This is a genomic window from Paractinoplanes rhizophilus, from assembly GCF_042664765.1.
GTDB classification, from domain to species: Bacteria; Actinomycetota; Actinomycetes; order Mycobacteriales; family Micromonosporaceae; genus Actinoplanes; species Actinoplanes rhizophilus.
Genome location: NZ_JBHTBJ010000037.1, coordinates 1 through 56259, shown reverse-complemented (window position 1 = coordinate 56259; position 56259 = coordinate 1). Strand labels below are relative to the sequence as shown.

The following is a 56259-nucleotide window of genomic DNA, read 5'->3' as shown; positions in this document are numbered from 1 at the left end:
ACAACTTCCGGAAGGCACGCGAAAGAGCCGCCGGAGATAATGCCTGTTCAAAGCGTCCTCTCCACCATTTGCGCGCAGGCTGTGCCGAAAACGAGCCGCGACATATCGGTGCTCTAGCCGAAAGTTTCGGAGACGGGAGCCGGCCGAAGGCGAGGTGCGCGGCACCTGCGGTTGGGTGCGCCGCCCAGCCGTACGATCAAATGGTTTTAAATCGCGACGAAGCGCGAGTTGTCGACGGCCATGGTCCGCACCTCGTCCTCTTTGAAGCCCGCCTCGAGGAGGCGGTCGGCGAAGAGGGCCAGCCCGTCCTCGACCGGGGGGTTGAACGGCTGGCCGAGGTCGCTGGACAAAATGGAGTGCTCGACGCCGACCGCGCGAATGTTGTCGAACAGGTCGGCCCACGCGACCTTGCCGGTGAACGGCGTCGTGAAGCAGCGCTCCAGCAGCGCGCCCTCGGCCGCGAGCTCCCGCTGCTGCGCCACCGTGAGCCGCTGCGACGTGAACTCCGGATGGGTGACCACGACGCGGCGCACGCCTTCCGCGCGGGCCGCGCGCACCACGGCGAGGATCTCGGCCGCCGACAGATGCCCGGTGGCCAGCACCATGTCGTGCCTCGCGATCACCCGCAGCACCTTGCGCACCGGCTCGAGCACGCCGCCGTCCGCGGCCAGCACCTCGACCGCGTCGGGCACGATGCCCTGGGCGTGCAGATCGGCCTGCAGCGCGCCCCACATGGCCGGTTTGCTGCCCGGCAGGTCGGTCGCGGTGGTCGAGCGCTGGTTGCGCGAGTCCACGGTGGGCATCCAGACGATCCGGGCGCCGAGGCGTCCGGCGATCTCCACCGCGGCCGGGTTCATCCCGCCCATCGACCCGTTCAGGGTGATCGCCCCGAGCACGTCGACGCCGGGCACCGCGGCCCGCACCACGGCCGCCCGTTCCGCGGTCGTCACGTAATGAGATTTCACGACAAATCCGGCTAGGCCGTGCTGCTGGAACAGCCGGGCCAGCGACAGGTCGTCGATGCGGCGTTCCATCACATCGGGAGCGATGTGGACATGCGTGTCGTAGGCCCCGGCTACCAGCGAGCGTGCGGCCGGGGAGGGAACGGGATGCGTCATGACTCTCCAATGATGCGGCGGTTGGTGTGGGACAGCGCGGCCTCGACGTGCCCGAGATGGTGGCGCATGGCCTTCTCCGCCGCCTCCTCGTCGCGGCCGGCGATGGCCTCGACGATCGCGGTGTGCTCGGCCAGCGAATGCGACGCCCGCCCGGGCACCAGAATTGTCCGGAACTGGAAGCGCACCAGCTGCGCCCGCAGCCCGGTGATCAGCCGGGCAGCGGTCTCGTGCCGGGCGGCCGCGATGATCGCCGCGTGCAGCGCCGCGTTGCCCTCGGAATACCCGAGCAGATCGCCTTCGTCGATCTTGCGGCTCATCCCCGCGAGGATCTTGCGGATGCCGCCGATCTCGCGCGCGGTGGCCCGGCGGGTGGCCGACCGGGCGGCGAGCGCCTCGAGCACGGCCCGCGCCTGGAGGATCTCGACCGCCTCGGCGTCGGTGACGACCCGGACCCGGGCGCCGCGGTGCGGCGTGAGGATGACCACACCGTCCTGTCCCAGCCGGACCAGCGCCGTGCGCACGATCGCCCGGCTCACCTCGAGCCGCTGCGCCAGGTCGGCCTCCACCAGCCGCTCGTTCGGCATCAGCTTGCCGCTGTAGATCAGGTGGCGCAGTCGCAGGTAGGCGTCGTCGGCGGCGGGCGACGTCAAGCGGGATCCTCCTGAGGATCGAGAAAGCCGGAAACGGATTGCTCACAATCTTGTGTACATCCGGGTTTCTGTCAACCACGTCTTGACCAGCATAGATGTCCATTTCGGACGGCAAACGTCGGTATTCTGTGGCCGATTTGGGAGGAAATGAGCGCCATGACACGGGAACGAGCCTGCTCTACGATCTCGACCGGATGCGGGGCCGGACGGACGGGTGTCTATCGACGCAACGTCCATGCAGGTCAGACGAATAGTCAACGCCGCCGACTGGACGGGCGGATTCTCAGGAGGCTTGGATGATCAGACGATCTCGTGTGCTGGCGGCGACGCTGCTGGCCGCAGTGCTCGTGAGCGCGAGCGCATGCTCGAGTTCGGACGACGACAAAGGCAGCACGTCGAACAGCAACGCGGGTTCGTCGGGCGAGCTGAAGAAGGTCACCTACGTGACCGCCTTCGGCGCCGTGGGCCGTGACTCCTTCGCATGGGTGGCGAAGGAGAAGGGCTTCTTCAAGGACGCCGGTCTCGACGTCACGATCCAGAAGGGCGCCGGCAACGCCCCGAACCTCGGCCTGATCAAGGGCAAGCAGGCCGAGTTCGCGGCGCTCGACTTCACCGGCGCCGAGATCCAGGCCGGCAAGGGCGCGTTCACCAACTGGCGCGCGATCGCCGCGATCCACCAGCAGACGCTGGTCTCGATCATGACGACCGCCGACACCGGCATCACCAAGCCGACCGACCTCAGCGGCAAGACCGTCGGCACGGCCGCCGGCTCGGTGAGCGAGCTGCTGTTCCCGGCGTACGCCAAGCTGGCCGGCCTGGACCCGAAGACGGTGAAGATCCAGGGCGCCCAGCCGACCGCGCTGAACGCCCTGATGGCGCAGCGCAAGGTGGACGGCCTGAGCACGTTCCTGCTGTCCAAGAAGGCCCTCGAGACGGCCTCCAAGAAGCAGGTCGTCGTGCTGCCGTACAGCCAGTACCTGTCGGACCTGTTCGGCAACGCGATCATCGCCCGCGACGACGTGATCAGCAGCGACAAGGAGATGGTGAGGAAGTTCGCCGAGGCCGCCATGAAGGGCCTGCAGTACGCGGTCGATCACCCGGAGGAGGCAGCCGAGATCATGCACAAGGCGGAGCCGACCGCGGCCGTTCCCGCGGCCGTCGGCGAGCTCAACGCCATGAAGCCGTACGTGTCGCCGCCGAACGGCGCCACCCTCGGCCACCTCGACCAGGAGCGGGTCGCCCGCAGCATCGCGATCCTGCAGGGCAACGGCCTGATGCCGGCCGGTCTCACCCCGGACAAGGTCGTCGACTTCAGCTTCATCCCGGCCAGCTGATCCATGAGTGCGGGGCGGGTGCCATCCCGCCCCGCATGCAAAATCGGACGGAGCAACATGACCGACATCGAGGCGGGCTCCCGCGGGTCGCGCGTGTGGACCAACGGAGTGCTGCCGACCCTCGGCGTGGTCATCACGATCGCGGTGTGGTGGCTGGCGACCGAGGTGTTCCACATCGACCCGTTCTACGTGCCCTCGCCGGCCGACGTCGTCGACAAATTCCTCGAGATGCCCGGCTTCCTGGTCCAGGAATCGTGGATCACCGTTCAGCGCGTCCTGATCGGCTTCGTCATCGCCGTCGCCGGCAGCCTGATCATCGCGGTGACCCTGGCGGCGTCGCGCACCGTCGAGCGGATGGCGATGCCGGTGCTCGCCGCGGTCAACGCGATCCCCAAGGTGGCGCTGGCCCCGCTGCTGCTGGTCTGGCTGGGCTTCGGCAACACCCCCAAGATCGTCATGGTGGTGCTGGTGAGCTTCTTCCCGGTGATCGTCTCCACCATGGCCGGCCTCACCTCCACCCCCACCGACCTGCGCGAGCTGGCCCGGTCGCTGAAGGCCTCGTGGTGGCAGACCTTCGTCAAGGTGCGGCTGAAGTGGGCCCTTCCGCAGATCTTCGTGGGCCTGAAGGTGGCGACCCCGCTGGCCATCATCGGCGCCGTCATCGGCGAGGTGGTCAGCCCCGACCACGGCCTGGGCTCGGTCATCGTCGGCTCCAGCGCCTCCAGCGACACCACGCTGGCCTTCGTCGCGCTGGTGCTGCTGGCCGTCATCGGCGTTGTCCTGTTCTATCTGGTCGCCGGGGTCGAGCGGCTGCTCGTGCCGTGGGCCAAGGCCATCTCCTCGTGAAGCTGAGGCGCAAATGATCACCATCGACGGGGTATCGCAGACGTTCAAGGGCCGGTCCGGCTCGGTCGAGGCGATCCGGGACGTCTCGCTGGAGATCGGCGACGGCGAGTTCCTCACCGTCATCGGCCGGTCGGGCTGCGGCAAGTCGACGCTGCTGCGCATGATCGCCGGCCTGCTCAAGCCGACCGCCGGCACGGTGAGCGTGGCCGGCGAGGTGGTTCGCACCCCGCGCCGGGACGTCGCGATGGTCTTCCAGAAGGCGGCATTGCTGCCGTGGCGCTCGGTCGAGGACAACATCCTGCTCCCGGTCGAGATCTTCGGCTGGCGCCGGTCCGAGTACCGCCCGCGCGCCGAGCACCTGCTCGAGATGACCGGCCTCACCGGCTTCCGCAAGCGCCTGCCGCACGAGCTGAGCGGCGGCATGCAGCAGCGGGTGTCGCTGTGCCGGGCGCTGATCCAGAGCCCGAAGGTCATGCTCATGGACGAGCCGTTCTCCGCCCTGGACGCCCTCACCCGCGAGGAGCTGGCGGTGGAGCTGCAGCGCATCCACATGGAGCTGGGCACCACGATCGTCTTCGTGACCCACTCCATCCAGGAGGCGGTCCTGCTGGCCGACCGGGTCGCCGTGCTGAGCTCGCGCCCCGGCCGGGTGCGCCGGCTGGTCGAGATTCCGATCCCGCGGCCGCGCACCTTCGGCCACAACGCGCACCTGGATCAGGTGGCCGGCGTTTCCGCCGAACTGCATTCCCTCCTGCTGAGCGACGACCATCTGCCGGCGTCACCCCAAAAAAGCCATTAATCGTACGGGTCGGCGGGGCCGACAACCGCAGCATGGACCACGCCGCTGACGCCCGTGGGCACCCGGGCGACCACCTGGCCGGCCGGATCCAGCAAGCAGGTCGGTCCCAGCCCGATCCGCGACTCGTCGCGCTCGCCCATCACGTCGGCCGAGGCCAGCCACATGCCCGTCTCGCGGGCCCGCTCGGCCCGGATCGCGTTGTGCCGCTCCTGCCAGAAGAACGCCTTCTCCCGCGGCATCATGTTCTGCGCCGGCACGAGCAACACCTGCGCGCCGTTGGCCGCGACCGCGGCGGCCGCCGCCGGGAACCGCGTGTCGTAGCAGATGTTGATCCCGAAGCGCACGCCGTCGCGGTCGAACACCGGGTACTCGTCGCCGGGCGTGAACACGGATTCCCCCGGGACCAGGAACGTCTTCCGATACCGCCCGACGACCTGTCCCGCCACGACCACCGCGGCCGTGTTGAAGTAGCGCCCGCCCTCCCGCTCGATCATCCCGAGCACCAGGGTCTGCCGGATCCCGGCCAGCTCGGTCAGCACCGGGGAGTCGAGCGGCAGGGCCTGCGCCCGCACGTGCGACTCGGTGACCAGGTAACCCTGCAGAAAGCACTCGGGAAACAGCAGCACGCCGACGCCGGCGTGGTCGGCCAGCGCGGCGAACTCCCGCACGACGGCCAGCGCGGCGTCGACATCGCCGAGAATCTCCGGCGTCTGGCAGGCCCCGATCCGCGTCACGCCCCCAGGGTAGGCCGGCCGGCTTGACCTTCACCCAGGGGGAAAGCCCAGCGTGGGGTGTGCCGGTCGAGTGGCCGGCACGAGGAGGATGACACCGTGGGGCTGGTGACGATCGGGGCTTTCGCCCGCGCGGCGAAGCTCACGCCCAAGGCGTTGCGGCTGTACGACGACCTGGGCCTGCTGCCGCCGGCCGCGGTCGACGGCGAGTCCGGATACCGGTTCTACGACCTGGACCAGCTGGGCCGGGCCGGGATGATCGCGCGGTTGCGGGGGATCGGGATGCCCCTGGCCGAGATCCGGGCGGTCTGCGACCTGGAGCCGGCCGTGGCGATCGAGGCGATCACCGCGTACTGGCGGAGGGTCAGCGCCGAAACTGCCGGCCGCGCCCACAACGTCGCCCTCCTCGTCGAGCACCTGTCTCAGAAGGGGGCAGTCATGTCCGACACCACATTCAAGTACGCCGTCCGCTGCGACATCGGCCGGGGGCGCGACACCAACGAGGATGCTGCCTACGCGGGCGAGCGCCTGCTGGCGGTCGCCGACGGCACCCGAGGGGCTGGCGACGTCGCCGGCACCGCCATCGAGGCCCTCCGGGCGATCGAGCTGACCGACGCGCCGGCTGCCGAGTTGCTGGCCGGGCTGGCGGCGGCCGTCGAGCAAGCCGACCGATCGGTGCGCGCCGGCAAGACGGATGCGGCCACCACGCTGACCGCGATCCTGCGGCGGGGCACGCAGCTCGCGCTGGCCCACATCGGCGACACGCGGGCGTATCTGCTGCGTGGCGGCGAGCTTTCCCCGCTGACCCAGGACCACACGTGGGTGCGCAACGAGGTCGAGCGTGGCCGGCTCAGCGCCGAGGAGGCCGCCGCGCATCCGCAGCGTGCGCTGCTCACCCGGGCGCTGGGCGCGAGCGCGCAGCCGGTGGAGGCCGATCTCGCGCTGCGCACCGCGCTGGTGGGCGACCGCTATCTGCTCTGCTCGGATGGCATCTCCGCGGTCGTCGGGCGCGGTGACCTGCAAGCCGCGCTGTCGGCGGCGAGCGATCCGGAGGCGGCGGTGCAGCGGCTCGTCGAGCTGGCCTACGCGGCGGGCGCCCCCGACAACATCGCCTGCGTGGTCGCCGACGTCGTCGGGGGTGAGCGCGATGCATCGTGACATCGCGGACCTGGCCGCCGCACGCCACCGTCGCCGAGATCGGGCGCCGCGCAGGTCACGCCAGATTACGTCGCAAGCGAGAAAGGCGGAGGAGCGCCGACTGTTGTGCGGCTGACGCCGCGCCGGAGTGGCGGGGCGGCGGGAAACGCTCCGGGGCATCGACCGATCTTGATGAGTTCGTGCGCGGAACGAACGGCGGTTTATCAAGATCGGGGCTGCATGTGCGGGCGGCCGCCGTCGCCGGTGGCCAGGATCCGGAACTTGCCGTCCACCGGATCCGCCCCCAAGGGGGCGATGGCCCGCCGAGCCGAAGGCGAGGCCAGCCAGCTCAGCAACTTTCGCTGCAACGTCATGAATCGGAACGTACCGCTATCGATCGAGCAGGTCACGCAGGCGTACGGTATCGGCGGTCGTCCATCCCGGTGGCGGCGCCAGCGCCGCCCAGCCGTCGACCGTGCCGGACTTGTATACGTGGCCGTGCCCGGTCGGCGCCTTGTTCGCGAAGATCAGGTCGACCGTGGTCTGCCAGAAGGTGATCACCGGGTACCAGTGCATCGCCGGGGTCACGTCGGGGCCGCGCTCGCCGTGCAGCCACTGCGGCCGATGCCACAGCAGGCTCGGGCTCACCCAGACCACCGGGTCGGACGAGTTCTGCATGTAGACGACCTTGGGCGGCGGCCCGCTCCGGGAGCGCAACTCCTCGGCGCGGCTGGCGAACTCGATCGGCAGCGCCGGGTACGACGGGTCCCACACCGGGGTGCCCTCGGCCCGGTCGCGGGTGAGCCGCTGGTGGATCGGGTTGGCGAAGGTCGGCCCCTCGAGCAGGATGCCGTCGGCGCCGGCCACCATCTTTTCCGCGGTGCCGAAGGTGTGCTCGGTCCCGTACGTCCCCAGGCTCTCCCCGAAGATCAACAGTTTGGGCCGGGCGCCGGCCGGCATCGCCGCCCACCGGTCGTGCACCGCCGTGATCAGGGCGGAGGCCGCGTCCACCACCTGGGTGCGGCCGAAGAGGAAGCAGAGCGCGCTGGGCAGGTACGAATACTGCATCGACACCAGCGCGGTGTCGCCGCCGTACATGTATTCCAGTGAGCTGGTCACGTCGTTGTCGACCCAGCCGGTGCCGGTCGGGGTGAAGACCGCGACCACCGCCCGGTCGAACGCGCCGGTGCGCTCCATCTCGCGCACCAGCAGGCCGGCCCGCTGCCGCACGTCGCCGGCCGAGGCCAGCCCGGCGTAGAGCCGGATCGGCTCGGCCGCCGGCCGGCCGGTGAAGTCGGTGATCTGCCGCGGGGTCGGCGCCTTGGTCACGAAGTTGCGGCCCTGCCGGCCCAGCGAGTCCCAGCTGACCAGCGAGCCCGGCCCGCCCGAGCGCAGCACGCTGTCCGGCCGCACCACCCCGCTGCCGGTGCCGCTGTCGGTGATCGCGGCCGAGCGGTCGGCGGTGGTGTAGAGGCTGTCGACCAGCAGGCCGTCGAACGCGCCGTAGCTGAGCACGGTGACCACCACGAAGCCGGCGCAGTAGGCCGCCGACTCGGGCACCAGGCGCTCGAGGAGCCGGGCGATGCCGTGCGCCGCCAGCCGCAACAGCCGGGCGGTGAGCAGGAGCAGGCCGAAGGTGAGCAGGCTGACGCCGACGGTGCGCATCGCGTCGTACTCCTGCTGCGGCTCCATGCCGAGACGTATGCGCAGGTCGCGCTGCCATCGGGTGCCGAGCCAGAGGAAGATCAGGATGAGTACCGGGACCAGCGCGAACAGCAGCCGCCAGGCGATCAGCTCGACCCGGCGGCTCGGCCAGCATCGCAGCCGCACGAGGGCGCCGATCGCGGTGCCGGCCGCGTACCCCAGGACCGCGGTGAGCCCGGCGACCACGCCCTGCAGGAACCAGGAGCGGGGGAGCAGCGACGGGGTGAAGGAGAGGCAGTAGAAGACGGCCGAGAGGCCGAAGCCGGTCACGCTGAGCCCGCACCGGACCACCCGCCGCCGCGGAAGCGTGCTCTTGGCGATCGGGCCGCGCCGCTGCGTGGGTAGCCAGCTGCCGCGTCGCGGCGCCGTCGTCTCCGGCGGAGCCGTCACCACCAGCCTACGCATAGGCGCTCCCCCACAGCCTCTCGCCGAGACAGATCGAAGGATCGTCCGATCCTTGCGCCGCCGCAACTATGTTCCGCCGTCGCACCACCATCTTCTGTCACACGGGCCACCCCCGCACTGCCATAAACCCGTCAAGATCGGGCATTTCCCCAACCGGCCAGGGATCTTCCCGGGGAAACCCCTAGGGAGCGGCGTTTTGCTGCCGATGACAACTCGAGGAAGGGGTGAGAGATGCGGCTACGCAACTGGATTGCCGTGGTGGTCAGCGTGTTGCTGCTGGCCGCGGCCGGCACCATCGGCATTCTGGTGAACCGGTCGGCGCTGCGCGCGGCCGACACGGTGCACCGCGCCGACTCCCAGGCCCTCGCCGTCAACAACGGCACTCTCACCCGGCAACTCCAACTGCTCGGCGCGGCCGAGCTGGCGAACTTCCTCACCGACCACGCGCTGCGCCTGGGCCGCAACAGCGCGACCGACCGGCAGGCGCTGGCCATGCTGGTCGCCAAGAGCGAGACCTTCGGGTACGGCGCGCTGATCACCGACCTCGGCGGCAACGTGCTGACCGCCAGCCGCGCCGACGGGATCCCCGCGGCCACCGATCCGGGCTGGAAGGCCATGCGGGACGGGCTCGCCGCCGGCCAGCCCGGCTTCTCCTCGGTGATGCAGGTGGGCGGCGTCCCGCTGCAGGCGGTCGCCGTGCCGGTCCTGGCCGGCGGGCGCCCGGCCGGAGTGCTGATCGGCCTGAACTCGGTCGCGTCCACCGCCCTGCAGAAATACATCCAGGGCCTCAAGGACGGCGTCCACACGACCATCGTCGTCGACTCCAGCGGCACGATCGGCGTGACCGAACAGGCAGCGAGCATCGGCAAGAAGGTCGACCCGGCGATCCGCGCGGAGATCGCGCGGGCACCCCGCAGCGGCACCTTCGTCGAGTACACCGCCGGCGGCACCGAGATGGTCGCGGTGGTGGTCGGGCAGATGCCCGGCGGCTGGGCGTACGTGCGGACGCAGTCGAAGTCGTCGTTCGACGGCGCGGTGCACAGCAAGAGCCAGACGCTGAACCTGACGCTGCTCGCGATCATCCTGATCGGGGTGACCGCGGTGTCGATCCTCGGCTACCGCTCGATGATGCAGCGCCGCCGCAACGACGAGCGGTTCCAGGCGCTGTTCCAGCACGCCCCCGACCTGGTGTCGGTGCTCGACGCGAACGGGAAGATCGCCTACTCGAGCCCGAGCGCCGGGGTGGTGCTGGGCTTCGGCAGCGGCCGGCTGGTCGGCACCAGCGTCTTCGACATCGTGCACCCGGACGACCGCCCGTACATGCTGCACCACTTCTCGCAGCTGCTGAGCGAGCGGGACGCGGTGATGCGCCTGCAGTGCCGGGTCCGGCCGGCCAGCGGCGAGTTCCGGTGGTTCGAGTTCACCGCGTCCAACCAGATGCACAACCCGGCGCTCAACGGCGTCGTGATCAACGCGCGGGACATCTCGGACACCCGCGAGTTCCAGGAGCGGCTGGCGCACGAGGCGGCGCACGACGCGCTGACCGGGCTGCCGAACCGGCGGCGGATGCAGGACGCGCTGGGCGCGTCGCTGCGCGCCGACGCCGTCGCGGTGCTCTTCGTCGATCTCGACGGCTTCAAGCCGGTCAACGACGCGCACGGCCACGAGGCCGGCGACGAGCTGTTGCGCCAGGTGTCGCAGCGGCTCAGTTCATGCGTACGCGAGAACGACGTGCTCTCCCGGGTCGGCGGCGACGAGTTCGTGGTCCTCATGCCCGGCGTGCACGACCCGGCCGACACCGAGGCCATGTGCGCCCGCATCCGCCAGGCCGTCGAGGCCCCGTTCCTGATCGACGGCGCCGAGGTGCGCATCGGCGCCAGCGTCGGCGTGCATCTCGCCCCGCTCGCCGGCGACCCCGACGAGGCGCTGCGCGCCGCCGACCACGCCATGTACACGAACAAGAAGTCCCGCACCCGGCTGGCGCTCGCCACCGCCGGCCGGCCCGGGCGGCACCGCGCGGAGCCATAGCGGCCGCCCTCCGGCACACTGGAGGTCCCTGGCCCCGACTCGCGAACGGCGGTGACCGCGTGTCCCGGATCCTGTCCCGGCGTGACCTCGACTTCCTCCTCTACGAGTGGCTCGACGTCGAGGCGCTGACCGCGCGGGAGCGGTTCGCCGAGCACTCGCGCGAGACATTCGACGCGTTCCTCGATCTGTGCGCGCAGATCGCCGAGCGCGACTTCGCCCCGCACAACCGGCGCAACGACCTCGAGGAGCCCACCTTCGACGGCGAGCGGGTGCGGGTCATCCCCGAGGTGGCCGCGGCGCTCAAGGCGTTCCACGCGGCCGGCCTGACCGCCGCCACCATGGACGAGCGGCACGGCGGCTCCCAGCTGCCGGTCGTGGTGGCCCGCGCGTGCTTCCTGTGGTTCCAGGCGGCCAACATCGGCACCTCGTCGTATCCGATGCTGACGATGGCCAACGCGCACCTGTTGATCACGCACGGCAACCAGGAGCAGATCGACACGTACGTGCGGCCGATGCTCGAGGGCCGGTTCACCGGGACGATGTGCCTGTCCGAGCCGCAGGCCGGCTCCTCGCTGAGCGACGTGCTCACCCGGGCCGTACCAGTAGGAGACGGCACTGAGCCGGCCCGCGGCGGAAAACCGATGCAAAACCGGGTTTACAGGGTCACCGGCAGCAAGATGTGGATCTCGGGCGGCGACCACGAGCTGAGCGAGACGATCGTGCACCTGGTGCTGGCCCGGGTGGCCGGCGCGCCGCCCGGGGTGAAGGGCCTGTCGCTGTTCATCGTGCCCAAGCACCTGGTCGGCCCGGACGGCGCCGTCGGCGAGCGCAACGGGGTCGCGCTGGCCGGCCTCAACCACAAGATGGGCTACCGCGGCACCACCAACGCGGTCCTCTCCTTCGACGGCGCCACTGGTTACCTGGTGGGCGAGGAGGGCAAGGGCCTGGCCTACATGTTCCACATGATGAACGAGGCGCGGATCGGGGTGGGCGCCGGCGCGGTGGCGCTCGGCTACACCGGGTACCTGCACGCCCTCGCCTACGCCCGGGAGCGGCTGCAGGGCCGCCCGGTCGCGGCCAAGGACCCGGCCGCCCCGCCGGTCCCGATCGTCGACCACCCGGACGTGCGCCGCATGTTGCTCGCCTCCAAGTCGTACGTCGAAGGGGGTCTCGCTCTGGTGCTTTTCGCCGCGAAGCTGTTGGACCAGCCCTCGCCGGAGAACGACCTGCTGCTCGACGTGCTGACGCCGATCGTGAAAGCCTGGCCGTCGCAGTGGTGCCGGCTCGCCGACGACCATGCGATCCAGATCCACGGCGGCTACGGCTACACCAGGGAGTACCCGGTCGAGCAGTTCTACCGCGACAACCGGCTCAACTCGATCCACGAGGGCACCGACGGGATCCAGGCGCTCGACCTGCTCGGCCGCAAGGTGGTGATGCGCGACGGCGCCGGCCTGACACTGCTGCTCGCCCGGATCCGGGAAACCGCCCTGGCCGCGCCGCCGGAGCTCGGCGAGCCGGTGCTGGCGACGGCCGACCGGCTGGCCCGCACCACCGCCAAGCTCTGGGCCGGCGGCGACCCGACGGTCGCGCTGGCCAACGCCACGCTGTATCTGGACGCGGCCGGCCACCTGGTGGTCGCGTGGCTGTGGCTCTCCCAGCTGGCCGCCGTGGCGGACAAACCGGGCGACTTCTACGACGGCAAGCGGGTCGCCGCGCGCTACTTCATCACCCACGAGCTGCCGCGCACCGGGCCGCTTCTCGATCTGCTGGACTCCCGGGACACCCTGCTTGTCGATCTCAACGATGCCTGGCTGTAGCAAAAGCGGTTAGGTTGGGCCCATGGCGGCTTCTCCGGCGACGGAGGTCGAGGTCGGTGACTACGCGGTCCGCGTCTCGAACCCGGGGCGGATCTACTTCCCCGACCTCGGCCTGACCAAGCTCGACCTGGTCAACTACTACCTCTCAGTCGGCGACGGCATCGTCCGCGCGCTGCGCGAGCGCCCGTGCATGCTGCACCGCTTCCCCGACGGCCTGGCCGGGGAAAAGGTGCACCAGAAGAGGGTGCCGCACGGCGCGCCGCCCTGGCTCGAGACGGTCCGGGTGAAGTTCCCGCGGTACAACCGACACGCCGACGAGCTGTGCGTCACCAAGCTGGCCGACGTGATCTGGGCGGTGCAGATGTCGACCGTCGAGTTCCACCCGTGGAACTCGCGGCGGGCCGACACCGAGAAGCCCGACGAGTGGCGCATCGACCTCGACCCGATGCCGGACTGCCCGTTCGACCGGGTCAAGCGGGTCGCGGGGGTGGCCCACGAGGTCCTCGACGAGCTCGGCATCACCGGCTATCCGAAGACGTCCGGCGGTCACGGCCTGCACATCTACGTGCGGATCCGGCCGGAGTGGCCGTTCGGCGAGGTGCGCCGGGCGGCGCTGGCGTTCGCCCGCGAGGTGGAGCGGCGCGCGCCCGACGACGTGACCACCACCTGGTGGCGCAAGGACCGCGACCCGGAGAAGCTGTTCGTCGACTACAACCAGAACGCCCGCGACCACACGATCGCCAGCGCGTACTCGGTGCGCGGCGTCCCCACCGCGACCGTCTCCACCCCGATCGAGTGGTCGGAGATCCCCGACGTCGACCCGCGCGACTTCACGATCAAGACGGTTCCGGCGCGCTTCGCCGAGCTGGGCGACCTGCACAAGACCATCGACGACGAGGCGTTCTCGCTCGCCACGCTGCTGGAGTGGGCCGACCGGGACGGCCTGGACGTCGCGGAGGACGAGGCATGAGGCTGACCCTCGCGCTGACCGGCGCCGGAATGGGGCGCTAACCCGGCCGGTAGGCGATCGCCGGGTCGAGCAGGCGCACCCAGCCCGGCCGCCACGCCCGGGCCCGGGCGTCCATCTCCTCCTCCAGGTTGGTGCGCCACGGCCCGGAGACGCCGTCGTCGGCCCACCACCCGGGCCACGAGTCGTACCGCCGCTCGATCCGCACGCCCGAGCCCGTGGTCTCGACCCGCAGGAACAGCCAGCGGCCGTACCGCGGGTCGGCTTCGGCGTGCCGCAGCCGGCGCACCAGCTCGGTGAGCTCCTGCAGGGCCTGATAGGGCGGCTCGTCGCCGCGGCGGGCCGGCGGATGCTCGCCCGGCTGCACGCTCATGCTGGTCGCGTCGGCGTACGCCAGCACCGTGCACCGGCCGTCCCCGGACGGCGAGCGCCAGCGCATCCAGCCGGCCAGCGCGTCCAGCTCGCCGGTGGCCGGGGGAGCGGGCCGGCGCAGCTCGTCGGCCTCGTGCATCGCGCCCCACACCAGGCGGTCGTGCTCGCCGCGGCTCAGCCTGCGCACCCGGCGCATCGGCGGCCGCTCGCCGGGGGCGATGCGCGGCGGGCGGGTGCCGGCGGTGATGCCGCCCCGGCCGGCCGCGGCCATCGCCGCCCCCGGGTCGAGCCGCGGCTCGGTGAGCCGGCCCAGCAGCCGCTCGAACGCGGCGGCGGTGACCTCGCCCCGCACCGCCGCGGTGAGCAGCCGTTCGGCCGCCTCCCGCACCTCGTCCCGCTCGGCCGGGGTGGGCAGCGGGTGCTGCCCCCACTCCTCGACCACGTCGTCGAGCTCGCGCAGCGTGTTCTCGCCGCTCAGCACCGCGCCGACGACATCGACCAGGCCGTCCGCGACGCCGTCCGAGTAGCGGCAACGTGACCAGCGGCCCTGGTCGTGCCAGACCACGAAGCCCAGCCGGTCGGCCTCGGCCGGCCCGGCCAGCTCGTCCCAGGGCAGCCAGTCCGGCGCGCCGGTGAGCAGGTCGATCGGCGGATCGGCGGACGCGGTGGCGCTGTGGTCGCGGTCATAACCGAACAGCACGGCCCGGGCGCCGTCGAGCAGCGCCAGCCGCGCCCAGCTGCCACCGTGATCGTCGTGGTGGCCGCCGCGCTCGTCGACATACCAGACATCGGGGTAGCCGATGCCGGTCAGCGACGCGGCGAGCGCCGCCCAGCGCGTCCACAGCAGCCCGGGCGCGGGCAGATCCACGTCGGTCAGCATCCGTCCACTGTGCCAAACCGCCGGGCGACGGCGTCACCGGCCCGGCCCGGTTGCTTGCTCGGTGCGAAAGGTTGCAGGTCGGTGGTAGCGGGCGGATCTCGGTAAGGACACGCGTGCGCCGGGCGAAGGGACATTCGGCTCTGCCCTCGACCGAGAAACGGATCATGCTTACCCACGCCATCGGCTGCCTCGGCGCCGCGCTCTCCATGTCCCTGTCCTGGCCCCAGGTTTACAAGTCCTGCGTACAGCGCCGCACCGGCGGCCTGTCATCCACCGCGAGCGCGCTCGGCGTGGCGCTGCCCCTCGGCTGGATCACCTACGGCCTGCTCAGCGGCGAGCACATCCAGATCGTGACCAACGTGGTGACCGGTGCGGCCGGCCTGGCCATCCTGGTGGCTCTGCTGGTCACGCAGCCGGCGCTGCGTTCCGGCCGGGCGCTGCGGATGAGCGCCGGCGCTTTCGCCGGCGTCCTGACGATGGCCCTGCTGAGCGGTCTTGCCGCGGTTCTTCCGGGGGTACGGGGGCATCAGGTCGCCCCGGTGCTCGGGCTGGCGCTCGCCGCCTTCTCGATCCTCTCGGCGATCCCCCAGCCGCTGTCCCTGCTGCGCGACCGCCACCAGGACCTCTCCGGCCTGTCCCCGCTCCGCTGGCGGATGGGCGCCGGCGCCGGCGCGTCCTGGTTCGCCTACGGCCTCGGCACCGCCCAGCCCGCCGTCTGGGCCTCCGCGGTCGTCGGCCTGATCAGCGCGCTGACCGTGTGCACCATCATCCACCTGCGCAGTGACCACGCCGCCGCCGTCATCGACCACGACGCCGCCCGCTGGCGCAACTCGATCACCACCCGCAACCTGGCGATGGCCGGGATCTGACGGAGTTCCGCTCGTCGCGGCGGCCACCTCCGGGTGGCCGCCCGGCGCCGTCCGCGACAGTCAATCGCGGCGACGGCGGCGGAGCAGGGCGGCGATGTCGAGCTCGAAGGGGAACGGCTCGTCCGACGCGAGCGCCTGGCCGGGGCTCGCGACCAGGCCGGGCACGTAGTGGTCGCCGGCCAGCCGCTGCAGGTGCAGTTCCACCGAGTCGTCCGGCTGCTCGGCCCGCAGATACCACTCGATGCCCGCCGCCGCGTACAACTGGGGCTTGAGCAGACGGTCGGTGCCGGCGTTGCCCGGCGACACCACCTCGACGACAAGCTTGGCCTCGGCGGCTTCCACCGTCGTGCCGACATCGTCGGTGTCGGCCACGACGATGTCCGGCTGCAGGATGCGCCCGCCCGCCAGCCTGAGGTTGACGTCCTGCAGCACCAGCAGGCCGGCCCGCTCGGCGGGGTCGTAGAGCCCCTTCGCGAGCAGGAACGCGATGTGCTGATGCCGCTTGCTCGGCGCGGGGCTCACCCACAGGCTCCCATCGATCAGCTCGATCCGGTTCGCGGTCTCGCCGAGCGCGAAGTACTCGTCCTCGCTCCACGGCTCGGGGTGCTCCAGCACTGCCACGCTCATCGGATCGCCTCACCTCTTGGCGGATGCTGTCGTAAGCGTGCCATGTCAAGCCCGGCGCGTGCGACCGCAACGGTGCCCCCGCGGTCTCTTGCCTGCCGGCATTGCTCGTGTAAAGATCCGGAAATCGGCTGACCCGATAATCTGCGCGGTCGAGGCCGACTGGGGGACCGCGTGATGAGCATGGGTCGGAGCCCGGACCGCGCTGACGCTCTGATCGATCGGGTGGGCGAGCGGGAAGCTCTGGCCGAGTTGCTCGACGCGGTCCGGGGTGGGCAGAGCCGGGCGCCGGCCGAACGCGCCCGCCCGATGCCGCCGGCGTAGGACGGGCCGCATCGGGCGGGCGCGATGGCGCCGGGTGGCCGCGATCAGCAGCTGCCGTTGCAGGCCAGCACCTTGAGGCGGTCGAGCGCGCCGTGCCACTGGTTCGAGTCGCCGGCGAACGGGCCAGTCGACGAGTACTGCCAGAACGACCAGGTGGGCGCGCCGGCCGGCAGCGTGCCGGGCGAGCCGGCGTAGCGGGCCAGCCACAGCGGCGAGTTGGCCCAGAAGCCGCTGTAGTTGCCCGTGCACGTGGTCCACCAGTCGGTGGTGGTGTAGATGACCGCCCAGCGGCCGGTGCGGGCGTGGTAGCGGTTCAGGAACGCCGAGATCCAGGAGCGCATGCTCGCCTGGGACAGGCCGTAACAGGTGGCGCCGTACGGGTTGTATTCGATGTCCAGGGCGCCGGGCAGCGTCTTGCCGTCCGCCGACCAGCCGCCGCCGTGCGCCAGGAAGTAGTCGGCCTGGGCCGAGCCGCCGGCGCCGTTGGGCAGGGCGAAGTGGTAGGCGCCGCGGATCATGCCGACGTTGTACGAGCCGTTGTACTGCTGGGCGAAGTAGGGATTGGTGTACGACGTGCCCTCGGTGGCCTTCACGAAGGCGAACCGGGAGCCGGCGCTCCACTGTGCCGACCAGTTGACGTTGCCCTGGTGGCTGGAGACGTCCTGGCCGTAGGTGACCGTTGCGGCCTGCGCCGGTGCGGAGATCATCAGACCGGCCACCACGGCCGCCACGGCCACGGACGCTGCCCGAATAGCACGGATTGTCACAACCGAACCTCCGTTAAGGTGGGGGATCGGTCGATTCATTCATAGAAGGGCGTGGATATCAAGTGGTGTGCCGGAAACCCTCGTGGGAGGCTTTCCAGTCGGCGCTGTCGCGGGAGTCCGCCACGCGGCCGGCGATCGAAAAAGCGGTGATGACCAGGAAGAAGATTGCAAGCGCGATAGCCATGACACCAAGTCTTCTCGTCTCCGGCCATCGTCGACAGTGGCAGAGATGCCATACCCCTACAAAATCCTGCCAACGGGCCGTATGCTGCGTCACATGCTGCGCAACGTCGCCGTGATCGCGCTGCCCGAGGTCGCCATCTTCGAGCTCGGCGTGCTCTGTGAGCTGTTCGGCTACGACCGCACCGCCGAGGGCCTGCCCAGCTACGACTTCGCGCTCTGCTCGGCCGACGGGCGGCCGGTGCCCGGGCACGCCGGCTTCGAGGTGGGCGTCCAGCACGACATCGAGCGGGTCGACGAGGCCGATCTGGTGGCCGTGACGCCGTACGGATATCGCGAGCACGAGCTGCCCGAGCCGGTGGTCGACGCGTTGCGCCGGGCGCACGAGCGCGGCGCCTGGGTGATGAGCGTCTGCACGGGCGCGTTCGCGCTGGGCGCGGCCGGGCTGCTCGACGAGCGGCGCTGCACCACGCACTGGCTGCACACCACCGAGCTGGCCCGCCGGCACCCGGCGGCGAAGGTCGATCCGGACGTGCTCTACGTCCAGGACGGCAAGGTCCTGACCAGCGCGGGGACGGCCGCGAGCGTCGATGCGGGCCTGCATCTCGTACGGCAGGAGCACGGCTCGGCGATCGCGACGATGCTCGCCCGCCGGATGGTCGTGCCGCCGCACCGCGACGGCGGTCAGGCGCAGTACATCGAGACCCCGGTGCAGCCGGTCGAGTGCGAGACGCTGCAGCCGGTGCTCGCGCTGGTGCTGGAGACCCTCGACCGGCCGCACAGCGTGGAGACCATGGCCGGGCTGGCGCACATGGCGCCGCGCACGTTCGCCCGCAAGTTCCGCAACGAGACCGGGTCCACGCCGCACGACTGGCTGACCAGCCAGCGGCTGCTGCTGGCCCGGCGCCTGCTCGAGGATTCCGACCTCGGGGTCGACGCGATCGCCGAGCGCACCGGCTTCGGCAGCGCCGCGACCCTGCGCCACCACTTCGCCCAGCGGCTGAGCACCACCCCGCAGGCCTACCGGGGGACGTTCCGGTCACATTCGGTGTGAGGCCGCCTCCGCAGGGGCAAGCGACGGTCATGACCGTGTTCGTGCTCTTCGGCGCCACCGGCGACCTGGCCGCCCGGATGGTGTTGCCGGCGTTCTGGACCCTCGCGAACGAGGGACTCCTTCCCAAGAACTGGACCCTGGTCGGCAACGGCCGGGGCGACGTGTCGCACGAGAACTTCCGGGCACGCGTACGGGAAAGCCTCTCCGAATTCTCGGAAATCCCGCCGAACAAGGGTCCGTGGCGCGAGTTCGCCAAGCGGCTGCGGTTCGCCGGCGGCGGGTTCACCGGCGACTCGCCCGGCAGCCTGCTGGACGTGATCGCCGACGCGCGCCGGGATGCCGGCCGCAACGCCCAGCTCGTGCACTACCTCGCCATCCCGCCGGTCGCGTTCCCCGAGGTCACCAAGGCGCTCGGGGCACACGGCCTGGCCAAGGGGTCGCGCGTGGTCTACGAGAAGCCGTTCGGCACCTCGCCGTCCGGCTTCCGCACGCTCAACCGGCAGGTGCATGCCGTGCTGGACGAGTCGCAGGTCTACCGGATCGACCACTTCCTCGGCAAGGAGGCGACCCAACAGCTGCACGCGATGCGGTTCGCCAACGAGGCGCTGGCCGCGATCTGGAGCCGCGAGCACGTGGAGAGCGTGCAGATCGACGTGCCCGAGACGCTCGGGGTGGCGAACCGGGCGGTGTTCTACGACGAGACCGGCGCGACGCTCGACATGCTGGTCACCCACCTGTTCCAGGTGGCGGCCGAGGTGGCGATGGAGCCGCCGGCCTCGCTGGGCGCGGCCGACCTGCAGGCGGCGCGCGAGACGGTGATCCGCAGGTTCCGGCCGATCGACCCGGCCGAGGCCGTGCTCGGGCAGTTCGCCGGCTACCGCAAGCTCAAGGGGGTCGACCCGCGGTCGCGCACCGACACGTACGTGGCGGCCAAGCTCTGGATCGACACGCCGCGCTGGCGTGGCGTTCCCTTCCTGCTGCGCACGGGCAAGCGGATGGCCGCCGGCGAGCAGCGGGTCAGCCTGGTTCTGCGTACGCCCGCGAAGCCGTTCCCGAAACTGCCGCCGCAAGCCAACGTGCTGTCGTTCTCGCTGGCCGGCGACGGTGAGGTCGACCTCGCGCTGCTGGCGAAGAAGCCGGGCATCGCCGAGGACCTCGAGCCGGCCTCGGTCGCCCTGCCGCTGGCGCAGCTTCCGGAGGCCGACCCGCTGCCGCCGTACGCCCGCCTGATCCACGACGTGCTGGAGGGCGACCGCGCCCTCTTCACCCGCCCGGACGGCTTGTCGGCCGCCTGGAAGACGGTCAAGCCGCTGCTGGACGCGCCGCCCCGGCCGATCTCCTACGAGCCGGGCTCGTGGGGCCCGGCGAAGGCTCGCAAGCTGGCCGCCCCGCACAAATGGCTGCTGGGCCAGTAGACAGTCAGGCGAAACTTGTCAGTCTGAACTGAAGAGTTCTAGGGTAGGTGTATGACGCAGACACCGCCCTCGGCGATCCGCGCGGCCGGTGAGCTGCGGACGGTGTTCAGCCGCCTGCGCCGCCGCTTCCGCGAGGTCGCCGGCGTGGGCGACCTGACGCCCTCGCAGACCTCGGTGCTCAGCCGGCTCGCCAAGTCTGGCCCGGCCACGGCGACCGAGCTGGCCGCGGCCGAGCGGGTCCGGCCGCAGTCGATGACCGCCACCCTCGCCGCGATCGAGCAGCACGGCTACCTCACACGAACCCCCGACCCGCACGACGGGCGCCGCCAGTTGATCTCGCTGTCCGACGCCGGCGCCGAGTTCGTCGAGGGCACCCGCCGGGTGCGCGAGGAGTGGATCGCGGCGGCGCTCGCCACCGACTTCACCGAGGCGGAGCGGCAGACCATCCTCGCCGCGCTCGTCCTGCTCGACCGGCTGGCGGAGAAGTGACGACGGCGGTCGCCGTCCAGACGTTCGACCGGCGTCTCATCCTGCCGCTCGTCCTCGGGGCGATCCTCAATCCGGTCAACTCGTCGACGCTGGCCGTCGCGCTGGTCCCGATCGGGCTCGCGTTCCACGCCTTGCCCGCCGAGACCGCCTGGCTGGTCTCCGGGCTCTACCTGGCCACGGCGACCGGCCAGCCGGTGGTCGGCCGGCTCGTCGACCGGTACGGCGCCCGCAAGCTCTACCTGGCCGGCGCCGCGCTGGTCGGCGTCGCCGGGGTCGTCGGCGTGCTCGCCCCCTCGCTCGGCGTTCTCGTGCTGGCCCGGGTGCTGCTCGGCTTCGGCACCTGCGCCGGCTATCCGGCGGCGATGTACCTGATCCGCCGCTCCGGCGTCGAGAAGCCCGGCGGCCTGCTCACCGCGCTGAACGTCTCGGCGCAGACCGTCGTGGTGGTCGGCCCGACCCTGGGCGGACTGCTGATCGGGCTGGCCGGCTGGCGGGCGGTGTTCGCGGTGAACATCCCGCTCGCGGTGCTCTGCCTGATCCTCGGCTCGATCCTGTTGCCCCGCGCGCCCCGGCCCGGCGCCCATGTCCGGCTCGATCACCTCGGCATCGGCCTGTTCGCGGGCACGCTCACCGCGCTCATGCTCTACCTGCAGGAGCCGTCGGTCCGGCTGATCTGGCTGCTGCCGCTGGCCGCGGTACTGGCGGGCGGCTTCGTATGGCGCGAGCTGCGATACGCCGATCCCTTCCTCGACGTGCGGGTGTTCGGCGGGAACGGGCCGCTCATCGCCACGTACGTCCGGGCGCTGCTCGCGCAGACCGTGGCGTACGCGTACCTCTACGGCTTCACCCAGTGGCTGGAGGCCGGCCACGGCCTCAGCGCCTCGCACGCCGGCCTGCTGCTGCTCCCGATGTCGCTGGTCGCCGTCGGCGTCTCCACCCTCACCGGCCGGCGGGCGGAGTTCCGCGGCAAGCTGCTGGCCGGCGCGCTCAGCCAGCTCGTCGCCTGCGCCCTGATGCTCGTGCTCGACGCGGGCAGCGCTCTGTGGATCGTGGTGATCATCTCGGTGATCTTCGGGCTGCCGCAGGGCCTGAACAGCCTCGCCAACCAGAACGCGCTGTACTTCCAGGCCGATGCCGACCGGATGGGCGCGTCGGCCGGGCTGCTGCGCACGTTCTCGTACCTCGGCGCGATGGTCTCCTCGGCCGCCACCGGCGCCTTCTTCAAGCACGGCGCCGACACCACGGGCCTGCACGACCTGGCCGCCTTCCTGATCGTGGTGGCCGGTCTGCTTCTGGTCCTGATCCTCGCCGACCCCTCGCTGCGCCACCTCGGCGCACCCACCCCGAAAGGCATCGCGGCTACGGGGTGAGCGTGACCGTGACCGTCCGCGTGTAGAAATCGCGGGCCGCGGTGCCCTGCTCGCGCGGGCCGTAGCTGGACTCCTTCTCGCCGCCGAACGGGGCGTGGAAGTCGACACCGCTGGTCGGGGCGTTGACCTTCACCATGCCGACGTCCAACTGGCCGGACAGGGTCAACGCCGCCCCGAGGCTGCGCGTGTACACGGCCGCGACCAGGCCGTGCCGCACCTCGTTGGCCACCCGCACGGCGTCGTCCGCGGATTCGGCCGGCAGCACCAGGCACACCGGCCCGAAGTACTCCTCGCTGCGCAGGTCGTTGCCGGGCGGCACGTCCGCCAGCAGCGTCGGGGACTGGAACCACCCGTCGCGGTCGGGCTGCCGGGCGCCGGTCAGCAGGCGCGCGCCGCCCTCGGTGGCGCGCCGCACCGCTTCGCGGATCGCGTCGCGCGGCCGCGACTCGATCAGCGGGCCGACCACCGTGGCCGGATCCGCCGGGTCGCCCACCGGCAGCGCGTCGACGGCCGCGGCCAGCCGCTCGGCGAACGGCGCGGGATCGCCGACCACGATCACCCGGCTGGTGGCGGTGCATTTCTGCCCGGCGTAGCCCATCGCCGCCGCGGCGATCGCCGTCGCGGCCGCCTCGTGGTCGGCGTCCGGCAGCACGATGGCGGCGTTCTGGCCGCCCATCTCGCACTGCACCGGGATGCCGCGTCCGACCGCCCGCCGGGCGACCGCCTGCCCGGCGGCCACCGAGCCGGTGAACGACACGGCGTCGGTCGTGTCGACGATCGCCTCGCCGGTCCGGCCGAGGCCGGTCAGCACGGTCAGGACGCCGGGCGGGAGCGCGCCGGCGAACAGCTCGGCCAGCCGGATCGCCACCGCGGACGACTGCGGCGCGGGCTTGAGCAGGACGGTGTTGCCGAACGCGAGGGCCGGCGCGGCCTTCCAGAGCGGTATCGCCACCGGGAAGTTCCACGGCGTGATCAGCCCGACGACGCCGTGCGGGCGACGCCGGGTGTGCAGCAGCGACACCGCGTCGGCCGGCGGATAGACCTCGCCGTCGGGAAGCAGGGCCTGCTGCGCGAAGTAGCGCAGGATCGCCACCCCGCGGCCGATCTCGGCGCCCGCCTCGGCGACCGGCTTGCCGACCTCGCGGACCACCAGATCGGTCAGCTCGCCGGTCGCGGCCGCGAGCGCCTCGGCGCAGGCGTGCAGGGCGGCCGCCCGCGCGTGCGCCGGCCCGCGGGCCCAGCTGGCGGCCGCCGCCCTGGCCGCGCCGGCCGCCGCCGCCACGTCCTCCGGCGAGGTGTCGGGAACGCGGACGACGATGTCCGACGGCGCCTGCGGGGAGTGGCTCTCGATCGTGGTCATTCTGCTTCCTTTTCCTTCCCACCGGTGGCATCGCCGATCGCGATGACGGGATTGGTCAGCGTCCCGAGCGCCGCGGACGTGATCTCGATCGTGTCGCCGGGGCACGCCGTGAAGTCGGCGTCCGGCACGACGCCGGTGCCGGTCAGCAGCACCACGCCGGCCGGAAAGCTGAGCGCCCGGAACAACCAGGCGGCCAGGTCCGCGAAGCTGCGGGCCATCGCCGAGGTCGAGGTCGTCCCGGCGTACGCCTCCCGGCCCGCCCGCAGCACCCGCAGCCCGATCGCGAACGGACCCGGGCCGGCCACCCAGCTCGGCACGATCGCCGGCCCGATCGCGCAGGAGCGGTCGTAGATCTTCGCCTGCGGCAGGTAGAGCGGGTTCTCGCCCTCGATCGACCGGCTGCTCATGTCGTTGGCCAGGGTGTAGCCGAAGACTTCCCCGGCCGCGTTGAGCACCAGGCCGACCTCGGCCTCGGGCACGTCCCAGCCGGAATCGGCGCGGACGCCGACGGCGTCGCGGTCGCCCACGACCCGCCACGGGCTGGACTTGAAGAAGATCTCGGGGCGGTCGTTGTCGTAGACATGGTCGTAGAGCGAACCGTGCCCGGACTCCTCCTTCCGCCCGTCACGGCTGCGCAGGTACGTCACCCCCGCCGCCCACACCTCCTGCCGGTCGAGGGGTGGAAGCACCTCCGCGCCGGGCCGCTCGCCGCCGGCTTCGCGGGCGGCCGCCTCGACCACCGCCCGGGCCTGGTCGAGCGGTACGGCGAGCAGGTCGGCGAGAGAGCCGTCGAGCTCGCCCCATGCGCCGTCCTGGCACACCGCCCAGCGTGCCGCGTTGCCGGCCCGCAGGCGGTGAAGGGAGATCGGCATTTGACCATCCTAAGTCTGGGAAACGTGGCTGTTTCTGATGCGCCGAGACCGCCGCTACCCTGTTCGGGTGCTGGTCCGTGTGGAGATCGCCGACACGGCCCGGCATTTCGAAGGGACTTATCGACATGCCTCGTGTGGTACCGGCGGTCATCCGCGCGCTCGACATCCTCGAGCTGTTTCTCGACCGCCCTCAGCTTTCGGCCCGCGAGGTGGCGGAGCGGCTGGACCTGCCCCGCACCACCGTGCACGAGCTGCTGGTCACGCTCGTGGCCCGCTCGTACCTGATCTCGGTGCCGGGCCAGCCCGTGCAGTATCGGCTCGGCATGCCGTTGTTCCTGCTCGGTGCGGCGTTCGCCGGCCGGCTCGACCTGGTCCGCGAGGCGCAGAGCGTCGCGCGGGACGTGGCCGCCGCGTGTGACGAGGCGGTCCACGTGGCCGTGCTCGACGGCGCCGACGTCGTCTACCTCGTCAAGGTCGACAGCACGCACCCGGTCCGGATGGTCTCCGGGGTCGGGCTGCGGCTGCCGGCCCACTGCACGGCGGTCGGCAAGGTCCTGCTGGCCAGCCTCGATCCGGAGAGCCTGGACGCCGTCCTGACCAAGGATCCGCTGCCCGGCATGACGCCGGAGAGCATCACCGACCCGGACACCTTGCGGGCCCAGCTCGACGAGGCGCGGGCCGAGGGCGTCGCCGTGGACGTCGGTGAGTCGGACAGCGCCATGCGCTGCGTCGCCGCGGCGATCCGCGACCACTCCGGCGCGACCATCGCCGCCATGAGTGTCTCGGCGCCGATCATCCGCTGGACGCCGCGGGCGCAGGTGGAGTGGGCCAAGCTGGTTCGCGACGGCGCGGCCACGCTGTCCACGCGCATGGGGTATTCCGCGCAGCCCCACTAGCCGTCTTCCGGTCGGCGGCCGGCCACCGCATTGAAGCATTGACACCTCTCACGGTGGTCCTCTACCGTCGCGTCCACGCATCATACGATATCTCGAACGTCGTTCGAAATATCGAACGTTCTAGGTGCCAACGCGCGACATCTCGTGATGGGCCCCGCTCCCGGCCGGGGCGCATGAACCGAACTCAACTTTCCCGACGGTTTACGGCGACGAGGGACGAAGGTGGCGGATGGCTATGAAGGAAAACCCGTTGTGGTCCCGGCGCGAGTTTCTGGGGATGGGGGTGGGTGTGCTCGGCGCGGCCGGTCTGGCCGCGTGCGGAGGCACCTCGGATTCGCCCCCCAAGGCACAGGCGGAGGTACCGCAGGAGCTGGTCGACGCGGCGTCGTCGATGAAGGGCTCGGCGATGGGGGTGCTGTCGCAGAAGCTGTACTCGACGGCGGCCAACGAACAGCTCGACGGATCGATCAAGAAGTTCGCCGACGCCACCGGGACGAAGATCGAGAACAGCCTGGTCCAGGCGGACGCCGGTGACGTGGTTGCCAAGATCGACGCCGAGGTCAAGGGTGGGGTGGCGCGCGACCTCGCGTTCATGACCGACTCGCGGTTCGTCGCGCAGTTCCATTCGCTCGGCGATCTGGAGGACGTGACGGACGTGGTCACCGCGCTGACCGCGAAGTACGGCGAGCCCTGCGCCGAGGCCAAGAACTTCTGTGTCTTCGACGGCAAGTGGTACGCGATCCCGTATCACTTCATCGGCATCGGATCGTTCCTGCGCAAGGACTGGATGCAGGAGAAGGGGATCGCGCCCAAGGACGTCTACACCTGGGCGGAGCTGCGGGACATGTGCCTGGAGATCTCCGATCCGGGCAAGCGGCGGTTCGGCTGGGGCATGACGGTGAACCGGTCCGGTGACGGCAACGGCATGATCGAGGCGCTGATCAACTCGTACGGCGGGGCGATCGCCACCAACGACGGCAAGAAGGTCACCTTCGACTCACCCGAGACGGTGCAGGCGGTGACGTTCCTGGGCGACATCTACACCAATCCCAAGTACAAGCCGATGTTGCCGCCCGGCGTCGCCAGCTGGACCGACACCAGCAACAACGAGAACTGGCTGGCCGGCATCCTCGGCTACACCCGCAACAGCTTCAGCGTCTACGCCGACTCGAAGACCAAGAAGAACCCGGTCTACCCCAACACCCATGTCTTCTCCGACTGCATCGGGCCGGCGACCGACAAGTCGCTGCTGCTCGGCCAGTCCCAGGGTTTCGTCGTCTTCAAGGGCGCCAAGAACCCGGGACTCGCCAAGCTCCTGGCGCAATACCTGGTCAGCGCGCCGGCGCTGGTCGGGGTGGCGAAGGAAGCACCCGGCCTGGTGATGCCGGCCTGGGAGAAGGTCTGGGACGCCGACCCGTACTTCACCACCGGCGACCCGGCGTTCGGGATGGTGCGCACCCTGTCCCAGCAGCCGTTGCCGCTGTCCACCAAGAACGGCCTGACCTTCCCGCAGAAGGCCAGCGCCGGCCAGCAGGCCGTCGTCGCGGCGTACGTCCTGACCGACATGATGCAGCAGGTCGTGCAGGGAACGGCGCCCGCGCAGGCGGTCAAGGCGGCGCACGCGAAGATGGTGCAGATCTTCGCTCAGCAGGGGCTGCCGCAGTGAGATCGGTCCGACAGGCGCCGGCCCCGGTGACGCGAGCTTCCGCGCCGCCGGGGCCCGGCTCCCTCACCAGGACCCAGCGGCGGCTCGGTCGTGACTGGCGGCTGGCGGCGCTGTTCCTGGCGCCGACGGCGCTGCTGGTCGGCGCGCTCGTGCTCGTGCCGATCATCAAGTCGATCATCACCAGCACCACCGAGCGGCACGGCCAGGAGAGCGTGTTCGTCGGCCTGGACAACTACATCGCCCTGGTCGGCGACGAGCAGTTCCGCACCGGCGTGGTGAACTCCTTCGTCTTCACCGCGTACGCCGAGGTGTTCAAGGTGGTGCTCGGCCTGGCCGCGGCGCTGCTGCTGCACCACCGGCGCCGCGGCCGGGCGCTGATCACCGGGCTTCTGCTGATGCCGTGGGTGGTGCCCACGGTGGTGACGGCGTTCAGCTGGCGCTCGCTGCTCGACCCCATCTTCGGCAGCGTCAACGCGCTGCTCACCGCCTCGGGGATCGGGCCGCTGCTGGCCTCCGCGCATCTGGTCGACAGCTGGCCCGCGGGCTGGCTCTCCGACGCGTCGCTGGCCATGCCGTCGGTGATCCTGGTCAACGTGTGGAAGGGGGTGCCGTTCTTCACCGTCTGTTTCCTGGCGGGGCTGAAAGCGATACCGGCTGATCAGTACGAGGCGGCGACCATCGACGGCGCCTCGGCGTGGCAGCGCTTCGTCCACGTGACGCTGCCCGGACTGCGCCACGTGATCACCGTGACGGTGACCCTGTCGTCGATCTGGACGTTCAACAACTTCGACCTCATCTGGCTGCTGACCCAGGGCGGCCCGGGCGACGTGACCGCGCCGTACGTGCTGGTCGCGTACTCCAAGGCGATCCTGCAGCTGCAGTACGGCGCCGGGGCGGCGGTCACGCTGGTCATGCTGCCGGTCATCGCCGCGCTGGTGTTCTTCCTGGTCCGGCAGTTGCGCACGGACGGCGGAAACGGGCCGCCCCGATGGACCGGCCCGCTTCGGCGGGCGCTGCCGTGGGTGGTCGCCGCGGTCGTCGCCGGCCTGCTGGCCTGGGCGTCGCCGCACATCTTCTGGAAGGCGGCGGTGGTCCTCGGGGTGATCCTGCTGATCGCCGCGGCGGTCGGCCGGGTGGTCTCGGGGTTGCAGGCCCGGGGCGGCCGGCGCGCGTCGTTGCTGGTGTCCCGCCTCGGGTCCGGTGTCGCGCTGGCCGGGCTGCTCGTCTTCGTGCTGGGCCCGCTGTACTGGATCGCGGTCACGGCCTTCAAATCCGAAAGCCAGGTCGTCACCCGCGAGCACGACTTGTGGCCGACCCCGTGGACCATGGAGCAGTTCAGCGCCCTGTTCACCAATCAGCCGTTCGGCCGCTGGTATCTCAACACCGTGCTGGTGTCCGCCGCCTCGACCGCGGTGGCGCTGATCTGCGCGGTCCTGGGCGGTTACGCGCTGGCCCGGCTGCGGTTCCGCGGCGCGCAGGGCTTCACGGTCACGGTGCTGCTCACCTACGTGATGCCGGGCGCGCTGCTGTTCATCCCGCTGTACCAGCTGCTCATCGGGGTGCGGCTGACCGACTCGATGTGGTCGCTGGTGCTGACGTACCCGACGTTCACGCTGCCGTTCGCCACCTGGCTGCTGTCGGGGTACTTCGCGTCGATCCCCGCCGAGCTGGAGGAGGCCGCGCTGGTCGACGGTTGCACCCGGGTCCAGGCCTTCCGCCGGGTGGTGCTGCCGCTCGCCAAGCCGGGACTGCTGGCGGTGGCGCTCTTCACGCTGACCAACGCGTGGAACGAGTTCCTCTTTGCCTTCGTGTTCATCACCAAGGACGAGTACAAGACGCTCCCGGTCGGCATGCAGTCGATGATCGCCGGGGACGTCGTGCCGCAGGGCCAGCTCGCCGCCGCGTCGCTGCTCGTCAGCATCCCGGTGGTGGTCATGTACGCCTTCGGGCAGCGCTTCCTGACCGAGGGACTCACCGCGGGCGCGGTGAAGGGCTGACCGACCGATTCGTGTCTGTGTGGCTTCGCCGGCTCAGGGACGGCCGGCGAACCCGGTGGCGGCGGGACGGCGATTCGGCTCGGTGGCTTCGCCGGCTCAGGGGCGGGCGGCGGAGCCGGTGGTCGCGGGGGACGGCGATTCGGGGAGGGGGCCGAGTCGCCGGGCCATCGGCCACCAGATCGCGTGCTGGAGCAGCGACAGCGCCAGCGTGAACGGCAGCAGGGTCCATACCCCCGCGCCCTCGGCGATCGCGCCGGCCAGCCAGGGGAACAACGAGCCGCCGACCACCGATCCCGCGTTCATGAGGCCGATCGAGCTGGGTACCAGCCGAGCGGTGCTGAGCCGGGGGGCCAGCGCCATCGCGGTGGGGAAGATCGGCCCGAGAAAGAAGCCCAGCAGGACCAGGCCCGCCGTGGCGGCGGCGGTGCCGGGCAGGGCCCAGGTCAGCGCGGTGACGACGGTGACGCCGGCGATGCAGATGGTCATCAGGCCGGCCGCGGTGAACCCGAGCCGGGTGACGATCGGGCTGAGCAGGAACCGGCCCGCGGTGAGCCCGAGCCAGTAACCGCTGACCGCGTATCCGGCGAGCACCTCGGCCTGGCCCCGCCCGTCGACCAGGTAGCCGAACGCCCAGTTGCCCACGCCCAGCTCGAGTCCCACGTAGACGGCGAGCAGCGCGGCGCCGAGCAGGACGCCGGCCTGCCGTGCAGCGAGGCGAGCCAGGCCGCGCGCGGCCGCCGACTCCGGCTGCGCGGCGGCGGGGGAGGGGTCGGTACGCGGGAAGACGATCAGGAAGCCGGCCGTGAGCGGGACCGCCACCGCCGCGAGCACCAGCATCACCGTCGGCCAGGAGGAGAGGGCCACGATCCAGGCCGCCAGCGGCGGGCCGAGCAGGGCCCCGACGCCGAAGAACCCGTGCAGCCGGTTGAGCAGCGTGGTCGCGTTCGGCAGGCCGGACAGGTACGCGTTGAGCACCGACTCCAGCACGCCCACCGCGTAGCCGGACGCGATCTGCAGCACGACGAAGGCCGCGAACGCCGGTCGGGTGCCCGCGTAGAGCGCGGTCAGCACGTACGCGACGCCGCCGGTCGCCATCGCGATCCGGATGCCGAATCGGTGGATCAGGGCGCCGGCGGTGACCCCGGCCAGGACGAACCCGGCCGAGCTGGCGAAGAAGGTGAGGCCCAGGGTGGACCGGGAGACCGCGTAGTCGTCGATCTGCGCGGCCAGCAACACCCCGTTGACGCCGGCATTCACCCCGACCAGGACGAAGGCCACGTACGCCAGGGCGACCGGCGCTTTACCAGGTTGTCGCATTACAGGTCCCGCCGAGAAGGGTGCGGCGCGGCGGCCGAAGCCGCCGCGCCACAGGTTGAGTTGACGGATCCGCGGAGGTCAGCCCGCGCTGCAGGAGACCGACGGCCACGTCCAGTTGCCGTTGGCCATGATCGTGACACCGAAGTTGTTGCCGTTGCCGTTCGGCTTGGCGACCATCTGGTACTGGCTGGGCCAGGTGGCGCTGGTGTTCCAGGTGGAGCTCACGACCGCCGGGGCGGCCATGTTCATCGTCACGGTCCAGTTGTTCGAGCCGGAGACCGCCACGTTGAGGTTGTACCGGTCGCCCCACTTCTGCCCGGCCGAGAGGGTCGCGGTGCAGCCGCCGCCCCCGCCGCCGTTGTTGCCGCCGCCGCCGTTGTTGCCGCCGCCACCGTTGTTGCCGCCGCCGCCGTTGTCCCCGCCGCCGCCGGAGCCCTCGCTCACGGTGATGTTGGAGCTGACGTTGCTCTGGTAGCCCTCGGTCGCCATGATCTGGTAGTTCGGGCTACCCAGCTGCAAGCCGGCCTGCCGCCAGGCGTTGAAGTGGTTGCCCACGTTGATCGTGCCGCCGGTGCGGTGCTGCTGGCGGACGCTCCAGTACTGGTAGAACGTGGCCGTGCCCTGGATGGACGGCTGGTTGACCCGCTGGGTGCGGTACAGGTCGTAGGTGCTGCCGTCGGTGGTCACCGAGCCCAGCCGGGTGGCGCCGCTGCTCGGGTTGTAGTTGCCGAAGTTCTCGACGATGTAGTACTCCACCAGCGGGTTGGTCATCCAGCCGTACAGGGCCAGATAACAGTTGCCACCGCAGTTGAAGGAGCCCGAGTAGTTGATCGTGTGGCTGGTGGAGCCCGGGTTCCAGCCCTTGCCGACGACCGAGTTGTTGATGCTGTTCATCGAGACGCTGTAGCTGCCGCCCGCGCCCAGATTCATGGTGACGTTGCCGTTGTCTTTCCAGTACGAGTAGAAGTACCCGTTGTGCGTGCCGGTCGAGTTCGAGGTGATCGTGCGATCGGCCTCGGCGTGGGCGGCGTTGGCGACGGCCACCGACGCCACGACCATCGCCAGGGTGCTGGCCAGGCCGAGGAACATCCGCGTGCCGCGGCGCCGGCGACCGGCCGGTCGAGCTGACGTGTCGTTCATGCTGCGTCCCTTTCGGAAGGACTGTGAGGACGGGTCGGCAGCTCGGCCTGCCCGGCGGAGCCGGACACCTGGGTGACGGCGGGGCGCGTCGGCGTCGCACCAGGTGCGGATTCGCTGGGCGTGTCGATCGATCGGCCGGGGGCAGCCGGATCGTGGTGGGCGATCCGATCGACGTGAGTCGAACTACCGGTGGCGACATCATGTGCTGGAGACCACTCTTGTGTCAACAATTACCGGAAGTTCTCGGAAGTTTCTCTTCCGGCCGGTGCCCGAAAGGCCCTTTGTGTAGGCGTCCTCCGCTGCCAGTTCCGACTTCCGCGAGGACCACCCATCGTGACAAAATTGGTGGTTGGAGCCGGTGACGGATCCTCGAATCCCGAAACTTCCGGAGATCGGGCGAGGGTTTCGGCGTGGTCGCCGGCATGATCAGCCGCGCGCCGCGCGCGGCGCGACCGTACCGGGGAGGGGGCGCCGGATAATTTCCGGATCCGGTTGAGCGATGTTCGCGACGGCTGCGTATCTCCTCCCGACGGCTCCCCGAGACCGGGTCGTCACGCCGGCCGCAGGGGGTGGCCGGCGCCGCGGGACGATGGCTGGACGGGTGAAGGACGATGGCGCAAGGACCGCCGATGTTCCAGACCTCTCGTGATCAGCGCTATGCGCCGGGCGAGGAGGACGCGGAGTTCTTCGCGTCGCTGCGTCCCTCGAGCGGGGAGTTTCCCCAGTACGAGGAGAACCAGTACGAGGAGAAGTCGCCGGTCGAGCAGCATGCCCGGTACGAGGAGTCGCGCCACGCCGCGCGCATGCCGGAGCCGATCGACCCGTGGAGCGACGACCCCGACTACCGGGCCGGGGACGTCCGCGAGGTCCCGGAGATCGACGACCGGCGGCCGCCGACCTGGGATTCCTACCTCAACGACGAGGACCAGGACCCGTACCGGCGCAGTGACATTCTGGTCGAGTCGCAGACCGACCCCACGGGCTGGAAGGCGACCGGCCCGGCGCAGCCGCCCATCCCCGACGACCGCCCGCCGGCCGAGGCGGTCAGCGGCAACCGCCTGCTCACCGTCCTGCTGTTCTTCTCCGGCCTGGCCACCAGCGTCTCGCTCTGGCTCTTCGACACCCAGGCCGGCACGGTCAACGACACCGCGTCCCTGATGCTCGCGGCCGGCCGGATCACCGGTCTGGTCGGCGGCTATCTCCTGTTCATCCAGCTGCTCATGATGAGCCGGGTGTCCTGGCTCGAGGAGTGGGTCGGCGCCCGCGACCTGCTCCGCTGGCACCGCTGGCTGGGCACCACCCTGGTGGTGTCGGTGCTCGCCCACATCGTCTTCATCGCGTACGGGTACGCGCTCACCGGCGAGACCGGCGTCGTCGACCAGGCGTGGACGATCGTCACCACCTTCCCCGACATGCTCAAGGCGATCGCGGCGACGGTGATCCTCGTGGTGATCAGCCTGCTCTCGATCCGGGCGGCGCGGGCCAAGCTCCCGTACGAGCTCTGGCACCTGATCCACCTCACCGGCTACCTGGTGCTCCTGCTCGGGTACGGCCACCAGGTCGCCGCCGGCGCCGACCTGAGCGGCCGGTTCGCCTCGGTGTTCTGGCCGGCGCTGACCGCGCTGGTGATCTCGGCGCTGGTCTGGGGGCGGCTGGTCGAGCCGCTCTGGCTGAACATCCGGCACAAGTTCGAGGTGGCCGAGGTGGTGGCCGAGGGCGCCACCAACACGTTCTCGATCTACATCGACGGCAAGAACCTGCAGAAGCTGCCGGCCCAGGCCGGGCAGTTCATGCGGTGGCGCTTCCTGACCCGCAACGGGTGGTGGCAGTCGCATCCGTTCTCGCTGTCGGCGGCGCCGAACTCCGAGTGGCTGCGGCTGACGGTCACCGCGGTGGGCGGGCACACGCAGCGGCTGGGGCAGATGAAGCCGGGGACGCCGGTGTGGGCCGAGGGGCCGTTCGGGGTGTTCACGGCCCAGCGGCGTACGCGTCGTCGTGCTCTTCTGATCGCGGGCGGCAGCGGCATCGCGCCGATCCGGGCCCTGCTCGAGGACATGCCGCCGGACACCATCGTGATCTATCGGGCGTCGCGGCCGGACGAGCTGGTGTTCCGGGGCGAGCTCGAGGAACTGGCGGAGCGGCGGGACGCGTGGGTGCGCTACATCGTCGGGTCGCGCACCGATCCCGGGCCGCGGCGCCTGTTCACCCCCAACGGGCTGCTCGGTCTGGTGCCGGACGTCTCCCGCCGGGACGTGTACCTGTGCGGGCCGCCCGGGCTGGTCGAGGCGGCCGTCGCGACGCTTCGGGAGCTCGATGTCCCCGACAGCCAACTGCACCTGGACCCGTTCGAGTTCTGATTTCTCGGACATTTCGGATTTCGGAGGAATGATGCGACGCAGTACCGCAGCCGCGGTCGGGACGCTGACCGGCGCCGCCCTCATCGTGGGGGTGCGTCTCAGCGTTCAGCCGCCGGCGCCGCCCGCCGCCGCACCGTCCCAGGTCAACCTGGTCGACAATCCATCGACGCCGAAGCCCACCGCCACGGGCGCCGCCTCGAAGAAGCCGTCGAACGCCGGCGCGAAGAAGCCGGCCGAGAAGAAGGGCGCCTTCAAGGACGGCGTCTTCAAGGGCAAGGCGGTCAAGAACATCTACGGCACCATCCAGGTCTCCATCAAGGTCGACGAAGGAAAGATCACCGCGGCCGAGGCGACCTATCCGCTCACCGGCAACAGCGCGACGATCAACCCGCCCGCGATCGCCGCGCTCAAGCAGGAGACGCTGAAGGTGGAGAACGCCGGCGACAACGTCGACGCGGTCTCCGGGGCCACCTACACCAGCCAGTCGTACCAGCAGTCGCTGCAATCGGCGTTGGACTCCGCCAAGGCGTAGGGTCACCGTTCGTGCGCCACGTCGAGCAGGTCATGGGTACGGCGATCAGCATCGAGCTCGCCGACGAGCGTTCCCCGGCCGAGCTGGCGGCCCTGGTCGGCGAGGCGTGCGACTGGTTCCATCTCGTCGACGCGCGCTTCTCCACGTACCAGGCGGCGAGCGAGGTCAGCCGGCTGCGCCGCGGCGAGATCACGGCGGCCGACTGCTCGGCCGACCTCCGGCACGTGCTGGACGCCTGCGCCGATCTCTGGCGGGACACCGACGGCTATTTCGACGCGTACGCCGGCGGCCTGCTCGACCCCTCGGGGTACGTGAAGGGCTGGTCGGTCGAGGTGGCGTCCACCCGGCTGTTCGAGGCCGGGTCGGTCAACCACTACATCAACGCCGGCGGCGACATCCGGATGCGCGGCCACCACCCCGACGGCGGGCCGTGGCGGGTCGGGATCCGGCACCCGTGGGAGGCCGGCAAGGTCAGCTGGGTGCTGGCGCTGGGCGACGGGGCGATCGCCACCTCGGGCACCTACGAGCGCGGCGATCACGTGATCAACCCGCGTACCGGTGAGCCGGCCCGCGGCCTGCGGTCGGTGACGGTGGTCGGGCCCGATCTGGCGCTGGCCGACGCGTACGCGACGGCGGCGCTCGCCATGGGCGAGCCCGGCCTGACCTGGCTGGCGAAGCTCGCCACCGACGGGTACGAGTCGGCCGTCGTGACCGACGACGGCCGGGCGTTCAGCTCGGCCGGCCTGCCCGCCGCCGTCTAGCTTTCCGGCCGCTCGCCGGATGCCGCCCCTTGGCCGTAGGCTCCTCCTGTCGGTGACGGCGATCACGTGGAGGATCGATGAGCGTCCTGTCGGATCTGGTGTCCGCGATCAGCGCGGGCACGATCGAGGTCGTCGACCTCACCGCCCCGCTCTCCAGCGAGACCCCGATCCTCAAGCTGCCGCCCCCGTTCGCCGACACCAGCACGTTCAGCCTCGAGGAGATCAGCCGCTACGACGACCGCGGACCGGCGTGGTACTGGAACAACATCCACACCGGCGAGCACACCGGGACCCATCTCGACGCCCCCATCCACTGGGTCACCGCACGCGACGGCGACGACGTCTCCCAGATCCGCCCGCGGCGCCTGGTCGCCCCGGCCGTCGTGATCGACGTCTCGGACCGCGTCGCCGACGACCCCGATTACCTGCTCACGGTCGAGGACATCCGGAAATGGGAGACCGATCACGGCCCGCTTCCGGCGGGCGGTTGGCTCCTTTTGCGTACGGGTTGGGACGCGCGCTCCACCGACCAGGAGCTGTTCCTGAACGCCGACGAGACCGGCCCGCACACCCCCGGCATCTCGGTGGCCGCCGCCCAATGGCTGGCCACCGAGTCACCCGTGATCGGCGTGGGCGTCGAAACGGTCGGCACCGACGCCGGCGCCGCCCACTCGTTCGACCCGCCGTTCCCGTGCCACTCGTTCGTCCTGGGCGCCGGCAAGTACGGCCTCACCCAGCTGCAGAACCTCCGGCTGCTCCCGGCCACCGGCGCGGTGCTGATCGCCGCGCCGCTGCCGATCGTCGGCGGCTCCGGCAGCCCCACCCGCGTCCTGGCGCTCGTCGAGAGATGAACGTCGCCGAGGCCGTCGGCACCACCCTCGCCGAACTGGGCGCCGACCACGTCTTCGGCGTAGTCGGTAGCGGAAACTTCCACGTCACCAACGCCCTGATCGCCGCCGGCGCCCGCTTCACCGCCACCCGGCACGAGGCCGGCGCCGCCACGGCCGCCGACGCGTACGCCCGGGTCAGCGGCCGCGCCGCCGTCGTGACCGTCCACCAGGGTTGCGGCCTCACCAACGCGATGACCGGCGTAGCCGAGGCCGCGAAGAGCCGTACCCCCATGCTCGTCCTGGCCGCCGAGGCCACCGCGCCGCGTTCCAACTTCCGGGTCGACCAGGCCGCGCTGGCCGTCGCCGTGGGCGCCGCCACCCTCCGCGTCCGCTCCGCCGCCACGGCCGTCGAGGACGCCGCGCACGCCTGGCATCTCGCCGTGACCGAGCGCCGTACGGTGGTGCTGAACCTGCCCCTCGACGTCCAGGCCGCCCCCGCCGTGCCGGCCGCACCACCCGGTTCCCCCGCGGACGACCGCCCCGCGGCCTCCGACTCCGCCGCGGAAGCGGTGGCCACGTTGCTGGCGTCCGCCGCCCGCCCCGTCTTCATCGCCGGCCGGGGCGCCGTCGACGCCGGCGCCGAGCTGTCCGCCCTGGCGTCCGCCTGCGGCGCCCTGCTGGCCACGTCCGCCGCCGCCAAGGGCCTTTTCGCCGGCGACCCGTGGAACCTCGACGTCTCCGGCGGTTTCGCCACCCCCGTGGCCGCCGCCCTGATCGCCGACGCCGACGTCGTGGTCGCTTGGGGTTCCTCGCTGAACATGTGGACCACCCGCCACGGCGCCCTGATCGGTCCCACCGCCCGGGTCGTGCAGATCGACCTGGAGGAGTCGGCCCTGGCCGCCCACCATCGCGTGGACATCGGCATAGTCGGCGACGCCGCCGCCACCGCCCGCGCGGTCCTGGCCGCCCTGCCCTCTTCCTCGTCCGCCGCCTCTGCCGCGTCCGCCGGCTACCGCCGGCCCGAGGTGCGCTCCCGGCTGGTCCACGAGGGCCGCTGGCGCGACGTCCCCTACCGCGACGAGTCCGACGACACCCACATCGACCCGCGCACGCTGACCATCGGGCTGGACGACATCCTCCCCGCCGACCGCCTGGTCGCCGTCGACTCCGGCAACTTCATGGGTTACCCGTCGATGTTCCTCGGGGTGCCCGACCAGCGCGCTTTCTGCTTCACCCAGGCCTTCCAGTCGATCGGTCTGGGCCTGGCCAGCGCCCTGGGCGCCGCCCTCGCCGCACCCGACCGCCTCCCGGTGGCAGCCTGCGGCGACGGCGGCTTCCTGATGGCCATAGCCGAGCTGGAGACCATCCGCCGTCTCGCCCTCGGCATGCTCATCGTGGTCTACAACGACAGCGCCTACGGCGCCGAGGTCCACCATTTCGGCCCGCACGGCCACCCGCTGTCCACCGTGGTCTTCCCCGAGACCGACCTGGCCGCCATAGTCCGCGGCTACGGCTGCGAGGCCGTCACGGTCCGCCACCCGTCCGACTTGGCCCCGGTCGCGCAGTGGGCGGCCGGCCCCCGAAACGTCCCCATGCTCATCGACGCCAAGGTGACCGCGACCCGCCCGTCCTGGTGGTTGGAGGAAGCTTTCCGCGGCCACTGACGCCCCCGGCGCTGGGTAGGAACTTGATCCGTTCGACCGAGCCCGGCTGTCATGGGCGGGGCTAGCGTAAGCGCATGCGAGAGATCGTCAGTACGGCGGACGCGCCCAGCTCGGCTTTGTACAGCCAGGGGGTGAAAGCCGGCGGCTTCGTCTACGTTTCGGGCCAGCCGGGCATCGACCCGGCCCATGGCGCCTTGGCCGGACCAACGATCCAGGAACAGACAAGGCAGGCCCTCGCCAACTGCCGCGCCGTTCTGCGGGCCGCGGGCGCGACATGGGACGACATTGTCGAGGTGGGCGTGCTCCTGGCCGATCCGGACGACTTCGCAGGCATGAACGAGGAGTACGCGACCTCGTTCCCCGGCACGGACCCGACGCGCTACGTCGCCAAGCTCGGCGTCGAACTGCCTGGCGTTCTCGTGTCCATTCGCATGGCCGCATTCACCGGCTGAACGGACCACCGCCGGGGCACCTGGCCGTGGTCGCGGATCTGCGCTGCGAGGCTGACGAACGCGGGACGCCGGATGTGGCCCGGCGCCCCGCGGATCGGTCAGCTGTCCCACACCTGGATCGCGGTCTGGCTGGTGATGCGGCCGGCGCGGGTGGCGGCGACGGTGACACAGACGACCGCCGTCCCGTCCGGGTACCGGCAGTGCTGGGCGTAGGCGAGCCCGTCGGTCGTGCTGAGGAGATCGCGCACCTCGTGCCGGATGTTGCGGCCGCAGACGTCACGGTAGTAGGCGCCGATCTCGCCGGTGCCGGACAGCACGAGCGGCGCGGCCGGCGGGTGGTCCTTGTCCAGCACGGTCAACGTGGCGTCGTCGGCGTACCAGGCGAGGACACCGTCGGCGTCGCGGGACTCGATCGCCTTGCTCAGGGTGGTGGGGTCGGTGGTGATCATGGAAACCTCCTGGTCATTACGTTGGAGCCAGCCTCCGCACCGCCCGTCCGGTTTCCGTCACAGCTGCGTCAAAGCCGTCCCGCGGCGGCCTACGCTGGCGGCATGCTCCGGCTGCGACTGCTGGGTGCGCTGACCGCCGAGATCGGCGGCCGGCCCGTGACGATGCCGTCCAGCGAGCGGGCCCGGGCGTTGATCGGCTGGATGGCGCTGCATCCTGGTTGCCACCCGCGGTCCACGGTCGCGGCCCGGCTGTGGCCGGACGCCTCGCCGGACGGAGCGCGGGCCAGCCTGCGCACCTCGTTGTGGGCGATCCGGCAGGCCTGGGGGCCGGCCGCCGACGTGATCGTCGCATCCCGCCTGGATGTGGGAATTCCCGCCGGGCGGATGTGGGTGGACGTCCACGACGCCGCCGCCGCGAGCGACGACGGTGAGCTGCTGCCGGGCGTCGAGGACGAATGGGCGGACGAGGCGCGGGAGGCGTACCGCGACCGGCGCCGGCAGGATTTCGCTCGGGCTGCCGCGGAGGCGGAACACGACGGCCGGTGGGAAGATGCCGTACGGCTGAGCCGCCGGCTGTGCCGGCTCGATCCGCTCGACGAAGGAGCCCACCGTCTCCTGCTGGACCGGCTGACCGCGGCCGGCGACAAGGCCGGCGCGGTGCGGGCCGCGCGCGACTTCACCGACCTGCTCCGCTCGGAGCTGGGGGTACGGCCCGCGCCGGCGACCCGCGCGGCACACGGCCGGCTGCGGACCGGCGCCACCGCCGTACCCCGGCCTGGGCTCTTCGGCCGCGACCCGCAGGTGCGGCAGCTGACCGCGGTCTGGCGGGCCGCCGCCGACGGCGCCGGACAGGTGGTGGTGCTGACCGGTGAAGCCGGGATCGGCAAGACCAGCCTGCTCGCCGAACTGGCCCACCGGGTGAACGTCGGCGGCGGGCGCAGCGCGATGGCGGCCGGCATGGGCGTGGTCGGCGAGACGCCGTTCGGCCTGTGGCTCGACCTGGCTCGGCACCTGGCCGCCACCGTGGTGCCGCCGACTCGCGGTGCGGGCTGGCCGGTCGAGCTGAACCGGCTGTCCCCGGACCTCGGCGCCCGCCTGGGAGAGCCCGGCCTGCCGCCCGCGGTGACCGCTCCCGAGCTGGAACGGCTGCGCGTCTTCGAGGCGGTGCTGCGCCTCGTCGAGTGGTCATGCGTGGACCGGCCGGCGATGATCGCCATCGACGACGCCCATCGCGCCGACCGAGCCAGCCTGCGGCTGACCGCGCACGTGGGGCGGCGATTGACCCAGCTGCCCCTGCTGCTCGTCGTCGTCCGGCGGGACCGGCCGGTGCGCCCGGAGCTGGACGCCGTGCTGGCCGATCTGGCCGGCCGCGCGGTGCCGATCACCGAGATCGCGGTCGGCCCGATCAGCGACGAGGAGGTGGCCGCCCTGGCCGCGTCGCTGCTGCCGGCCGGCACCGGGCTGGTCGGCAAGGTAATCGCGGCGGCCGAGGGCAATCCGCTGCTCGCGGTGGAGAGCGCCCGGGTGCTGGCGGCCGGCGGCGAGGGTCCGCCGCCGAACCTGCGGACCGCGGTCCGGGCCACCTGCGGGGTCCTCCCGGCGGAGGCCCAGACGCTGGTCCACCTGCTGGCCGCGGCCGGCCGGCCGCTGACCAGCGCGGAACTGGACGGTCTGCGGATCCCCGGCCTCGGTTCGGCCGAGGAGGCCGCCAGCGCGGACGGGCTGCTGCATCGCCGGGCCGGGCGGCTCGGCTTCCGCCACGAGTTGCTCCGCGAGGCCGTGTACGCGGATCTGCCGAACCCGGCGCCGCTGCACGACCGGATCACCGGGGCGCTCGACCACCGGGACCGGGCCGAGATCGCGCACCACCTCGGGCTGGCGGGCCGCGACGACCGGGCCGCGCGGGAGTGGGCGGCCGCCGCGGCGTACGCCCGCTCGGTCGGCGCCCTGACCGAGGCCGCCGATTTCCTGACCCGCGCGGTCGGCCTCACCCCGGCGGACGGCGCGCTCTGGCTGGAACTGGAGGAGATCTGGGCGTGGCTGGGCCGGCGTGCCGAGATGGAGGCGGCCTGGGAGCGTGCCCTTTCGCTGCTGGGCCCGGACGACGTCGCACCGGCGTGGTGCCGCCGTGGACGGCAGCTGCGCACCGTGGTCTGCCATCCCGGGGCGTCGCTGCGCGCCTACCGCCGGGCGTACGCGGCCCTGACCGGAGCATCGACCGCAGCCACCCGTGCCGACGTCCTGATCGGGCTCGCCTGGGGCGAGGCGGTGGCCGGCGACCCGTCCGCCTCTGACGGTCCGCTCGCCGCCGCCGAGGACATCTTGCCGGCGGACCCCGATCCGGTCGTCCGGTCCGACATCGCCGAGATACGCATGCAGGGCCTGATCCGGCAGGGCCGGTTCGCCGAGTCGGTGGCGGTCGCCCTGGCCGCCGGGCCGGATGCGGCACAGCGCGGGCTGCCGGACCGGGCGTACGCGGTATGGCTCAACGCCGCCTGCGCCCTGGCCTGCCTCGGTGACTTCGACCGGGCCCTCGACCTGGCCGACCGGGCGGTGGACACCACCGAGGGAGTGCCGGTGCTGCTGCTGGGCTGCCTCGCCGCCCGGGCGCACATCCTCGCCCGGCTCGGCCGACACGCCGAGGCGGCCGAGACCAGCCGTCGGCAGCGGGCTCTCGCGGAGCGCCTGGACTCGCCCGCCCTCGCGGCCACCGCCGCCCACGACGCCGGTCTGGTGGCGGCCGCGGCCGGGGAGCACGCTGTCGCCGCCGCCCTGCTCGCCGAGGCCCTGGACGCGCGGGCGCCGGTCAGCCGTCCGTCCGCGGGCCTGTCCAGGGCCGAGGTGCTCGCCCTGGCCGGTGACGCGACGGCCGCGACGGCTCAGCTGCGCGCGGCCATGCTGGAGCCGGTCGGCCCGGCCGACCAGCCCTGGGCGCTGGTGCCGCGGATCGCCTGGGTGCAGGGCCTCATCGCGCGGCAACGGGGCGACGTCACGCTGGCTCGCCGCCGTTTCGAGGAGGCCGCCTCGGGATGGCGGTCCATGCTCGGCGGGGCCGCCGGCGCGACCGCCGAGGGGTACACGGCCACACTTGTCGACCTCGGCCGGCCGCCCGTCGCCGGGCTGGTCGAACCGCAGCGGGAACTGGCCCGCGTGTCGGACGCGCTGACATCGTTGAGGTGATCGGAGATGCCCACGCTCGCACTGACGGTACGCACCTCCGCGCCGGTCGAGGAGGTGTGGAAGCTGCTGCACGACCCTGCGCGGTTCCCCGAGTGGTGGGCGGGGATCGAGACCGTCGCGACCGGTGTCGGCAGCGACTACACGATGTGGCCCGCGGGCTACCCGGACTTCCCGATGGCTCAGCGCCTCGGGGCCGACGCGGCGGACCACCGGGTGACGATCAGCTGCCTGGTGTCCGACCTGATCTTCCGGTGGCGGCTGCGGGCAGACGGCGAGGCGACCGACATCGACGTCGAAGCGGAACTGCCCGAGCGCGAGGCGCACCGCCTCGCCGACCAGCGGCGGATCCTCGAGCGGTCACTGGCCACCCTCGCCGCGCTGGCCGCGAGCGGTTGTCCCTGAACTCGTACGCGTGATCGGATGACCGCAATTCGACATCGCCATCGTTGCCGTTCAGTGGTTTGCTGAATCATGGCGCGCAACCGACAAGCCCACGAAGGGCCGGACTTCGAGCCGGCGCCGGCCACCAAGAAGCTGCCGGCCGACCCGGCCGTGCCCAGGAAGAGCCTGCAGAGCGAACTCCTACGGCTGCAAGGCGCCGGCGGCAACCAGATGGTCGTGCGCATGATGGAGGCGGCGAACAACGCCCAGGGCGCCGCGGAGCACCTGCGTGAGCGCATCGCGTCCCAGCTCGGGCGGGGTGAGCCGCTGTCGCGCAACGTCCAGGCGGAGGCGGAGGCCGATCTGGGCGCCTCGATGGACGGGGTGCGGGTCCATCGTGATACGGCGGCGGCCGGTCTCGCCGAGGATCTCGGCGCGCGGGCATTCACCACGGGGCAGGACGTCTTCTTCGGCGCCGGCGCGTACGACCCGTCCTCGACGAGCGGATACGGCCTCCTGGCGCACGAGCTCGCACACACGGCTCAACAGTCCGACGGTCAGGTGGCGGGAAAACCGGTCGGGTCCAGCCTCACTGTGAGCACGCCTCACGACCACGACGAGCGGGCCGCCGACCAGGCGGCGGACCGCGCGTCGGCACAGCGAGCGGCTCGCCACTCGGCCGGTGCCGGGGCGGCGGCCGTCGGCGAGCCGAGCGACACGGCGGTGCAGCGCCATGCGCATGCCGGCGCGGACCTGCCGTCGCTGATTCAGCGCAAGGCGACCGAGATGTCTCTCGACTTTCTGGCCAGCGGCTCGGACGTGACCTTCACGCCGGACGGACTGGCGTTCTCCCCGGCGACGTCAAAAAATATCGACTACACCGACTTTCCCGACGGGTTCAACGGCGAGGTGCGCATCGACGCCGGCACGACGGCGGTGGTCCGGATCGGCATGCGGATTCACATCTTCGAGGACAACTGGATCATCAATGAAAGGCTGGATCAGAAGGTCTTCGTCGACTGGACCGTGACCGCCGCGGCGGACGGCAAGCTGACCATCGATCCGACCGCGAAGGTGTGGCGTGGAGAACCGAGCAACAAAAGCATCAGAGCCGGCCTGACCGACATCGGCGCCAAGAATGGCCCCGGCTACGTAATGATCAACCCGGTGATCGCGAGCGGAGGTGGCTCGGGTGGCGTCTCCATGGTGGTGGGGAGGACGGAGAACGCGCCGTCGCAGAGCGTCTCAGCGCCCTTCACACTGAGCATCGGGGTGGACAACATCGCGCCGCCCAAAGAGCCCACCGGGACGGTGACCATCGGCGAGATCAGCATGCAGAAGACCCATGACGTCTACTTCCCCGCGCCGAAGAACGGTAAAGGCCAGTCGGCCGTGGTCAACGACGAGATCACCAAGTTCGCTGTCTGGTATTCCTCGTTGAGCGAGACGACCAGGAAGCGCATCGAGAAAGGCGAGCTGGCCGTCGAGCTCTCCGCCTTCACCAGCACCACCGGCGATGTCGCGTACAACGAATGGTTGTCGGACCAGCGCCGGGACAGCGTCGAGCAGTTGCTGCGGCGCCGGGCCGGGCGCGACGCGAAAATCGAGCGGAGCCGAGCGCTCGGGAAGCTGGATACGCCCACACCGGATCAGAAGGAAACTGCGGAGTGGCGCAAGGTCGTCATCACGGTCTTCGATGTGATGTCGGAGGGCGAGAAACCGCCGGCGAGCGTCGCCCCCTAGCACTGTCGAAGGCCGGTCGTCGCGGGACCGGCTGGGACCGCCGGGGTTCGAGGCCATTTCCAGGCCGAGCGCAGGATGAAGGCCAGGAGCAGCACCTCGATTCCGATGGAGAGGCCGTAGAAGGGGGCCCAGTCCCAGGACTCGCCGACCGCGTTGAACACCGAGAACGGGATGTAGAGCAATGCGACGACGATGTTCGTGGCGCGGCTGACCCGGGCGGGCAGCGTCATGGAGAGCATCACCATCAGGGCCGGGATCGCCACGGACGCGACGAAAATGGTCAACAACGTCCCGCTGATGTCGAACTCGAAGACGACGCCACCGCGAATCTCGTCGATGGCGCCCGGCTTGTAGAGGTGGAAGTAGTCGACGTAGATGTAGAGGAACATGAAGCTGGTCCATGCCGCCGCGAGCTTGGCCTGCACGGGGATCGGCGGGTTGTCGAGCAGGCTCGGGGTGTTCGTTCGGATGCCGCTCATCGTTTCTCAGTTCCTTTCCGCGCCATTCGTTGGCTTCTTCGGCTGACCGTTCCGGTGATGTGGCACAGATTGCTGGAGCGGCCGGATACGCCGCTACGAGCCGAGGTCGATGGTGGTGGGCCGAAAGTCTGCACCGCGAGATCGACTTTGGTCGGATGCCGTGGGGCCCCTACCGTCCGTACCCTTTGATCGTGATGGCCTCGGCGGACCCGCGCGATCGGCTGGTCGACGCCCTTTGTTTCCTGCTGGCCGTCGGCGTCGCGGTGCTGACCCTGGTCGACAGCCGGGCGCAACACATCGCGCCGGCGCCGCTCGCCGTGGACCTCATCCTCGGCGGGCTGTGCTGTCTCGGGGTGTGGCTGCGCCGGCGCTGGCCGGTCGGCTTGGCCGTGGTCGTGGGTGTGGTCAGCGTCTACTCGACGTCGGCGGCGGGCGCGGCGCTCATCGCGCTGTTCACCGTCGCGGTGCACCGGCGCTTCGCGGTGGTCGCCCCGATCGTGGCCGGGTACGCGCTCGTCCCGTTCCTGACGCTGCTGGTCCGCCCGGACGTCCCGGTCGGACCCTGGTCGCAGATCGTGCTGGGCGTCGTCTTCGCGCTCGCGGTGCTCGCCTGGGGCATGTTCGTGCGGGCCCGGCGCCAGTCGCTGCGGGAGCGGGCCGGGCGAGTCGAGGCCGAACAGGAACTGCGCGTCGCCGAAGCCCGCCAGGGCGAACGCAACCGGATCGCCCGGGAGATGCACGACGTGCTCGCCCACCGCCTGTCCCTGCTGAGCCTGCACGCCGGGGCGCTGGAGCTACGCCCCGACGCCGCGCCCGCGGAGGTCGCCCGTGCCGCCGGGGTGGTCCGCGAGAGCGCCTACCAGGCGCTGGAGGACCTTCGCGAGGTGATCGGCGTCCTCCGCGCCGGTGCCGACCGGTCCGGCGAGACGCCGGAACGGCCGCAGCCCACCCTGGCCGACCTCCCTGACCTCGTCGACCAATCGCGACGCGCCGGGATGCGGGTACGCCTCGACGGGCAGACCGACGCGCTTGCCGCCGTACCGGCCGGCGTGGGGCGCAGCGCGTACCGGATCGTGCAGGAAGGGCTGACCAACGCCCGCAAGCACGCCCCCGACGGCGAGGTGGCCGTCACCGTCCGGGCAACCCCGGGCGACGGCGTAACCGTCGAGATCCGCAACCCGTACCCGGCCGAGACCAGCCCGGCCGGCATCCCCGGCGCCGGCATCGGCCTCATCGGACTCACCGAACGGGCCGCCCTCGCCGGCGGACGCCTCGAACACGGCCCCACCCCCGCCGGTGACTTCCGGCTCCGGGCCTGGCTACCGTGGCCTACCCTCTGACCGCGGCCGGAATCGGCCTCCGCCCAGGTGAGCACGGACAAGGAGGCCAACGTGAACGCACCGGTGCGGGTCCTCATCGTCGACGACGACCCGCTCGTGCGGGCCGGCCTCACCATGGTCATCGGCGGCTCGCCGGACATCACCGTGGTGGGCGAGGCCGGCGACGGAAGCGAAGCAGCCGCCGCCGTCGACGCGTACGCCCCGGACGTGGTGCTGATGGACATCCGCATGCCCACCCTCGACGGCCTCGCCGCCACCGAACAACTCCGCGCCCGGCCCGACCCACCCGAGGTCATCGTCCTGACCACCTTCGACGCCGACGAGTACGTCCTGCGCGCCCTGCGCGCCGGGGCCAGCGGCTTCCTGCTCAAACACACCCCACCCGCCGAGATCCTGCGCGCCGTCGCGCGGGTGGCAGCCGGCGAGCCCATCCTGTCGCCGACCGTCACCCGACGGCTCATCGCCCACCTCAGCAACACCGGCGCCGCGGCCCGGCGACAGCACGCCACCACCGCGCTGCATCAGCTCAGCGAACGCGAACGCGAGGTCGCCATCGCCGTCGGGCGGGGCAAGTCCAACGCCGAGATCGCGGGCGAGCTGTTCATGAGCGTGGCCACCGTGAAAGCCCACATCTCCCGCATACTCACCAAACTCGATCTCAACAACCGTACCCAGGTCGCCCTGCTCGCCCACGACGCCGGCCTCACCGGCTGACACCGCGGCCCTGGAGTGCGAGCGCGACGGGCGCGGCTCGCTCTCCCGTCCGATCATCAATGGGCCGGCACCGCCACGGTGGGCCGTCCCCGTACCACCTGGCTTTTCCGCGCCTTCCGCGCCCGGCGCGCGCTACCCAGCAGGCGCCGCTTCTCGCTGTCGGCGATCAGCTCACGGTGGCGCTCGTTCGCCAGGGTCAGCATCAGGTCCGCGTGGATCAACATGGTCTATCTCCTCGTCATCCGGTGATGTATCCATCCTCGGCCGACGGGAGCGCTGCCACATCGGGAGCGATTGCCTATCTTCGCTGCTCAGGGCGGTTTAGACGGCGTCAGCGCCGCGTCGACTGTCTCTGGATCAGCTCGAAGTCGACGACTATCCTCCGGGGCGCCGGCTGTTCCGCTCGCGGCACACCGTCGAACTGAAGCTGGATCCGCTCTTCCAACAGGGCGACTGCCTGGTGCGCGATCACGTCGCGTCCGGGGTCGATGGAGCTCAGCGGAGGCCGGGAGTAGTTCGCTTCGTCGATGTTGTCGAAGCCGATCAGCAGGACGTCCTCGGGAACCCGGACCCCGCGGTCCCGAAGGGCGGCGAGCGCACCCAGCGCGAGTGTGTCGGTGAACGCCACCACCGCGTCGGGCTTGACGCCGCTGTCAAGGATGCGAGCGATCGTCGTGGCGCCGGTGGAGTGGAAGTAGTCGGGTACACCGATGATCGCGCGTGGGTCGACGTCGAACCCTCGTGACCGGAGGGCGTCCCGGAAGCCCTGGAACCGCAGCGTTCCGCTGCTCGGCGAAGGGTCGTCCTTGATTCCCAGGGGAACTACCGTGGTCGCGCCTCGGCCCAGGACGTGCTCGGTCGCCGCACGTGCTCCCTCGACGTTGCTCATCGTGACGTGGTCGACGTCGCCGTCGAACACCCGCTCGCCCAGGAGCACGAGCGGGAAGTCGACGTCGAACAGCGGGAGGTCGTTCTGGCCCAGCGCCAGTGGGGAGTACAGCACGCCGTCGAAGCGTGACCGGTAGCTGCCGTCCAGTACCCGCAACTCGCGGTCGCGTTCGGCGTTGGTCTGCTCGATGAAGACGGTCAGGCCTCGCCTGGATGCCTCTCGCATGACGGAGTCCGCAAGTTCGGCGAAGTACACGACGCGCAGCGACGGCAGCACCAAAGCGATCGCCCCGGTCCGGCCCCGGCTCAGGTTCCGCGCCGACACATTCACGTGGTAGCCCAGCTCACGGATCGCGTCGTCCACCCGTTGGCGGGTTTCCGGACGCACGTACTGATAGCCGTTGAGGATGTTGGACACCGTCTTGATCGACACTCCGGCGAGCCGGGCGACGTCGCGCATCGTCGCCGACCTGTTGGTCTTGCGTGCCACGGCACCTCCCGCCGCTCGTCGGCTCATTGATGAGCGTATAAGACCCCCGTGCCGGCCCCGACGCAGCGGCCGGCCCGCCCCGATCCGGGGCGGGCCGGCCGCGTGGCCCAAGGTCAGTTGATGGTCAGAGCGATGGCGTGAACCGAGCTGCCCAGATCGATCTGCAACTCGTAGGCACCCGGGGCGAGCCCCTTGGTGGCCCAGTCGAAGACGTACTCAGCCTTGTGAGCGCTGTAGCGCGCAGTGTTGTCCGCATTCTTCTGAACGGGTTGGGCCGGGACACGATTGCCGGCCACACCGTCCGTCTTCCGCACCAGGTAGAGACGCGGCCGCGCATCCGTGACAGTCTTGCCATCGGCGCCGGTCAGGGTGAATTTGACCGGCACGGCGCGTCCGGCTTTGACGACGTCGGAGCCGTCGCCGGCCAGCGGTGGCCGCACCCCGCCGAACCGGTACTCGGGCACGAAGAGCCGCGGCACGAAGTCGATCAGGTCCGCCATCCAGGTGTCGAAGCCATGCGGTCCGACCCAGGTGCCCGCGTACTCGTACTCGATGCCCTGAGAGGTCAGCCATTGCATCGTGTTCTGGGTGATCGTGTACGTGAAGTCGACGTCACCGGAGTACAGCCTTGCCAGCTTGGTGCTTTCGTTGACCGCCTGGACGTCGACGGCAGGGTAGGCGAACAGTCCCCCCGAGAAGGCACCGATGTAGGAGAACTCGCCCGGATGGTCGAGCCAGGCGCCGAGGGTGTTGATGGCTCCCCACGACAGACCGGCGAGCGCCTGCTCGTCCGAATCAGTCGAGATGTTGTACTTCTCCGCCGCGGTCGGCATCACGTGCTGGCTGAGGTCGGTCCAGAAGTCGACGCCGTTCTGGTCGGGCATGACCACAACCATCGGCACCATCGTCCCGTTGAGGTAGTTGTTGTCGAGAATCTGCTTGGCACGTCCGGTCTCGAGCCAGCTGCCGTAGTTCTGGCCCCCGCCGTGGTACAGGTACAGCACCGGGTAGGAGGCTTCGCGGTCGGCATCGTAGCCGGGCGGCGTCCAGACGTACGCGTAGCGCTCTGTGCCCTGGCCTCCGTCGTACGTCATCAGCGAGACCGTGCCGCCCTTGCCTTCGGGGACGTCGGCGAGCATCGCGTCGGTTTTGCCCGGCACGAAAAGCTGCGACTCCATCACATGCGTGTTGACGGTGTCGGCCGGGTCCTTCATGTCGACGCCGTCGACCACGTACCGGTAGTAGTAGTAGCCGTCGAGCGGTCCGATCGAGATGCGCCAGCGGCCGTCGGGCTGCTTGGCCATCGGGATCCGGAACCACTGGCCGTTCGGGGCCCAGTTCCCCCAGACCGTGACGTCCTTGGCGTCGGCCCACTGGGTGCCGGTCTCGAACGTGACGATGCCGTGCGGGTCGATGTGCGGGGTAGTGATCGACCCGGCCGCAGGCGGCTGGTACGGCTTGGTCAGCGGGCGGTGTCCCTTGCTGGCACCGTGACCGGCGCACTTCTGCCCGAAGAGCCGAGCGGCGAAGTCTCGCAGGTTCTCCCGCCACGCGTCCCAGGTGCCGCCGTCGTCAGGGTTGACGCCGTCGAACTCGAACTTCACTCCGGACTTCTTCAGGTCCACCAGCAGGTCGTAGTTGTCGTTGTAGGACGGATCGAGCGTGTTGCCGACGTACGTCCGGAGCAGTTTGGTGCCCTTGTTGATCGCCTTGGCCTCCGCCTTGGTGATCGGGCCGTCGGCGGAGCCGGAGAAGGAGCCGACGTAGGCGAATGCGCCGGGATCGCTGCGGAGGATGCTGATCGCCTGCTCGGCGCCGGTGCCGACACCGGCCAGCGCCTGACTCCGGGGCCGGGACGAGATGTGGTAGCCGGCCCGCGCTGCCGGGACGATGGCGTTGAGCAGCTCGGCGCGGGGGTCGGCGGAATTGGCGTCAGCCATCACGACCACCATCGGCTTGGCGTCCCTGCCGGCGACCAGGTTGTCGAGGATCTGCTTCGCCCGGCCAAGTTCCAGCCATTCACGAGCGGTCTGACCCGCGCTGCTCAGCAGGTACAGGACCGGGTACGCCTCGGCCCGGGCGGAGTCGTAGCCGGGCGGCGTCCACACCAAGGCGGTGCGGCCCTCCGCCGCCGCTGCGCTCGGGTAGGACAGTTCCTCCACCGTCCCGCCCGCGGCGATGTCGTCCATCCACGCGACCGACTCACCCGGCACGAAGAAGGTGTTCCAGTTCGGCTGCGACGTCACCGCCACCGGGCTGCCAGGCTGGCGGAAGGACACCTTCGACCTGTCCGGCATGGTCGCGGTGTACTGGTAGTAGTACAGCCCGGGCTCGAGCGGACCGACGTTCGCGGCGTAGTCCGAGCCACTCGGGTCGAGCGCGAGCGCCGACCACGTGCCGCTCGGGCCGATGTTCGCCTCCAGTTCCAGCGTTGCCGGCGTTCCGCCGACGATGCTGCTGGCCTGCGACTGCGGCACTTTGAAGTAGTGATAGACGTCGTCGTTCGAATGCCATGTGTCGGTCGCGGCAACCGCCGGGGCGGCCGCGATGAGTGAACCCACCAAAGCGGCGGCTGCGACAAGGCTGGTCGTTCGGAGGCCACTGCTGTGTGACATCGCTGCTCCCCTCAGAGCGTCAAGGCCTCCCGCATCGAAGGCACCGCGCCTCACCATCGAGCTCGGCCACCGGGCCCTTCCTGCGGTCGCGGCAGCCCACATTCACACCTGTCAATAAGTTTCCTACACCGGTGTAGAGCGAATGGCAAGAGACGCTGCTGCTGGTGAGGTTGCGTCCCTGGTCGTCCCGAGGCGTGACCGGTCAGCCGTACGACTTGTCCATATGAGGTCGGCGGTGGGGAACGGCACCGATCTTGGCGCAGCGGTGCGGGGTGAAGTTCCATTGCGCGACGAGACCCTGGCCTCGCCACCGGTGCAAGACGCTGATCGAGGCGGTGGAAAGCGCCGGTCATGCGGCTGATGACGCAATCCGAGCGCTGCCGGATCGGCGACCCGCAGCCGGGGCCGGCGATCCGGCGCGTTCGACGGTGTGCGGCGGGGAACGGTTCGCTGGGGATCAATTCGGGCGTTTCGCGTCACTGCGGCGGGCCGCTCGGTAGGTTTTGCGGGTGGCGACCTTCATCGTTTACAGCCCCGGTGCGCTGCAGCCCTACGGTCACGCCTTCGACTACGTCGGCGGACTCGGGTCCGGTCTGTGCGACCAGGGCTATCAGGTGCACGTCGTGACGCACGACGGGCCGCTGGTGCTGTCCGACGTCATGGTGCACACTGCCACCTCCGCGGCCTGGGACCGGCTGCTCGACGTCCTGCCGTCGAGACTGCGCAGGCACGCGTTCCGGCTGCTGGCGGAGCCTCGCCTGCTGTCCACGCTGCGCCGGGTCACGGCGGAGTATCCGGACGCCCCGGTGCTGTTCGAGACGTTCGAGTACCTGAGCCTCGCCCGCTATCTGCGGCGGCACAACGGGGGGCTCACCGGGGGCATCTTCCACTCCACCACCTTCCGCTCCGAACGGGAAGGCGTGCTGCGGACGGCATACAAGCGGGTCTCGGCCCGGGCGGCACGCCGAATCGCACGCAACCTGGCCGTGGTGTACGTGCACGGCCCGCACATGCGCCGCCGACTCCTCGACGAGCTGTCCCTGCCCGAGACCTCACCTGTGCGGGTGCTTGCTCACGGTGCCCCCGACCCCGCCGATGTCGTGCTTCCCAGCCGGGAGAAGGCGCGGGAGGTCCTCGGGCTCCCGGCCGGGAACATCCTGCTGTCGTTCGGCACGCTGCGCCACGACAAGGATCTGCCCACGCTGGTGCGCGCCGTCGCGGCCACCCCGGACTGGGTGCTCGTGCACGCCGGCCCCGAGGGCGATGTGTCCTGCCGGGAGCTGGAGCAGCTGGGTGAGGCAAACGGGCTCGGCGACCGGCTCCTGATCCACAAACGGTTCATCCCGGCGGTCGAGCACCCCCTCTACTTCGGCGCTGCCGATCTGGTGTCCGCGTTGTACGACCCGGCGATGACGCACGAGAGCGGGACGGCGAAGCGAGTGCGCGCGTTCTCTCGGCCGCTGCTCGCGGCGGGCCCCCCGGACCTGCTCGACTACGTCACCGAGTGGGGCGTCGGCTACACCATCCCGCCCGGTGACGTGGATGCGGCAGCTGAAGCCCTCCGCCGTCATGCCGGTCTGTCACCCGAGGACGCTGCGGCGCTCGAGCAGCGCATCCACCGCGCGGGGCAGGACTTGTCTTGGCGAGCGGTCGCTGCAACCATCGCCGCCGACCTCTGCCCGCACTATACGACGTAGGCACGAATCGCTCAGGCCTGCTTGACCACGTCGGAGACCAGCGCCTCCGCCTCCTCCTGGAACCAAGCTCGGGCAGAGAAGCGAACCGGCGACCCGGCCACCGGAGAGCGGCGCTCACGGCGGGGCACTGGCCGGTCGGGAGCCTGCGCGAGCACGTCGGCGGGCGCGCCGACGGCCTGTGCGACGGTGGCGAGCCGGCTCGGTGGAACGCCGCGGCGTCCCAGCTCCCACCGGTTGCCGGAGCGGATTGGTCGACCAGTTCACGGTTCCGGGACGGAGGCCGCGGCACAGTCCAACGGCCATGCACACCACTCGAACGCGGATGTCGCTGCGGCCGCCGGCGAAGCCAGCAACCCGGCGGAGAGTACGGCGCCTGCGGCGGCGGCCGTGAAGTCATATCAGCGGGTTCGCGCTATTCGTTGTCCATCCGAGGCGTACGGAGGAAGGCCGCACCGATGAAGACAGCCGCGGTCGCGCCGGCGACGCCGGGCAGGATCCAAAGGACTCCATAGGACGCGGCAGTCCGCTGCGCCGCCAATGACACCGTCAGGATGGCAAGCGGGATGGTGAGCAGCGTCGTGATCAGCGGAACTGCGGTCCACCTCGCCACGATGCTCAGTCGCCGCCCCGGAGCGGCGCCGACATCGATAAGCGTGCGCCGGGTCAACGTGTGCCCGACGATCAGGCCGGCGCCGCCCAGCATGACGATCACGATCGTGCCGAGAGCGCCGAGAAAGGCGGCCGTGTTCGCGACGGAGCGCAGCCGGTCATATTCGGTCGGATCCGACCCGTTCTGCATGTCCGCGCTTGGCGCCAGGCGGATCGCAGCCGCTCGGATGAAGAATTGATCGCGTGGCTCAAGCGCGGTGAAGTCCAGCAGGACCACCTCACTCATGCCGGCCGGTTCCAGCCCGAAATCCTCGGCGACCGAACCCCCCAGCGGAACGACCAGTCCGGGCAGGTTGCCGCCCAGAACTGGGTCGGCCTCGGCCCGCGTTTCGGCAAGCCGAGACACGGTTTGGTCACCGGTCCGGAAATCGAGCAGCCCGACCTTCCCACCGTCCACCAGGTGTGGATCGGCGCGCTGGGCCGACCCCTCCGGCCCGAGCAGCACCCGGTTGATCGGCGCCGCCGAGTCCTGGGAAAAGCAGTCCGTGACGTCGCCGGGATCCTGGGTGTGCCGTTCGCCCATGCAGGCAACGACCTCGGCCGCCGTCACCCGCAGTGTCGCCGTCGCCTCGTCCGGCACCCGGAAGCTGATGAGCTCGTTTCCGCCGTGCTCGCGATAGAGCGCGGTCAGTGCGGGAACCGCGCTGTCCGGCATGTCACTGATCACGAAGGAACTCGCCGGCTGGAGCCGGCTGGACAACGCTTCGCCGAGATTCGCGTCGTAGACGTTCTGTGCCGCCCACATGCTGCTCGCCAAAGCGACGAGGGCGCCGGCGGCCGTGACGGACCGAGCGCCGGCCAGAAGATTACCCATCAACGCTCGGGTAGCCGTGGGGAGGCCCCACGCCAGCAATGGCGCGATCGCGTATGGCAGCGCTGCCGCGATCACGGCAGCCGGAAGCTGGCTCAGTGACGCGAGACGATCTCGGCCGAGTGTGCCGGAAGCGTAGATGAGCAGGAGCCAACAGGCGAGCCCGCCCGCCGTGGCCGCCACGCCCACCAAGGTTGCCCATCGACGCTGCGCGGTTTGGAGCGTGCGGCGCTGCAGCCACCTCGCCCCGGCGCGCACGGACGGCACGGCCAGGAGCCCGGCCAACATGGTCAAGCCGAGCATCACGGCGACGGCCGGCCACGGAACCGCGATTTCCACCCACTGCTGCCCCAGCCGGGCGGAGATGGGCCCACGGGCGACCAGCACGACCAAGGCTGCGGCGGCGCTGCCGGCAATCTCCCCGATCAGCACGGTCGCGAAGATCACCGAGACGATCCTGCGCCAGGCGTGGGACTCTGGCATGCCCGCGGCAACGAGCGTGTCGGCGTCCCTCCGCCATCCGCCGGAAAGGACCGCACCGACGGCGAGGAGCAGGACGCCCACCAGCAGTGCACAGCCGGTCGGCACGAATCGCATCGCGCTCAGGAAGTGCGGCCTGTTCTTCGCCGCCACCTCGAGCAGCGAGTCGACCGAGTTGTAGGTCGCCGTGCGGTCGTCGAGGAACGGCCGGACGGCGGTGATGCCGAAGAAGCTCTCGTCGCTGAGCCACATGGTGGGCCGGAAGGTCGCCCCGTCGTCGGTCAGCTGCACCAGCGTGCTGGTCGTCCGGTCGGCGGGATCCACCGACCACCCGACGACCCGACCCGGTCGCTGCCGGTCGCCAGTGCGCACCTGTATCGTGTCGCCGATCGCGATGCCCAAGGCCTCAGCGGTCGTTTGCGAGAGGACGACCTCGCCCGGGCGGGAGGGCCATGTGCCCTTCGTGACGACACCCAACCGCAACGACGGATCGGTGATGGTCCGCACCAGGACGGAGGCCGACAGGCCGTCGGCGACGACATCGCCATTCTCGTCCTGAAGCGGCTTGGCCCCCGCAACCGACCGCAATGCGTCCGTCGCGTCGGGATTGCCGGTCTGCAGCGCGTACGAGGCATGACCGACGTCCGCGCGGGCCGAATCCACGATGGCCTTCTCGGCGCTGCTCAGCACCACGGCCAAGCTGGTCAGCGATCCGCCCAGTAAAATGCCCAGGAGCAGCAGCACGCCCATCTGCGGCGCCCGGTGACGCAGGAATGCCAGGCGGAGGCGTAGCCCGTCGACACGCGATCTCACGGCGCCGCCACCAGCTTGCCCCGGGCCAGCTGAATACGGTGGTCCATCCGTTCCGCCACCCGTGGGTCGTGGGTGGCGACCACGACCACCAGCCCGTCACGCCGGCCCAGCTCAACCAATATGTCGGCGATCCGTTCGGTGTTGTCGACGTCGAGTGCGCCGGTCGGCTCGTCCGCGAGGAGCACCGAGGTGCCGGCAAGCAGGGCGCGAGCGATGGCGACGCGCTGTTGCTGGCCCCCGGACAACTTCGTCGGCAGCCGGCGGCCCATCGACGGCGGCAGTCCGACACGCTCGAGCATCGCGCCGACATCCGCGCCCGAGCGCCGGACACCGCGCAACTCCGCCGCGAGCAACATGTTCTGCGCGACCGTCAAGAACGGGACCAGACGGTAATCCTGATGGATGAGCGACACCCGTGGATCACCGGCGGACCGCCAGGATGCTGCCGCCACGCTGACACCGTCGATCGCCACGGCGCCGGACGTGGGTCGCTGCATGCCGCTGATGACGCGCAGCAATGTGCTCTTGCCGCTACCGCTCGGTCCCATCACCGCGGTGGTGCCCGGTTCGAACGTGAGGTCCACCTCGTCGAGGGGCGTGACCTCGGGATACTGCACTGTCACGTGATCCAGCGTGATCATGGCCTACCTCACCGGCATCAATCGCCGCCTATACCGAATCACGTGGCGGGTGCGTTCGGCACCCACCACGTGAAAGGAGTCGATCAGACTCCCGTGAGTTCGACGGTTGCGTGGCATCCGGCGTCGCAGGTCCACCACCCGGTGTACTTCCAGACGTACGTCTGCGTGCTCCAGGAGCTGGTGTAATCCGGACCCAGGTTCCGTACGAGCTTCGCCCGGAACTTCGTGTCACTTCCGAGCCGGGAACACAGGGCACCGGCACGGTGGGTGCCCGCACTGCCGTTCTGCAACGTCGTGATGCAATCACCACTAATTGCCAGAGCGGGCGTCGGGCTGCTGATGACTGGCACTGCACCCGCGACCAACATCAACGCGGTCGCTAACGCGGGTTTCCGAAGTCGACTGTGCAACGCATTTCCTCCTCTTGCGCGGTGTCCACGGCCGAAGCACCTCGTCACCGGCTCGTCGAAGGTTCGCCGACGCGTCGCCACTGGGGCCGCTCCGTGCCCCGACAACGATGCCCGGCCGTCCGATCTCGACGGCAACGATTGCGTCCGGGCCGTCGGGTGAGACGGCGTGTAGACCAAATTTCGAGCCTGCTTCGGCACCATAGAAGGTCTCGCGAACAAAACGAGTCGGGGCTGGGGTAAGGTCCCAGTCGATTCTGAAGGCAGTCAGGCCTTTTGTTCATGACGCCTAGGATGAAACGTCAAGAAACAAAACGTGGCCGTAGAGGCCCCATCGGCTCGGCTTCCCCGTGAGTACGACTCCCGGGCAGTGAGAATCCATGATCCCTGGTCTACCTTGCGCCATCACGACGCCGATCGGGTTCGCCGCACGGACGCACCCGGCACCGAGCGACGGCTTCCGCAATGTCTCCCTGATGACGATTTCCACATCGACCTCCCTTCCTGGCGGCATTGCTCCAATTCGATGTGCCTCCGCAGCCTTCAGGAAGGCGCATCAGGTCAGAGCGCCTCGCTGAAAGGCTGAAAGGTCTCGGAGGTGGTATTACGGCTCTTCGAAGTTAAGCGGGGTTGAGGTGTCCGCGGTGGCGGCGGGTGGTGGCTGCGCGGGTGCGTAGGCGCTGGTTTTCGGGGTTGCGGAAGCCGTAGGCGTTGCGGGCGAGGGTCTTGATGACG

The 56259-nt window shown here is 70.7% G+C and carries 48 protein-coding genes; 28 read left to right on the top strand and 20 right to left on the bottom strand.

Features of this window, described 5'->3' with window-relative positions:
• Positions 1-206 precede the first annotated feature (206 nt).
• Together ACFQS1_RS32740 and ACFQS1_RS32735 are read right to left on the bottom strand one after the other, a co-directional pair.
• A complete protein-coding gene (locus tag ACFQS1_RS32740; protein ID WP_378975870.1) occupies positions 207-1118 on the bottom strand; it encodes a DUF6282 family protein in 912 nt (303 codons plus the stop codon).
• Positions 1115-1768 carry a GntR family transcriptional regulator gene (locus ACFQS1_RS32735; RefSeq protein ID WP_378975869.1) on the bottom strand — a complete coding sequence of 218 codons (654 nt, stop codon included), beginning with the start codon at positions 1766-1768 and terminating at the stop codon, positions 1115-1117. The genes ACFQS1_RS32740 and ACFQS1_RS32735 overlap by 4 nt, the downstream gene beginning before the upstream one ends.
• A gap of 296 nt (positions 1769-2064) precedes the next feature.
• On the opposite strand from ACFQS1_RS32735, the gene ACFQS1_RS32730 reads away from it, so the two are divergent.
• From ACFQS1_RS32730 to ACFQS1_RS32720, 3 genes are read left to right on the top strand one after another with little or no spacing between them, the layout of a single operon-like run.
• Positions 2065-3102: an ABC transporter substrate-binding protein gene (locus tag ACFQS1_RS32730; protein ID WP_378975868.1), complete on the top strand. Its 1038-nt coding sequence runs from the start codon at positions 2065-2067 to the stop codon at positions 3100-3102.
• A gap of 57 nt (positions 3103-3159) precedes the next feature.
• Entirely contained in the window at positions 3160-3948 is a 789-nt protein-coding gene (locus ACFQS1_RS32725) for an ABC transporter permease (RefSeq protein WP_378975867.1), read from the top strand.
• A gap of 13 nt (positions 3949-3961) precedes the next feature.
• On the top strand, positions 3962-4747 hold the full coding sequence (locus tag ACFQS1_RS32720) for an ABC transporter ATP-binding protein (RefSeq protein WP_378975865.1): 786 nt from the start codon (positions 3962-3964) through the stop codon (positions 4745-4747).
• On the opposite strand, the gene ACFQS1_RS32715 is transcribed toward ACFQS1_RS32720, so the two are convergent.
• Positions 4744-5481 carry a carbon-nitrogen hydrolase family protein gene (locus ACFQS1_RS32715; protein ID WP_378975863.1) on the bottom strand — a complete coding sequence of 246 codons (738 nt, stop codon included), beginning with the start codon at positions 5479-5481 and terminating at the stop codon, positions 4744-4746. The genes ACFQS1_RS32720 and ACFQS1_RS32715 overlap by 4 nt on opposite strands.
• Before the next feature lie 96 nt (positions 5482-5577).
• Between ACFQS1_RS32715 and ACFQS1_RS32710 the strand changes: the two genes are divergently transcribed.
• Positions 5578-6636, top strand: a complete 1059-nt coding sequence (locus ACFQS1_RS32710) for a MerR family transcriptional regulator (protein ID WP_378975861.1) — start codon at positions 5578-5580, stop codon at positions 6634-6636.
• Positions 6637-6839: 203 nt separating this feature from the next.
• Here ACFQS1_RS32710 and ACFQS1_RS32705 read toward each other — a convergent pair whose 3' ends face one another.
• Positions 6840-6989: a hypothetical protein gene (locus ACFQS1_RS32705; protein WP_378975859.1), complete on the bottom strand. Its 150-nt coding sequence runs from the start codon at positions 6987-6989 to the stop codon at positions 6840-6842.
• A gap of 16 nt (positions 6990-7005) precedes the next feature.
• Positions 7006-8724, bottom strand: a complete 1719-nt coding sequence (locus ACFQS1_RS32700) for an alpha/beta hydrolase (RefSeq protein WP_378975857.1) — start codon at positions 8722-8724, stop codon at positions 7006-7008.
• Positions 8725-8955: 231 nt separating this feature from the next.
• On the opposite strand from ACFQS1_RS32700, the gene ACFQS1_RS32695 reads away from it, so the two are divergent.
• The 3 genes from ACFQS1_RS32695 to ligD are packed head-to-tail and all read left to right on the top strand — an operon-like array spanning position 8956 to position 13542.
• Positions 8956-10752 carry a diguanylate cyclase domain-containing protein gene (locus ACFQS1_RS32695; RefSeq protein ID WP_378975855.1) on the top strand — a complete coding sequence of 599 codons (1797 nt, stop codon included), beginning with the start codon at positions 8956-8958 and terminating at the stop codon, positions 10750-10752.
• A gap of 59 nt (positions 10753-10811) precedes the next feature.
• Positions 10812-12572: an acyl-CoA dehydrogenase gene (locus ACFQS1_RS32690; protein ID WP_378975853.1), complete on the top strand. Its 1761-nt coding sequence runs from the start codon at positions 10812-10814 to the stop codon at positions 12570-12572.
• Positions 12573-12594: 22 nt separating this feature from the next.
• Complete coding sequence (gene ligD, locus ACFQS1_RS32685; protein WP_378975851.1) at positions 12595-13542, top strand: non-homologous end-joining DNA ligase; 948 nt, start codon at positions 12595-12597, stop codon at positions 13540-13542.
• 37 nt (positions 13543-13579) lie between these two features.
• On the opposite strand, the gene ACFQS1_RS32680 is transcribed toward ligD, so the two are convergent.
• On the bottom strand, positions 13580-14791 hold the full coding sequence (locus tag ACFQS1_RS32680) for a hypothetical protein (protein ID WP_378975849.1): 1212 nt from the start codon (positions 14789-14791) through the stop codon (positions 13580-13582).
• 164 nt (positions 14792-14955) lie between these two features.
• Between ACFQS1_RS32680 and ACFQS1_RS32675 the strand changes: the two genes are divergently transcribed.
• Positions 14956-15660, top strand: coding sequence for a SemiSWEET transporter (locus tag ACFQS1_RS32675; protein WP_378975847.1), 705 nt, complete (start codon positions 14956-14958; stop codon positions 15658-15660).
• Positions 15661-15720: 60 nt separating this feature from the next.
• Here ACFQS1_RS32675 and ACFQS1_RS32670 read toward each other — a convergent pair whose 3' ends face one another.
• The gene (locus ACFQS1_RS32670; protein ID WP_378975845.1) at positions 15721-16287 is read right to left on the bottom strand and encodes a Uma2 family endonuclease; all 567 of its coding nucleotides are present in this window, start codon (positions 16285-16287) and stop codon (positions 15721-15723) included.
• Between the two features lie 174 nt (positions 16288-16461).
• Between ACFQS1_RS32670 and ACFQS1_RS32665 the strand changes: the two genes are divergently transcribed.
• Positions 16462-16608 (top strand): hypothetical protein, encoded by a 147-nt coding sequence (locus ACFQS1_RS32665; protein ID WP_378975843.1) that lies wholly within the window; start codon positions 16462-16464, stop codon positions 16606-16608.
• A 44-nt stretch (positions 16609-16652) separates the two neighbouring features.
• On the opposite strand, the gene ACFQS1_RS32660 is transcribed toward ACFQS1_RS32665, so the two are convergent.
• Both ACFQS1_RS32660 and ACFQS1_RS32655 read right to left on the bottom strand, forming a co-directional pair.
• Positions 16653-17315: a lysozyme gene (locus ACFQS1_RS32660; protein ID WP_378975886.1), complete on the bottom strand. Its 663-nt coding sequence runs from the start codon at positions 17313-17315 to the stop codon at positions 16653-16655.
• A 118-nt stretch (positions 17316-17433) separates the two neighbouring features.
• Positions 17434-17559 (bottom strand): hypothetical protein, encoded by a 126-nt coding sequence (locus ACFQS1_RS32655; protein ID WP_378975841.1) that lies wholly within the window; start codon positions 17557-17559, stop codon positions 17434-17436.
• A gap of 93 nt (positions 17560-17652) precedes the next feature.
• On the opposite strand from ACFQS1_RS32655, the gene ACFQS1_RS32650 reads away from it, so the two are divergent.
• From ACFQS1_RS32650 to ACFQS1_RS32635, 4 genes are read left to right on the top strand one after another with little or no spacing between them, the layout of a single operon-like run.
• Positions 17653-18609 carry a GlxA family transcriptional regulator gene (locus ACFQS1_RS32650; RefSeq protein ID WP_378975839.1) on the top strand — a complete coding sequence of 319 codons (957 nt, stop codon included), beginning with the start codon at positions 17653-17655 and terminating at the stop codon, positions 18607-18609.
• A 29-nt stretch (positions 18610-18638) separates the two neighbouring features.
• On the top strand, positions 18639-20024 hold the full coding sequence (locus tag ACFQS1_RS32645) for a glucose-6-phosphate dehydrogenase (protein WP_378975837.1): 1386 nt from the start codon (positions 18639-18641) through the stop codon (positions 20022-20024).
• Positions 20025-20075: 51 nt separating this feature from the next.
• Positions 20076-20513 carry a MarR family winged helix-turn-helix transcriptional regulator gene (locus ACFQS1_RS32640; protein ID WP_378975835.1) on the top strand — a complete coding sequence of 146 codons (438 nt, stop codon included), beginning with the start codon at positions 20076-20078 and terminating at the stop codon, positions 20511-20513.
• Positions 20510-21883 (top strand): MFS transporter, encoded by a 1374-nt coding sequence (locus ACFQS1_RS32635; protein ID WP_378975833.1) that lies wholly within the window; start codon positions 20510-20512, stop codon positions 21881-21883. Before ACFQS1_RS32640 ends, ACFQS1_RS32635 begins: the two co-directional genes overlap by 4 nt.
• Here the strand turns inward: ACFQS1_RS32635 and ACFQS1_RS32630 are convergent.
• Entirely contained in the window at positions 21873-23243 is a 1371-nt protein-coding gene (locus tag ACFQS1_RS32630; protein ID WP_378975831.1) for an aldehyde dehydrogenase family protein, read from the bottom strand. The two genes, ACFQS1_RS32635 and ACFQS1_RS32630, sit on opposite strands and share 11 nt — an antisense overlap.
• Positions 23240-24115: a fumarylacetoacetate hydrolase family protein gene (locus ACFQS1_RS32625; RefSeq protein WP_378975829.1), complete on the bottom strand. Its 876-nt coding sequence runs from the start codon at positions 24113-24115 to the stop codon at positions 23240-23242. The genes ACFQS1_RS32630 and ACFQS1_RS32625 overlap by 4 nt, the downstream gene beginning before the upstream one ends.
• Positions 24116-24240: 125 nt before the next feature.
• On the opposite strand from ACFQS1_RS32625, the gene ACFQS1_RS32620 reads away from it, so the two are divergent.
• The 3 genes from ACFQS1_RS32620 (at position 24241) to ACFQS1_RS32610 (ending at position 28674) form a co-directional block, all read left to right on the top strand.
• Positions 24241-25011 carry an IclR family transcriptional regulator gene (locus ACFQS1_RS32620; protein WP_378975827.1) on the top strand — a complete coding sequence of 257 codons (771 nt, stop codon included), beginning with the start codon at positions 24241-24243 and terminating at the stop codon, positions 25009-25011.
• 229 nt (positions 25012-25240) lie between these two features.
• On the top strand, positions 25241-26677 hold the full coding sequence (locus ACFQS1_RS32615) for an extracellular solute-binding protein (RefSeq protein ID WP_378975825.1): 1437 nt from the start codon (positions 25241-25243) through the stop codon (positions 26675-26677).
• Positions 26678-26703: 26 nt separating this feature from the next.
• Positions 26704-28674 carry an ABC transporter permease gene (locus ACFQS1_RS32610; protein WP_378975823.1) on the top strand — a complete coding sequence of 657 codons (1971 nt, stop codon included), beginning with the start codon at positions 26704-26706 and terminating at the stop codon, positions 28672-28674.
• Between the two features lie 96 nt (positions 28675-28770).
• Here ACFQS1_RS32610 and ACFQS1_RS32605 read toward each other — a convergent pair whose 3' ends face one another.
• The gene (locus tag ACFQS1_RS32605; protein WP_378975821.1) at positions 28771-29991 is read right to left on the bottom strand and encodes an MFS transporter; all 1221 of its coding nucleotides are present in this window, start codon (positions 29989-29991) and stop codon (positions 28771-28773) included.
• A gap of 78 nt (positions 29992-30069) precedes the next feature.
• Complete coding sequence (locus ACFQS1_RS32600) at positions 30070-31131, bottom strand: glycoside hydrolase family 11 protein (RefSeq protein WP_378975819.1); 1062 nt, start codon at positions 31129-31131, stop codon at positions 30070-30072.
• Between the two features lie 629 nt (positions 31132-31760).
• On the opposite strand from ACFQS1_RS32600, the gene ACFQS1_RS32595 reads away from it, so the two are divergent.
• From ACFQS1_RS32595 to ACFQS1_RS32570, 6 genes are all read left to right on the top strand, one after another.
• A complete protein-coding gene (locus ACFQS1_RS32595) occupies positions 31761-33488 on the top strand; it encodes a ferredoxin reductase family protein (RefSeq protein ID WP_378975817.1) in 1728 nt (575 codons plus the stop codon).
• Between the two features lie 31 nt (positions 33489-33519).
• Positions 33520-34020 (top strand): FMN-binding protein, encoded by a 501-nt coding sequence (locus tag ACFQS1_RS32590; RefSeq protein ID WP_378975815.1) that lies wholly within the window; start codon positions 33520-33522, stop codon positions 34018-34020.
• A gap of 32 nt (positions 34021-34052) precedes the next feature.
• A complete protein-coding gene (locus ACFQS1_RS32585) occupies positions 34053-34781 on the top strand; it encodes an FAD:protein FMN transferase (protein WP_378975885.1) in 729 nt (242 codons plus the stop codon).
• Between the two features lie 77 nt (positions 34782-34858).
• The gene (locus ACFQS1_RS32580; RefSeq protein ID WP_378975813.1) at positions 34859-35632 is read left to right on the top strand and encodes a cyclase family protein; all 774 of its coding nucleotides are present in this window, start codon (positions 34859-34861) and stop codon (positions 35630-35632) included.
• Positions 35629-37275 carry a thiamine pyrophosphate-binding protein gene (locus ACFQS1_RS32575; protein WP_378975811.1) on the top strand — a complete coding sequence of 549 codons (1647 nt, stop codon included), beginning with the start codon at positions 35629-35631 and terminating at the stop codon, positions 37273-37275. The genes ACFQS1_RS32580 and ACFQS1_RS32575 overlap by 4 nt, the downstream gene beginning before the upstream one ends.
• Positions 37276-37349: 74 nt before the next feature.
• Positions 37350-37727, top strand: coding sequence for a RidA family protein (locus ACFQS1_RS32570; RefSeq protein WP_378975809.1), 378 nt, complete (start codon positions 37350-37352; stop codon positions 37725-37727).
• A gap of 98 nt (positions 37728-37825) precedes the next feature.
• Here the strand turns inward: ACFQS1_RS32570 and ACFQS1_RS32565 are convergent, their stop codons facing one another.
• The gene (locus tag ACFQS1_RS32565) at positions 37826-38176 is read right to left on the bottom strand and encodes a nuclear transport factor 2 family protein (RefSeq protein ID WP_378975807.1); all 351 of its coding nucleotides are present in this window, start codon (positions 38174-38176) and stop codon (positions 37826-37828) included.
• A gap of 102 nt (positions 38177-38278) precedes the next feature.
• Here ACFQS1_RS32565 and ACFQS1_RS32560 point away from each other — a divergent pair, with 102 nt between their 5' ends.
• The 3 genes from ACFQS1_RS32560 (at position 38279) to ACFQS1_RS32550 (ending at position 43480) form a co-directional block, all read left to right on the top strand.
• The gene (locus ACFQS1_RS32560) at positions 38279-41356 is read left to right on the top strand and encodes an ATP-binding protein (RefSeq protein WP_378975805.1); all 3078 of its coding nucleotides are present in this window, start codon (positions 38279-38281) and stop codon (positions 41354-41356) included.
• 6 nt (positions 41357-41362) lie between these two features.
• Positions 41363-41758 carry an SRPBCC family protein gene (locus ACFQS1_RS32555; protein WP_378975803.1) on the top strand — a complete coding sequence of 132 codons (396 nt, stop codon included), beginning with the start codon at positions 41363-41365 and terminating at the stop codon, positions 41756-41758.
• A gap of 69 nt (positions 41759-41827) precedes the next feature.
• Positions 41828-43480, top strand: coding sequence for an eCIS core domain-containing protein (locus ACFQS1_RS32550; RefSeq protein WP_378975801.1), 1653 nt, complete (start codon positions 41828-41830; stop codon positions 43478-43480).
• On the opposite strand, the gene ACFQS1_RS32545 is transcribed toward ACFQS1_RS32550, so the two are convergent.
• Complete coding sequence (locus ACFQS1_RS32545; protein ID WP_378975799.1) at positions 43477-43959, bottom strand: DUF6326 family protein; 483 nt, start codon at positions 43957-43959, stop codon at positions 43477-43479. The genes ACFQS1_RS32550 and ACFQS1_RS32545 overlap by 4 nt on opposite strands.
• A gap of 194 nt (positions 43960-44153) precedes the next feature.
• Between ACFQS1_RS32545 and ACFQS1_RS32540 the strand changes: the two genes are divergently transcribed.
• Positions 44154-45299 carry a sensor histidine kinase gene (locus ACFQS1_RS32540; RefSeq protein WP_378975884.1) on the top strand — a complete coding sequence of 382 codons (1146 nt, stop codon included), beginning with the start codon at positions 44154-44156 and terminating at the stop codon, positions 45297-45299.
• 114 nt (positions 45300-45413) lie between these two features.
• The gene (locus tag ACFQS1_RS32535; protein ID WP_378975883.1) at positions 45414-46013 is read left to right on the top strand and encodes a response regulator; all 600 of its coding nucleotides are present in this window, start codon (positions 45414-45416) and stop codon (positions 46011-46013) included.
• Positions 46014-46069: 56 nt separating this feature from the next.
• Here the strand turns inward: ACFQS1_RS32535 and ACFQS1_RS32530 are convergent, their stop codons facing one another.
• From ACFQS1_RS32530 to ACFQS1_RS32520, 3 genes are all read right to left on the bottom strand, one after another.
• Positions 46070-46237, bottom strand: a complete 168-nt coding sequence (locus ACFQS1_RS32530; RefSeq protein ID WP_378975797.1) for a hypothetical protein — start codon at positions 46235-46237, stop codon at positions 46070-46072.
• A 107-nt stretch (positions 46238-46344) separates the two neighbouring features.
• Positions 46345-47391, bottom strand: a complete 1047-nt coding sequence (locus tag ACFQS1_RS32525; RefSeq protein ID WP_378975795.1) for a LacI family DNA-binding transcriptional regulator — start codon at positions 47389-47391, stop codon at positions 46345-46347.
• 113 nt (positions 47392-47504) lie between these two features.
• On the bottom strand, positions 47505-49952 hold the full coding sequence (locus tag ACFQS1_RS32520; RefSeq protein ID WP_378975794.1) for an alpha/beta hydrolase-fold protein: 2448 nt from the start codon (positions 49950-49952) through the stop codon (positions 47505-47507).
• A 563-nt stretch (positions 49953-50515) separates the two neighbouring features.
• Here ACFQS1_RS32520 and ACFQS1_RS32515 point away from each other — a divergent pair.
• On the top strand, positions 50516-51703 hold the full coding sequence (locus ACFQS1_RS32515) for a glycosyltransferase family protein (RefSeq protein ID WP_378975793.1): 1188 nt from the start codon (positions 50516-50518) through the stop codon (positions 51701-51703).
• 412 nt (positions 51704-52115) lie between these two features.
• Here ACFQS1_RS32515 and ACFQS1_RS32510 read toward each other — a convergent pair whose 3' ends face one another.
• Together ACFQS1_RS32510 and ACFQS1_RS32505 are read right to left on the bottom strand one after the other, a co-directional pair.
• Complete coding sequence (locus ACFQS1_RS32510) at positions 52116-54413, bottom strand: hypothetical protein (RefSeq protein WP_378975792.1); 2298 nt, start codon at positions 54411-54413, stop codon at positions 52116-52118.
• A gap of 59 nt (positions 54414-54472) precedes the next feature.
• Positions 54473-55117, bottom strand: coding sequence for an ABC transporter ATP-binding protein (locus tag ACFQS1_RS32505; protein ID WP_378975791.1), 645 nt, complete (start codon positions 55115-55117; stop codon positions 54473-54475).
• Between the last annotated feature and the right edge of the window lie 1142 nt (positions 55118-56259).

Bases quoted from the DNA above. Each gene is read 5' to 3' on its own strand.
- ACFQS1_RS32740 (WP_378975870.1), bottom strand. From the start codon at position 1,118: ATGACGCATCCCGTTCCCTCCCCGGCCGCACGCTCGCTGGTAGCCGGG.
- ACFQS1_RS32730 (WP_378975868.1), top strand. From the start codon at position 2,065: ATGATCAGACGATCTCGTGTGCTGGCGGCGACGCTGCTGGCCGCAGTG.
- ACFQS1_RS32725 (WP_378975867.1), top strand. From the start codon at position 3,160: ATGACCGACATCGAGGCGGGCTCCCGCGGGTCGCGCGTGTGGACCAAC.
- ACFQS1_RS32720 (WP_378975865.1), top strand. From the start codon at position 3,962: ATGATCACCATCGACGGGGTATCGCAGACGTTCAAGGGCCGGTCCGGC.
- ACFQS1_RS32705 (WP_378975859.1), bottom strand. From the start codon at position 6,989: ATGACGTTGCAGCGAAAGTTGCTGAGCTGGCTGGCCTCGCCTTCGGCT.
- ACFQS1_RS32700 (WP_378975857.1), bottom strand. From the start codon at position 8,724: ATGCGTAGGCTGGTGGTGACGGCTCCGCCGGAGACGACGGCGCCGCGA.
- ACFQS1_RS32695 (WP_378975855.1), top strand. From the start codon at position 8,956: ATGCGGCTACGCAACTGGATTGCCGTGGTGGTCAGCGTGTTGCTGCTG.
- ligD (WP_378975851.1), top strand. From the start codon at position 12,595: ATGGCGGCTTCTCCGGCGACGGAGGTCGAGGTCGGTGACTACGCGGTC.
- ACFQS1_RS32680 (WP_378975849.1), bottom strand. From the start codon at position 14,791: ATGCTGACCGACGTGGATCTGCCCGCGCCCGGGCTGCTGTGGACGCGC.
- ACFQS1_RS32675 (WP_378975847.1), top strand. From the start codon at position 14,956: ATGCTTACCCACGCCATCGGCTGCCTCGGCGCCGCGCTCTCCATGTCC.
- ACFQS1_RS32670 (WP_378975845.1), bottom strand. From the start codon at position 16,287: ATGAGCGTGGCAGTGCTGGAGCACCCCGAGCCGTGGAGCGAGGACGAG.
- ACFQS1_RS32665 (WP_378975843.1), top strand. From the start codon at position 16,462: ATGAGCATGGGTCGGAGCCCGGACCGCGCTGACGCTCTGATCGATCGG.
- ACFQS1_RS32660 (WP_378975886.1), bottom strand. From the start codon at position 17,315: ATGATCTCCGCACCGGCGCAGGCCGCAACGGTCACCTACGGCCAGGAC.
- ACFQS1_RS32655 (WP_378975841.1), bottom strand. From the start codon at position 17,559: ATGGCTATCGCGCTTGCAATCTTCTTCCTGGTCATCACCGCTTTTTCG.
- ACFQS1_RS32650 (WP_378975839.1), top strand. From the start codon at position 17,653: ATGCTGCGCAACGTCGCCGTGATCGCGCTGCCCGAGGTCGCCATCTTC.
- ACFQS1_RS32645 (WP_378975837.1), top strand. From the start codon at position 18,639: ATGACCGTGTTCGTGCTCTTCGGCGCCACCGGCGACCTGGCCGCCCGG.
- ACFQS1_RS32640 (WP_378975835.1), top strand. From the start codon at position 20,076: ATGACGCAGACACCGCCCTCGGCGATCCGCGCGGCCGGTGAGCTGCGG.
- ACFQS1_RS32630 (WP_378975831.1), bottom strand. From the start codon at position 23,243: ATGACCACGATCGAGAGCCACTCCCCGCAGGCGCCGTCGGACATCGTC.
- ACFQS1_RS32625 (WP_378975829.1), bottom strand. From the start codon at position 24,115: ATGCCGATCTCCCTTCACCGCCTGCGGGCCGGCAACGCGGCACGCTGG.
- ACFQS1_RS32620 (WP_378975827.1), top strand. From the start codon at position 24,241: ATGCCTCGTGTGGTACCGGCGGTCATCCGCGCGCTCGACATCCTCGAG.
- ACFQS1_RS32615 (WP_378975825.1), top strand. From the start codon at position 25,241: ATGGCTATGAAGGAAAACCCGTTGTGGTCCCGGCGCGAGTTTCTGGGG.
- ACFQS1_RS32605 (WP_378975821.1), bottom strand. From the start codon at position 29,991: ATGCGACAACCTGGTAAAGCGCCGGTCGCCCTGGCGTACGTGGCCTTC.
- ACFQS1_RS32600 (WP_378975819.1), bottom strand. From the start codon at position 31,131: ATGAACGACACGTCAGCTCGACCGGCCGGTCGCCGGCGCCGCGGCACG.
- ACFQS1_RS32595 (WP_378975817.1), top strand. From the start codon at position 31,761: ATGTTCCAGACCTCTCGTGATCAGCGCTATGCGCCGGGCGAGGAGGAC.
- ACFQS1_RS32590 (WP_378975815.1), top strand. From the start codon at position 33,520: ATGCGACGCAGTACCGCAGCCGCGGTCGGGACGCTGACCGGCGCCGCC.
- ACFQS1_RS32585 (WP_378975885.1), top strand. From the start codon at position 34,053: ATGGGTACGGCGATCAGCATCGAGCTCGCCGACGAGCGTTCCCCGGCC.
- ACFQS1_RS32580 (WP_378975813.1), top strand. From the start codon at position 34,859: ATGAGCGTCCTGTCGGATCTGGTGTCCGCGATCAGCGCGGGCACGATC.
- ACFQS1_RS32575 (WP_378975811.1), top strand. From the start codon at position 35,629: ATGAACGTCGCCGAGGCCGTCGGCACCACCCTCGCCGAACTGGGCGCC.
- ACFQS1_RS32570 (WP_378975809.1), top strand. From the start codon at position 37,350: ATGCGAGAGATCGTCAGTACGGCGGACGCGCCCAGCTCGGCTTTGTAC.
- ACFQS1_RS32565 (WP_378975807.1), bottom strand. From the start codon at position 38,176: ATGATCACCACCGACCCCACCACCCTGAGCAAGGCGATCGAGTCCCGC.
- ACFQS1_RS32560 (WP_378975805.1), top strand. From the start codon at position 38,279: ATGCTCCGGCTGCGACTGCTGGGTGCGCTGACCGCCGAGATCGGCGGC.
- ACFQS1_RS32555 (WP_378975803.1), top strand. From the start codon at position 41,363: ATGCCCACGCTCGCACTGACGGTACGCACCTCCGCGCCGGTCGAGGAG.
- ACFQS1_RS32550 (WP_378975801.1), top strand. From the start codon at position 41,828: ATGGCGCGCAACCGACAAGCCCACGAAGGGCCGGACTTCGAGCCGGCG.
- ACFQS1_RS32545 (WP_378975799.1), bottom strand. From the start codon at position 43,959: ATGAGCGGCATCCGAACGAACACCCCGAGCCTGCTCGACAACCCGCCG.
- ACFQS1_RS32540 (WP_378975884.1), top strand. From the start codon at position 44,154: ATGGCCTCGGCGGACCCGCGCGATCGGCTGGTCGACGCCCTTTGTTTC.
- ACFQS1_RS32535 (WP_378975883.1), top strand. From the start codon at position 45,414: ATGGTCATCGGCGGCTCGCCGGACATCACCGTGGTGGGCGAGGCCGGC.
- ACFQS1_RS32530 (WP_378975797.1), bottom strand. From the start codon at position 46,237: ATGTTGATCCACGCGGACCTGATGCTGACCCTGGCGAACGAGCGCCAC.
- ACFQS1_RS32510 (WP_378975792.1), bottom strand. From the start codon at position 54,413: ATGGGCGTGCTGCTGCTCCTGGGCATTTTACTGGGCGGATCGCTGACC.
- ACFQS1_RS32505 (WP_378975791.1), bottom strand. From the start codon at position 55,117: ATGATCACGCTGGATCACGTGACAGTGCAGTATCCCGAGGTCACGCCC.